This is a genomic window from Metabacillus sp. 22489, assembly GCF_052044855.1.
Taxonomy (GTDB): domain Bacteria; phylum Bacillota; class Bacilli; order Bacillales; family Bacillaceae; genus Metabacillus; species Metabacillus niabensis.
The window spans coordinates 1-57671 of the sequence record NZ_JBQENT010000011.1 but is presented as its reverse complement, the minus strand read 5'-3'; the positions used below and the strand labels follow the sequence as shown (position 1 = coordinate 57671).

General features: G+C 34.7%; 54 protein-coding genes (1 of these 54 running past the window's edge). 11 read left to right on the top strand and 43 right to left on the bottom strand.

The genetic code is table 11. The features are described 5' to 3' along the window. The 9 genes from ACTJJ9_RS08975 to ACTJJ9_RS08935 form a co-directional block, all read right to left on the bottom strand. Window positions 1–700 carry the 5' portion of a DUF1961 family protein gene (locus tag ACTJJ9_RS08975; RefSeq protein WP_440768614.1) on the bottom strand. It extends 8 nt beyond the left edge of the window, so 700 of the gene's 708 nt are visible here — the first part of the coding sequence; the start codon lies at window positions 698–700; its stop codon lies beyond the left edge, outside the window. Window positions 701–849: 149 nt separating this feature from the next. Next, window positions 850–3201 (bottom strand): helix-turn-helix transcriptional regulator, encoded by a 2352-nt coding sequence (locus ACTJJ9_RS08970; RefSeq protein ID WP_440768613.1) that lies wholly within the window; start codon window positions 3199–3201, stop codon window positions 850–852. Window positions 3202–3473: 272 nt separating this feature from the next. Continuing rightward, entirely contained in the window at window positions 3474–4358 is an 885-nt protein-coding gene (locus tag ACTJJ9_RS08965) for a carbohydrate ABC transporter permease (RefSeq protein WP_145580884.1), read from the bottom strand. A gap of 50 nt (window positions 4359–4408) precedes the next feature. Further along, a complete protein-coding gene (locus ACTJJ9_RS08960; protein WP_249921924.1) occupies window positions 4409–5302 on the bottom strand; it encodes an ABC transporter permease in 894 nt (297 codons plus the stop codon). 189 nt (window positions 5303–5491) lie between these two features. Further along, the gene (locus ACTJJ9_RS08955; RefSeq protein WP_440768637.1) at window positions 5492–6973 is read right to left on the bottom strand and encodes an extracellular solute-binding protein; all 1482 of its coding nucleotides are present in this window, start codon (window positions 6971–6973) and stop codon (window positions 5492–5494) included. 241 nt (window positions 6974–7214) lie between these two features. Next, window positions 7215–9794, bottom strand: coding sequence for an exo-rhamnogalacturonan lyase family protein (locus ACTJJ9_RS08950; RefSeq protein ID WP_440768612.1), 2580 nt, complete (start codon window positions 9792–9794; stop codon window positions 7215–7217). A gap of 180 nt (window positions 9795–9974) precedes the next feature. Further along, on the bottom strand, window positions 9975–11171 hold the full coding sequence (locus tag ACTJJ9_RS08945; RefSeq protein WP_095299033.1) for an oligogalacturonate lyase family protein: 1197 nt from the start codon (window positions 11169–11171) through the stop codon (window positions 9975–9977). Window positions 11172–11321: 150 nt separating this feature from the next. Then, a complete protein-coding gene (locus ACTJJ9_RS08940; RefSeq protein ID WP_412964911.1) occupies window positions 11322–13139 on the bottom strand; it encodes a rhamnogalacturonan lyase in 1818 nt (605 codons plus the stop codon). Between the two features lie 203 nt (window positions 13140–13342). Continuing rightward, window positions 13343–13975 (bottom strand): rhamnogalacturonan acetylesterase, encoded by a 633-nt coding sequence (locus tag ACTJJ9_RS08935; protein ID WP_412964909.1) that lies wholly within the window; start codon window positions 13973–13975, stop codon window positions 13343–13345. A gap of 439 nt (window positions 13976–14414) precedes the next feature. On the opposite strand from ACTJJ9_RS08935, the gene ACTJJ9_RS08930 reads away from it, so the two are divergent. Further along, a complete protein-coding gene (locus tag ACTJJ9_RS08930) occupies window positions 14415–14924 on the top strand; it encodes a CBO0543 family protein (protein ID WP_095299035.1) in 510 nt (169 codons plus the stop codon). 243 nt (window positions 14925–15167) lie between these two features. On the opposite strand, the gene ACTJJ9_RS08925 is transcribed toward ACTJJ9_RS08930, so the two are convergent. From ACTJJ9_RS08925 to ACTJJ9_RS08895, 7 genes are all read right to left on the bottom strand, one after another. Then, window positions 15168–16319, bottom strand: a complete 1152-nt coding sequence (locus ACTJJ9_RS08925) for a mannitol-1-phosphate 5-dehydrogenase (RefSeq protein WP_412965083.1) — start codon at window positions 16317–16319, stop codon at window positions 15168–15170. A 6-nt stretch (window positions 16320–16325) separates the two neighbouring features. After that, window positions 16326–18413, bottom strand: a complete 2088-nt coding sequence (locus ACTJJ9_RS08920; protein WP_440768611.1) for a BglG family transcription antiterminator — start codon at window positions 18411–18413, stop codon at window positions 16326–16328. A 73-nt stretch (window positions 18414–18486) separates the two neighbouring features. After that, window positions 18487–20397, bottom strand: coding sequence for a PTS mannitol transporter subunit IICBA (locus tag ACTJJ9_RS08915; RefSeq protein ID WP_440768610.1), 1911 nt, complete (start codon window positions 20395–20397; stop codon window positions 18487–18489). Between the two features lie 551 nt (window positions 20398–20948). Then, window positions 20949–21443 carry a flavin reductase family protein gene (locus ACTJJ9_RS08910; RefSeq protein ID WP_440768609.1) on the bottom strand — a complete coding sequence of 165 codons (495 nt, stop codon included), beginning with the start codon at window positions 21441–21443 and terminating at the stop codon, window positions 20949–20951. Window positions 21444–21624: 181 nt separating this feature from the next. Beyond that, complete coding sequence (locus ACTJJ9_RS08905) at window positions 21625–22023, bottom strand: VOC family protein (RefSeq protein ID WP_095299042.1); 399 nt, start codon at window positions 22021–22023, stop codon at window positions 21625–21627. Continuing rightward, a complete protein-coding gene (locus ACTJJ9_RS08900; RefSeq protein WP_095299044.1) occupies window positions 22016–22798 on the bottom strand; it encodes a phosphosulfolactate synthase in 783 nt (260 codons plus the stop codon). Before ACTJJ9_RS08900 ends, ACTJJ9_RS08905 begins: the two co-directional genes overlap by 8 nt. After that, a complete protein-coding gene (locus ACTJJ9_RS08895) occupies window positions 22795–23490 on the bottom strand; it encodes a 2-phosphosulfolactate phosphatase (protein ID WP_440768608.1) in 696 nt (231 codons plus the stop codon). Before ACTJJ9_RS08895 ends, ACTJJ9_RS08900 begins: the two co-directional genes overlap by 4 nt. Window positions 23491–23850: 360 nt before the next feature. Here ACTJJ9_RS08895 and ACTJJ9_RS08890 point away from each other — a divergent pair, with 360 nt between their 5' ends. Then, on the top strand, window positions 23851–25020 hold the full coding sequence (locus tag ACTJJ9_RS08890) for a trans-sulfuration enzyme family protein (protein WP_440768607.1): 1170 nt from the start codon (window positions 23851–23853) through the stop codon (window positions 25018–25020). A 95-nt stretch (window positions 25021–25115) separates the two neighbouring features. Here ACTJJ9_RS08890 and ACTJJ9_RS08885 read toward each other — a convergent pair whose 3' ends face one another. Beyond that, window positions 25116–25700: a TetR/AcrR family transcriptional regulator gene (locus tag ACTJJ9_RS08885; protein WP_440768606.1), complete on the bottom strand. Its 585-nt coding sequence runs from the start codon at window positions 25698–25700 to the stop codon at window positions 25116–25118. A 138-nt stretch (window positions 25701–25838) separates the two neighbouring features. Between ACTJJ9_RS08885 and ACTJJ9_RS08880 the strand changes: the two genes are divergently transcribed. The 3 genes from ACTJJ9_RS08880 to ACTJJ9_RS08870 all read left to right on the top strand — a co-directional run bounded on the left by ACTJJ9_RS08880 (window position 25839) and on the right by ACTJJ9_RS08870 (window position 28506). Beyond that, window positions 25839–26378: a hypothetical protein gene (locus ACTJJ9_RS08880; RefSeq protein ID WP_412965084.1), complete on the top strand. Its 540-nt coding sequence runs from the start codon at window positions 25839–25841 to the stop codon at window positions 26376–26378. A gap of 167 nt (window positions 26379–26545) precedes the next feature. Beyond that, window positions 26546–27406 carry a manganese catalase family protein gene (locus ACTJJ9_RS08875; protein WP_440768605.1) on the top strand — a complete coding sequence of 287 codons (861 nt, stop codon included), beginning with the start codon at window positions 26546–26548 and terminating at the stop codon, window positions 27404–27406. A gap of 215 nt (window positions 27407–27621) precedes the next feature. Next, entirely contained in the window at window positions 27622–28506 is an 885-nt protein-coding gene (locus tag ACTJJ9_RS08870; protein WP_440768604.1) for a M23 family metallopeptidase, read from the top strand. Window positions 28507–28550: 44 nt separating this feature from the next. On the opposite strand, the gene splB is transcribed toward ACTJJ9_RS08870, so the two are convergent. Together splB and ACTJJ9_RS08860 are read right to left on the bottom strand one after the other, a co-directional pair. Beyond that, window positions 28551–29582 carry a spore photoproduct lyase gene (splB, locus tag ACTJJ9_RS08865; protein ID WP_095299059.1) on the bottom strand — a complete coding sequence of 344 codons (1032 nt, stop codon included), beginning with the start codon at window positions 29580–29582 and terminating at the stop codon, window positions 28551–28553. A 14-nt stretch (window positions 29583–29596) separates the two neighbouring features. Then, window positions 29597–29842 (bottom strand): transcriptional regulator SplA domain-containing protein, encoded by a 246-nt coding sequence (locus ACTJJ9_RS08860; RefSeq protein WP_095299061.1) that lies wholly within the window; start codon window positions 29840–29842, stop codon window positions 29597–29599. Window positions 29843–29973: 131 nt separating this feature from the next. Between ACTJJ9_RS08860 and ACTJJ9_RS08855 the strand changes: the two genes are divergently transcribed. The 3 genes from ACTJJ9_RS08855 (at window position 29974) to ACTJJ9_RS08845 (ending at window position 31907) form a co-directional block, all read left to right on the top strand. Next, entirely contained in the window at window positions 29974–30615 is a 642-nt protein-coding gene (locus ACTJJ9_RS08855; protein ID WP_440768603.1) for a hypothetical protein, read from the top strand. Window positions 30616–30695: 80 nt separating this feature from the next. Then, the gene (locus ACTJJ9_RS08850; RefSeq protein ID WP_095299162.1) at window positions 30696–31061 is read left to right on the top strand and encodes a carboxymuconolactone decarboxylase family protein; all 366 of its coding nucleotides are present in this window, start codon (window positions 30696–30698) and stop codon (window positions 31059–31061) included. Between the two features lie 222 nt (window positions 31062–31283). Next, window positions 31284–31907, top strand: coding sequence for a nitroreductase family protein (locus ACTJJ9_RS08845; RefSeq protein WP_249921920.1), 624 nt, complete (start codon window positions 31284–31286; stop codon window positions 31905–31907). Window positions 31908–32047: 140 nt separating this feature from the next. Here the strand turns inward: ACTJJ9_RS08845 and ACTJJ9_RS08840 are convergent, their stop codons facing one another. Further along, entirely contained in the window at window positions 32048–32521 is a 474-nt protein-coding gene (locus tag ACTJJ9_RS08840) for a MarR family transcriptional regulator (RefSeq protein WP_440768602.1), read from the bottom strand. A gap of 138 nt (window positions 32522–32659) precedes the next feature. Here ACTJJ9_RS08840 and ACTJJ9_RS08835 point away from each other — a divergent pair, with 138 nt between their 5' ends. Beyond that, window positions 32660–34189, top strand: a complete 1530-nt coding sequence (locus ACTJJ9_RS08835) for an MDR family MFS transporter (RefSeq protein ID WP_145580854.1) — start codon at window positions 32660–32662, stop codon at window positions 34187–34189. Between the two features lie 66 nt (window positions 34190–34255). Here the strand turns inward: ACTJJ9_RS08835 and ACTJJ9_RS08830 are convergent, their stop codons facing one another. From ACTJJ9_RS08830 to ACTJJ9_RS08805, 6 genes are all read right to left on the bottom strand, one after another. Beyond that, window positions 34256–34684, bottom strand: coding sequence for an OsmC family protein (locus tag ACTJJ9_RS08830; RefSeq protein ID WP_440768601.1), 429 nt, complete (start codon window positions 34682–34684; stop codon window positions 34256–34258). 74 nt (window positions 34685–34758) lie between these two features. After that, a complete protein-coding gene (locus tag ACTJJ9_RS08825) occupies window positions 34759–36735 on the bottom strand; it encodes a methyl-accepting chemotaxis protein (protein ID WP_440768600.1) in 1977 nt (658 codons plus the stop codon). Window positions 36736–37140: 405 nt separating this feature from the next. After that, on the bottom strand, window positions 37141–39534 hold the full coding sequence (locus tag ACTJJ9_RS08820) for a bifunctional 2',3'-cyclic-nucleotide 2'-phosphodiesterase/3'-nucleotidase (RefSeq protein ID WP_440768599.1): 2394 nt from the start codon (window positions 39532–39534) through the stop codon (window positions 37141–37143). A gap of 190 nt (window positions 39535–39724) precedes the next feature. Then, complete coding sequence (locus tag ACTJJ9_RS08815; protein ID WP_440768598.1) at window positions 39725–40426, bottom strand: exonuclease domain-containing protein; 702 nt, start codon at window positions 40424–40426, stop codon at window positions 39725–39727. Next, a complete protein-coding gene (locus ACTJJ9_RS08810; protein WP_440768597.1) occupies window positions 40416–41411 on the bottom strand; it encodes a DUF294 nucleotidyltransferase-like domain-containing protein in 996 nt (331 codons plus the stop codon). Before ACTJJ9_RS08810 ends, ACTJJ9_RS08815 begins: the two co-directional genes overlap by 11 nt. A gap of 117 nt (window positions 41412–41528) precedes the next feature. Next, window positions 41529–42794 (bottom strand): ammonium transporter, encoded by a 1266-nt coding sequence (locus ACTJJ9_RS08805; RefSeq protein ID WP_095299078.1) that lies wholly within the window; start codon window positions 42792–42794, stop codon window positions 41529–41531. Window positions 42795–43323: 529 nt separating this feature from the next. Here ACTJJ9_RS08805 and ACTJJ9_RS08800 point away from each other — a divergent pair. Continuing rightward, window positions 43324–43623 (top strand): DUF6509 family protein, encoded by a 300-nt coding sequence (locus ACTJJ9_RS08800; RefSeq protein ID WP_440768596.1) that lies wholly within the window; start codon window positions 43324–43326, stop codon window positions 43621–43623. A 192-nt stretch (window positions 43624–43815) separates the two neighbouring features. Here the strand turns inward: ACTJJ9_RS08800 and ACTJJ9_RS08795 are convergent, their stop codons facing one another. The 9 genes from ACTJJ9_RS08795 to ACTJJ9_RS08755 form a co-directional block, all read right to left on the bottom strand. Further along, window positions 43816–44019, bottom strand: a complete 204-nt coding sequence (locus ACTJJ9_RS08795; protein WP_066330721.1) for a cold-shock protein — start codon at window positions 44017–44019, stop codon at window positions 43816–43818. A gap of 452 nt (window positions 44020–44471) precedes the next feature. Then, complete coding sequence (gene modB, locus ACTJJ9_RS08790; protein ID WP_174880494.1) at window positions 44472–45131, bottom strand: molybdate ABC transporter permease subunit; 660 nt, start codon at window positions 45129–45131, stop codon at window positions 44472–44474. Window positions 45132–45140: 9 nt separating this feature from the next. Next, complete coding sequence (gene modA / locus ACTJJ9_RS08785) at window positions 45141–45905, bottom strand: molybdate ABC transporter substrate-binding protein (RefSeq protein ID WP_174880493.1); 765 nt, start codon at window positions 45903–45905, stop codon at window positions 45141–45143. Window positions 45906–45910: 5 nt separating this feature from the next. Next, the gene (moaD, locus tag ACTJJ9_RS08780) at window positions 45911–46144 is read right to left on the bottom strand and encodes a molybdopterin converting factor subunit 1 (protein WP_095299085.1); all 234 of its coding nucleotides are present in this window, start codon (window positions 46142–46144) and stop codon (window positions 45911–45913) included. After that, on the bottom strand, window positions 46137–46610 hold the full coding sequence (locus tag ACTJJ9_RS08775) for a molybdenum cofactor biosynthesis protein MoaE (protein WP_174880491.1): 474 nt from the start codon (window positions 46608–46610) through the stop codon (window positions 46137–46139). Before ACTJJ9_RS08775 ends, moaD begins: the two co-directional genes overlap by 8 nt. After that, on the bottom strand, window positions 46603–47115 hold the full coding sequence (gene mobB, locus ACTJJ9_RS08770; RefSeq protein ID WP_440768595.1) for a molybdopterin-guanine dinucleotide biosynthesis protein B: 513 nt from the start codon (window positions 47113–47115) through the stop codon (window positions 46603–46605). Before mobB ends, ACTJJ9_RS08775 begins: the two co-directional genes overlap by 8 nt. Then, a complete protein-coding gene (locus ACTJJ9_RS08765; RefSeq protein WP_440768594.1) occupies window positions 47094–48374 on the bottom strand; it encodes a molybdopterin molybdotransferase MoeA in 1281 nt (426 codons plus the stop codon). Before ACTJJ9_RS08765 ends, mobB begins: the two co-directional genes overlap by 22 nt. A 29-nt stretch (window positions 48375–48403) precedes the next feature. Continuing rightward, window positions 48404–49003 carry a molybdenum cofactor guanylyltransferase gene (locus ACTJJ9_RS08760; RefSeq protein ID WP_440768636.1) on the bottom strand — a complete coding sequence of 200 codons (600 nt, stop codon included), beginning with the start codon at window positions 49001–49003 and terminating at the stop codon, window positions 48404–48406. A 224-nt stretch (window positions 49004–49227) separates the two neighbouring features. Then, window positions 49228–49671, bottom strand: a complete 444-nt coding sequence (locus tag ACTJJ9_RS08755) for a TlpA family protein disulfide reductase (RefSeq protein ID WP_440768593.1) — start codon at window positions 49669–49671, stop codon at window positions 49228–49230. 523 nt (window positions 49672–50194) lie between these two features. On the opposite strand from ACTJJ9_RS08755, the gene ACTJJ9_RS08750 reads away from it, so the two are divergent. After that, window positions 50195–50986 carry a mechanosensitive ion channel family protein gene (locus ACTJJ9_RS08750; RefSeq protein ID WP_095299097.1) on the top strand — a complete coding sequence of 264 codons (792 nt, stop codon included), beginning with the start codon at window positions 50195–50197 and terminating at the stop codon, window positions 50984–50986. A 53-nt stretch (window positions 50987–51039) separates the two neighbouring features. On the opposite strand, the gene ACTJJ9_RS08745 is transcribed toward ACTJJ9_RS08750, so the two are convergent. The 8 genes from ACTJJ9_RS08745 to ACTJJ9_RS08710 all read right to left on the bottom strand — a co-directional run bounded on the left by ACTJJ9_RS08745 (window position 51040) and on the right by ACTJJ9_RS08710 (window position 57424). Next, window positions 51040–51285 carry a YkuS family protein gene (locus tag ACTJJ9_RS08745; protein ID WP_095299099.1) on the bottom strand — a complete coding sequence of 82 codons (246 nt, stop codon included), beginning with the start codon at window positions 51283–51285 and terminating at the stop codon, window positions 51040–51042. A gap of 132 nt (window positions 51286–51417) precedes the next feature. Beyond that, the gene (locus tag ACTJJ9_RS08740; protein ID WP_440768635.1) at window positions 51418–52548 is read right to left on the bottom strand and encodes an N-acetyldiaminopimelate deacetylase; all 1131 of its coding nucleotides are present in this window, start codon (window positions 52546–52548) and stop codon (window positions 51418–51420) included. 52 nt (window positions 52549–52600) lie between these two features. Then, window positions 52601–53311 carry a 2,3,4,5-tetrahydropyridine-2,6-dicarboxylate N-acetyltransferase gene (gene dapD / locus ACTJJ9_RS08735; RefSeq protein WP_095299101.1) on the bottom strand — a complete coding sequence of 237 codons (711 nt, stop codon included), beginning with the start codon at window positions 53309–53311 and terminating at the stop codon, window positions 52601–52603. Between the two features lie 150 nt (window positions 53312–53461). Next, window positions 53462–54328 (bottom strand): LysR family transcriptional regulator, encoded by an 867-nt coding sequence (locus ACTJJ9_RS08730; RefSeq protein WP_095299103.1) that lies wholly within the window; start codon window positions 54326–54328, stop codon window positions 53462–53464. 65 nt (window positions 54329–54393) lie between these two features. Continuing rightward, window positions 54394–55830 (bottom strand): MDR family MFS transporter, encoded by a 1437-nt coding sequence (locus tag ACTJJ9_RS08725; protein WP_440768634.1) that lies wholly within the window; start codon window positions 55828–55830, stop codon window positions 54394–54396. A gap of 136 nt (window positions 55831–55966) precedes the next feature. Next, entirely contained in the window at window positions 55967–56413 is a 447-nt protein-coding gene (gene cbpB, locus ACTJJ9_RS08720; RefSeq protein WP_095299105.1) for a cyclic-di-AMP-binding protein CbpB, read from the bottom strand. Between the two features lie 267 nt (window positions 56414–56680). Further along, on the bottom strand, window positions 56681–56869 hold the full coding sequence (gene abbA / locus ACTJJ9_RS08715) for an antirepressor AbbA (protein ID WP_440768592.1): 189 nt from the start codon (window positions 56867–56869) through the stop codon (window positions 56681–56683). Window positions 56870–56905: 36 nt separating this feature from the next. Continuing rightward, entirely contained in the window at window positions 56906–57424 is a 519-nt protein-coding gene (locus tag ACTJJ9_RS08710) for a ribonuclease H-like YkuK family protein (RefSeq protein ID WP_440768591.1), read from the bottom strand. Window positions 57425–57671 lie beyond the last annotated feature (247 nt).

Genomic DNA, 57671 nt, shown 5'->3' with positions numbered 1-57671 from the left:
CATCACTTTTCTCAACTGCTATTGCTTCAAACACCTTTAAATTTGCATAGGCTGCTTTCATTGGAGCCATTTGTCGAAAGCCAATTTTTCCGCTAGATAGAATTTCACCAAATTTCTTTCCGTCATCCTTCCATTGAAATATAGGTAATTGATTTATTGAAAAATGAACTTCACCATCATATTTTACGACTCTCATTTTATAAGGTGGGATCGCATCCTCAACTGGTGGTAGCGGATCAGCCCCCATTGCAACTAGATGAAAGCCATAGCTCTTTCTTAAATTACACGTTCTAAATGCTCGTTCCTCTTGATGTTTATGACGGAAATAAGATAAGTGCAATGCATTAATTGCTCCTGAATGGTATTCAGGATATTTTCCAGAACGTTTTGGAAGTCTTTCATCAAAAATATCCTCACCATTTCTCCCTGTAGCAGAGAAAAACAGCATACACAACCCTGGTTCCCTCACAGGGTAAAAATCCCATTCGATGCAAATTTTATCCGGAAAGGTTTTAGGACACCATAGCACCCAATGAGCGTTATCACCGAAAATTTCGGCATCCAATTTATTTTCAATATGGAGACGATTATCAATAAATTGAACATTTGCTTCTCCTTCAACAATCCAACCTTCAATATCACTAAAACTCGCTAATCGATTTTCGAATATGCATTTTCCGTTTATAAACTGAACAGCCAACTAAGTCACCCTCCCTATATCTTTCATATTGTTATAACTATATAAACCATCTGCCCATCTAGCAATGATACTTTCTTGTTCTGCCTTATTTTTGGATGTTTACTTTTTTGATAGATTCATACTTTTTTGCCATGAATGGTCTGAGTAGTTTATACACCATCTCTTTCTATAGGAATATACTCATTTTCCTGATTAATTTTGCGATATTGGCTAGGTGGTATCCCAATTTGCTTTTTAAAGATTCGATTAAAATAACTATGTCTATAACCGACACTCTCAGCAATTTCATTAATTTTCATATTTGAATGTATTAATAAATCCTTTGCCTTCTCGATTCTTAACTGTGTTAAATAATCGATAAAATTTATGCCAACAATTTGTTTAAATGCTTTACTTAATGAATATGGACTAGTTCCTACTTCTTCTGCACAGCTGTCCAATGATATATCTTTCATATAATTTTCTTGGATAATGATGATCACATTTTCAATGATTCTTTTTAATTCCATGTTCATTCGCCCTTCTAATCTATCGGAAAAAGGCTGAATGACTTGATAGAGAAACCAATCTACAATCTTTTCCATACTATAAATTTGCGAAAGTTCTTCATACATATCCTTTCCATTAAACAATTCATGTGGATGTATCCCAGAATGTAAGATTTCATGTTGAATACTACTATATAATTGACGTACACCTTGCTGAATATTTATTTCCGTTGAACCATTTTTCGATAGTTCCTCAATAAATTGATTAATTAACGACCTTATATCATGCTTTTGCCCCATCCTGATCGCTTGAATGATTTCTTTTTCAAGGGCAAACGGGTAAATAAACGTCTCGATATCACAAATCGACTCAAGTTTCTCTAAGTCTATTATTTGATTTTTATTTTCGAAAATTCTTAGACGTTTCCACTTTTCCATATGTTCAAATAGCGTATGGATTTTCTTAATTTGATTTGTTGGCTCACTAATCGTCACTGTTACTCTCATTTTTATAATTTGATTAATGGCATCAGTCACTTTATTAGCAAATATTACAACTTCTTCTTTAATCGTTTGTTCTGAAGGATACGAAATTAATAACCCTGCAGATAAATCCGCAATCATTATCACATGATACTCTTCGAACATCTCTTTCGCTAACTCATCCATAATATTTGAAGCTAAAAATGTTACTAAGCTTTCATCCTTTGTGGAAAATTGGTCTTCATTAGTAAATAATCCTGATAATTGAACATCAATAGCTAAAAAGCTCTGCCCCTCAACCTTCCATCCATAATGAATCATCCGTTTCTTTAAATCAGCTTCTTTATAATGTGAAAAATATCCTTGGACAAGCTGAAAGATAAAGCTTTTATTTATTTCCATAATTTGCTCAGATATTCGTGTTTGTAATGATTGGCTATGCTTTGATAATTCTTCCCATTGTTCTTCAATAAAAACAAATTCATCTTTCCCTAATGGTTTATACTTCACAAAAGTATGCTGAGCATTCTCACCTGATAGCTTTGTAATTAACTTACTTATCGGAGAATAAATTTTTCGGGAGGCAAGCCATGACATGATAAATGCTAATAATAGTGCAATTGCACTTATTATTAATATTGTTCGTGATACAATGACCAACGGTGCTGTTATTGTTGACATCGGTGCTGCAGACACATACATCCAAGGTGAATCTACCCTAGTTAAGTTTCCAACAGATACTGAGTATATAGTCTGATCATATTTAAATTGGAAAGAGCTTTTAAGATTTTTATTTTTTTCAACCTCATTCAGTAAAGCGCTTTCAAAATTTTTATCATCTTTGCTAGTCGATGACAAAATGAGTTGTTTCTCTTGATTTAAAAGAAACGATGCCCCTTCTCCATATGGTATTAACGTATTTAATAAATCCAACGCTTTTTCTTTATTTAGCTTGACAATAATAGAACCAAAAGAATTTTTGCTTCCAGCTGGCAAAGTTTGCACAAGGGATAAGGTAGTTTGATTATCTCCAGTTAAATCCCATTTTAGGTTTTTCCCATCTAAAATCTTCCTATACTCACTTATTTCTTTATTAGATAAAACATTATACTCACTATTAAATAGGATCGATTTTTCTCTATCTATATATAACTCAACCTCTTTTATTAATGGGTGTGTTCCTTGTAAACGAAGTAATGTTTTTGAAATATCATAGGTTTCAGAAAATTCCTTTACAAAATCCATATTTCTTAATGACTCACTAAAACGCGGCTCCATAGCCCAGCGAGTGATCGAATATTCAATATACTTAAATTGTTCATCTAAATTTTTTGCCCTTTGATTGATTTGCTCAACATGAAGGCTGCGAAGCTCATCCTCAACAGCAGCTACAGCAAACCAATAAATAAGCAACCCTGTAATTAATCCTGGAATACTTGCAATAAATAAGATGAGAATAAAATTCTTTTTATAATAGCTCCCATTCCATTTCCCCTTTCTCATTCTATTTATTACACCCTTTTTCCACATGAAAACCCCCCGTTTCATAAAAAAATTGCGTAAGGACCTTACCTTAAAAGAAAATAAGGATTTAGCTTATAAATGCACTTTCTTTCCTAGTATTAAAATTTCCCTTTTATTATGTCATAGAAAGTTTTTAATAAAAAGGGAAGATTCGAAAAATAACGATTATTTAATCTATCTCTACATCAACTTAGAAAAGGACAGGTTTTTCAGGTAAAAAATTACCATAATTTATCTGCCCTCTTTATCAGCTTATTATATAAGACCAAACATGCAGCTTATCCTTTAACTGAACCTAGTAACATTCCTTTAGCAAAATGCTTCTGTAAAAACGGATACACTATTAAAATTGGAACTGTAGCAATAACAACTACAGCTAATTTTAATGATTGCTCAGGTGGCTCAACATAATCTGCTCCCATTGATGCCCCATCACCGATCATCGATTGGGATAATAGGATAATTTGTTGAAGAAGAACCTGTACTGGCCATTTCGTACTGTCACTAATATAAAGTAAAGCACTGAAGAAATCATTCCAAATTGCTACCGCATAAAAAAGTGCAAATGTTGCCAATACTGGTTTAGAAAGTGGTAGCATAATTCTCCAAAATATGCCGAACTCCGTACAGCCATCGATTTTTGCTGACTCCTCCAACTCAACAGGGATGTTTTGGAAGAAGGTTTTTACAATAATAAGATTAAAAGGGTTGATGGCTATAGGTAGAATCAATGCCCAATATGAATCAAGTAAACCTAATGCCTTTACAACTAAATAAGTCGGAATCATCCCTCCACTAAATAGCATTGAAAACACAATAATATTCATAAAAAAGCTTCTACCCATTAAATGTTTTCTGGAAAGTGGATATGCCATTGTAAAAGTAAAAAGCAGACAAACTAATGTTCCAATAAAGGTTACACCAATTGATACGAGGATACTTCTTGTAAATGTGTCTGTTGAAAATATATATTTATAGGATTCTAAAGAGAAGGTTTCCGGAAATATGAAGAAACTTCTTCTCGTTAATTCTGCTTCAGTAGCAAATGATCCTGCAATTACATATAAAAATGGACATACCATTAATAGTGCAATACCGCCAAGAAAGACAAAATTGAATACATCGAATACTCTTCCAGCAGGGGTATTATGCATTTTTGGCATTGCCATATATGAACACCTCCTAATATTTACACATGCAACAATGGTTTCTTTTAAAAAATACCGTCCTGCCCCATTTTCTTAGCTAATTTATTAGCACCTAGAACGAGGATTATCCCAACGATAGATTTAAATAAACCAACAGCTGTACTATAGCTATATGCACCTTGTGTGATACCAACAAAGTACACATATGTATCAAATACATCTGCAACACTGCGGTTCAACGAATTTGACATTAAGAAGATTTGTTGGAATCCGGTATCCAAAAAATTTCCAAGACGTAAAATAAGCAGAACAATAATAGTACTTCTAACGGCTGGGAGTGTTACATGCCATAATCTACGAAATCTACCTGCACCATCAACAATTGCCGCTTCATACTGCTCTTGATCAACAGTTGCTAACGCAGCTAAAAAAATAACTGTCCCCCACCCTGTTTCCTTCCAAATGATTTGTCCCATAATTAACGGTCTAAACCATTCTGGAGATGAGAGGAAATTTATTTCCTTTCCAGTAAAAAATGAAACAATTTCATTGACTACACCACCGCTAGTCGTAAAGAAAATATAAGTAATACTTGCGATAATTACCCAGGACATAAAATGAGGTACATAAATAAATGTTTGTACCGTTCTTTTATACACATTAATTCTTAATTCATTTAGCATAAGCGCTAATATGATTGGTGCTGGGAAAAAGAATACTAAATCCAATACAGCTAAAATAAATGTATTTTTCAGCAAGCGAAAAAAATCAGGGTTTTGAAAAAAGTCCTTAAAGTTTTCAAAGCCTACCCACTCACTCCCAAATACCCCTTTAAAGGGTGAGTAATCTTGAAAAGCAATGACAACTCCCCACATTGGAGCATATTTAAAAATAAGAAAATATAATAAACCGGGAACGAGTAATAAATAGAGCCAGCGATCTCGTTTTAACCGTTGCATCCACGTAATATTTGAGACTAGCTTTTCACCTTGTAGTTGTGACGCTTGATATTCAGGTTTCACCGTTTTTAAAGATGCCACTTTCTCTCCCTTCCTTCCTATGAAGTCCATTTTGAATTCGATATGTTACCTATTTTTTGAGTTTACAAGACGAGAATGACCTCGCCTTGTAAACGTGCAATCTCGCTATTATTTTTGTGACTCTTTGTATAATTTATTGATTTCCTCAATATAGTCGTTCCCACCTGTTGATTTCCAGAGCTCAATTGCTTCGTTAAAGCCTGCCTCATCAATTTGTCCAACAATAAATTTAATTCTTGCATCGTTTATAATATTATCTAATTGCTGCCCTTTTTGAGCATATACCTCTGAAATCAATGCTTCAGCTGGATTTGGTACAACAATTTCTTCATTCGCAAGTTTTACTTCTTCCTCTTTTTGAATCAATGGTGTTTTCTCCTCCGTTAGAAAACGGTCTTCCGGAATACCTGTTTGAAATTGGTTTAAATCTGTATATTCATTAATTAGTGCTTCATTATTGTTTGTAAGGACTGTAAATTTTCCATCCTTCATTTCATAATGACGACCTTCTAAACCGTTGTAAGCAAGAATTTGTGCTTCCTTCTCACTCATCTTATCAATAAACGTAAGGACTCTTTTTAAGTCTTCCTCTGTTTTTACACTCGATTTCGGAATTGCTAACATGCCAGAATAACCAGATGTCGGTAAGTTAAACATTCCTTTTGGACCTTCAACTGCACCAAACACATCTATTGGCTCTTTTAAGTTAGGATCAGCAGCTAACATATCTTCTTCAGCCCGATGTGCACGGTCAACAACATCAACGATTACACCTGCTTCATGATTAAGCAGAGGATCTCCCCATTTTTGCGGATCCATAACAGCAAAATCCTCATTAATTAGACCTTCATCATATAGCTTTTTAAAGAATTTCAATGCTTCCATATATTCTTTTGTCATAAAGTCTGGCTGTAAATTTCCATTATCATCCTCTCCCCACTTATTTGGTGCACCAAACCATGTTTGCATAACATCAAATGGTCCGGTATATTTTGAAATCACCATTCCATAAGTATCATCCTTACCATCTCCGTCAGGGTCTTGCTCTGTGAACGCTTTCAATACGTTGTAAAATTCATCAATTGTTTTCGGAGTTTCCAATCCTAAATTTCCCAGCCAATCCTTCCTAATTATCACACCATTTCGTCCCAAAGGTCTGGCACGATAAATACCATATATTTTCCCATCGATTGAACTATTATTTAACGTGATTTCATTTGTTTGACTTAAATTAGGATAATCCTTTAAATATGGTCCAAGCTCCCAGAATGCGTCATCCCTAACTGCACTTAAAAAACTTGGTATTTTAGTTGGAATCATCATAATATGCGGTAAATCACCTGAAGCAAGTGTAATATTTAACTTATCCTGGTAAGCACTATCTAGTACCCAATTCATTTTAATATCTGTATCTGTAAACTTTTCAAGTTCCTTCAATACTGGACTATCATCACTTGGTGGCTCAGGAGAATACGCGGTAGTCATAATTGTTATTTGGTTTTTCGAACTACTTTTCCCTTCATCAGAACTAGCTTTGTCTGAATTACTACATGCAGCTAAAGATGATGCGATCAGCATTGTTGACAACATCGGTACGACAATTTTTTTTGATAATGACTTTTTTGCCTTTTTCAATTTTATTCCCCCTAAAATTGTTCGTTCTCTTAAATCAACCATTTTCGTTAACACTCATTTATGTTGGTTCACACATTGTAAGCGGTTGATTCTCCTTTCACATTAAGCCGCGCAAAATTTTCTGACAATTATATTTTTTTGTCGTTTGTCTATCCCACGTTAAACTTGAGATTTTGCACTATTTATGACATTTTTGTCATAGTAATAATTTTTTGCTCTTATCATTTGGAAGGTATTCACCTATTAGCTCTAATGCGATTATTGTGTTCAAACACCATTGTGAGGTTGTATTTGTCGTAATATCGGCAACCTCTGTTAACGTTCTCCAGGTTTTTACCTTTTTCGTTTCAATCGGCAAACACATCTCACTTATTTCATTGTCTAGTAATAGATTCCAGGCAGTTTCTGCAAGGTTCTGATCTTTTTTCTTAGCAGCTGCATAAGCAACCATACCGGCAGCAAGCATAGGTAAGCTAAAAAGTTTGTCGTGTAGGATCCCATTACTTTGTAATAACTTTTCTTCATTTGAAAGAACATAAAATTCACCAAACTCAATAAGCATATTTTCAAACTCAGCATCCTCGAGCTCTTGAGCAATTTCTATCCAAGCTCGTGGAGCACCAAAGGCAATTACCATATGGTAGGCTCCTTTTCCATCCCCGATATGAATTAATTCGTTTGTCTCTGGTTCATAACCAAAGGTCGGACCTGAAAGAAGTCGTAAAGGTAGTGTTTTTAACCCGCTGATCCCTTTGATGATTTTTTGCAGGTACTGTTTGTCCTGTGTTCTTTCCCATTCAGTGAACCAGTTTGAACAAAACGCTGCCCAATCAGGACCGATTCGAGCATGTGTCTTTTGCCCGTCTTTCGAATAAAACTCTCGCATTGGATCTAAATGTCCTATCGTCTTATCAGCATCTTTCACTTCATGTAAAAGGTCACCTGTCCGTTCATCTGTTGTTAAATAATAATAAATCTTATGGAGCCCTGCCATACTAATTCTTGCCTCTTTACATCCACAACCCCAATGTACAACATTATGCCTTGAGCCAAGTCCAGCATATTCTCCAAAATGATAACAGTCTACCTCACTCGTATGCCTAGTCATTGCCTCTGCCATAATAAATATATCTTCACGACCTGAGCGTAAAAATGCGTACCATAGCCAAATATTAGGGACTAACTCCGTATTTTGCCATGCATACCCACCGAAGTCATACCGCCAATGATGTCGAACAGGGTCATAAGTATGCATGACATCCCCATAATGCCAATAGCCATACCATCTTCGTTGGTCAATTTCATTTTTATAAAAGCTAACAGCTTCATTAAGCTGAGCTTCTAATTTTGCTTTGACAGGATGAGTTGTATCAGGCAATCCCCATATACCAAGAGCTTTTGTCTTATAGTAATAATCAGGCTCGCAAACTAATAAAAGAGGAGACTGCCAATCATTCATTCTATCGATTAATTCCTCCTTTGTTGGTGGCTGAAAAAACCATTGTAGAAATGCTTCACTCGTATTAGAAATCCCAGTAGGTGTCGCCCGCATCTCATCAAAGCCTTCATATGCGCTTTCTACATGTGCCTTCGTATCATAATGTCGTAAATCCATCGCTTCTACATCTGGTGACCAAAACCATAATCTAATTTTCGGGTGTTCGGTAGATAATCCCGCTACCTCTAGTGATGATGGATGCTTCTGCCAAAAATTCTTTATTCCGCAACAAATCCCACCATTTATTCCACCTATATATACAAATCCCTTTGCTCGCGTTCCATGTGTTGCTTCTATCCATGAACATTGTTCATTCGTTCGTTTCTTTATTTTGTAATGATCTGCTGAATCTTGTGTTAATTTAAAATCATTCCATATCGGATTTTGTTCAACAAGATTGAGTAACTCACCATTTTCCGTTTGATTAATCTGGACTATTTCCCCAGAAATTTGTTTATCATATAGCCCTTCCGCATTTCCAAGTCGTCTCGATAATAGTAGCTGTGATGGTTCGGTATATAGCCCTTCATCCCCTCCAAAATGAATATGTCGATTCCAGTCTTCTCCTTTAACAATTGTTGACACTTCGATCCCAATTCCTTTAATATAATCTGCTTGTGGGTCACCATCATAAAAAAACGTATGGACAACATTCATCGATGTAGTTCCAGCATAATAATAAAGCCTTAACTGAAAAGGAAGTACAGATTGTCGTTTCTGGAAATCTTCGACATAATGGTAGCCTGTAATTTTGATAACTGCTTTTACAGGTCCTTTTTGTTCTATTTCAACATGTTGAATCTCACTTTCTAAAGGAACTTCCCTCCGGATGTTCACTTTCTTTTGATTTTCCCGAAATTCCTTCATAGCTATTAGCTTTATATCGTTACTAACTAGCTTTCTTTCATGATAGATTTCTTCAATTATATTAGTACCTTGCTTATTTATATGGATTTGTAGCAATCCAGTATTGACGACAACTTGCTCCCCTTTCTCTTCGACATAAACTATTGTATTTAATTTCTTATTCTCACCAATTGTTAATTCAAAAGTGTCTTCATTCGAGTCTATCACAGCACTATGCCCTGTCCATTTTACACTGCCATCTGACCAGTATGCTGTCGGCCAGCTTTGCAGAGGGATTTTTTCACCATGTTTAGTTTCTAAACAAATAGAGTCCTCAAGATAAAGCTTTCCCTTTTCCCATGGTACTCCCCATGATACACCCGCTATCCCTTTAGGAATCGATTTTAACCACTTTAACTTCAATACAGCCACATCCTTTCAATCCTCTATTACATTCAACAACTATTATTCTTTATGGTGATTTTTCAAACAACACGAAAAATTTGTTTTATACGTATTTTCACTTAGATTTTTTTGCACAGATCTTCATGTTTTGAATCAAAAATTAAAAAGCCTAAGCTACAAACCAATTAAGCTTAGGCAATAGTTTCATTATTTAACTAAAAGCTTATCCTCATTAAGAAGAGGTAAAGTTTCAAAAATTGGCACCTCAGCTAGGTAAACATTTCCATACCCATCACGATCACTCGTAAAAAGGATATTTTTCTTATCTGGACTAAAGCATGGATGAACGTGGATTTGTTGTATATGGAAACTGCTACGATGTTTACAAAGAACTCTTGGCCCTTCAAGTACGCCATTAATCTTTTTCCAGAGAAATAAACAATCTTGATAAAATTCACCATGATAAGCTGTTGTTTGCTGCCCGTCACCAACTATAAATTCCGTATCCTTTGAATGAATATGCATGTTTTGATACGGAAAATCAAACTCTTCCTTTTCCGTATTATCATACTTAATAGAACCTAAAAATTTACCATCCTTCCGTTCTAACGTCTGTGTAAAACCATGATAACCAATTGTCATACCATCTGCATGCCAATACTCATGACCAGCAAATTTCATATCTCCATCTGTAGCAACTTTCCACTTTTCTCCATTTTCTATATCAAGAACCCATATGCGATGGTCAACGATATCCCAAGGTCCTTCATGACAAAACGTAAGAATGTTTGGCTTTGTTGGCGAGGCATTAACATGGCCAATCCAACGATGTTCCTCATGAACTACCTTCACCTCTCCTGTTTTTAGATTTAACAGACAGATTTTGCTTAATGGTCTTGCAGCTTCCATTTCCGTAAAACCTACATACCCACCAGATAGATTACTATTAATCGAGGTTGTTAAATCCTCAGTTAACCCAAAGCATAGTAGGGTTCCATCTGCCGTACAGCTTAAATTGCTGAATTTAAAACCATTTGGTAGTTGGAATAATACTTGCTCATCATAAGATTTTAGATCGATCGCGATTATAAATGTGTCAACAATAAAATAGGCTTCTAACTTAGTAGGATTGATAAACGTTCCTTGAATTCCTGGTTTTTGCTCTCGATTAAAATCAGTTAATTGCGTTATCTCTCCGCTGTTTAAATCAATACTATATAAATTTGTACAATTGTTTCGGTCAGAGCCAAATAATAATTTGCTGTTATTTTCATACCAACCATTATTCGTAAAATAAAGATGATAGCTATGTGCAAAGTAATCTGTCAATTGCGTTATTTTCACATTTGTTAACGGATCTCTGTATATCTTTCGTTCTGCTTTCGACTTTGTCCCCTTTGCCAAGAATATTCCCCCGTTCCATTTCAGTTAATATTAATGAAATATTTAGGACCTAAAATTCAAATAGTGATAAAATACTTCAACATATTTCGTTTAAAACATATCATGTGTTATTACTTGAAAGCTGTAAGGGACTTACTTTTCAAACACCTGCTATTTCTTTACGATTGACTTAGATGTTTTCACTTCATATATCGGTTTATAGAGTGGGAGTTCCATTCCATGTCCTATAAAAAAGCTTGGATGTGGTGGTTGGTTATAAGCTGTGTTTTGCCATGCAATAGCTACTCGATACATCGGGTCATGCATCAATGTTCTTATGCAATAATCAGTCATGTCAACTGTTGTATAAATCCGTAATGCGCTGCTGTCATCTGTTCGCCAAATGACTTCCTCTCGCCAATCACCAAATAAATCCGCTTGAAGACACGGGTTTCCTTTTGTGCCATTATTCGAACGCGTTCCTTTAGCTGTTAATAGATTGATAAGTTCTCCTTTTTTATAATCCCATTTATCAATTTTCCCAATTCCAATACCAGTTTCCTCATCATACTCATGATCTAGGAGCTCCCTTAATAAATCACCATCCCACCAAATCGCGAAGTTAAAGGATTGCGGGGTATTTTCTGTGATGCGATCACCACTACTACTATAAAGACCATCTCCTCCTGTTTTCCAATGCGTTGATGACCAAACTTCAACACCTTCATAACGAGGATCGATATCTGCAGCCATTCCCCTTCCGACATCACCGGTTGATGGTAATCCCCATAAAATTTCACCAGTTCGAGCATCATGAATTTCAGTTCCATAATTTGAAGGAACTTCATGCACTTGAAACACCTCTAATCCTGAACGACTAGGGATTAAGTTTCCGACATGCATCGCATCCCCATGTCCCAAGCCAGTAGAATATAACCCTTTTCCATCATGATCAATGACAGCTGATCCATAAATGATTTCGTCTTTACCATCTTGATCAACGTCAGCAACACTCACACTATGATTTCCTTGCCCTGCATAATGACTGTTACCAGAATCTTGACTATCAAACTTCCAAACCTTCTCTAGCTTACCCTCCCGATAGTTATAAGCAACAAGGACAGATCGCGTGTAATAACCACGACACATAACTAAGCTTGGACGAACACCATCTAAATAAGCTACACACGCAAGAAAGCGATCGACTCGATTCCCTTCATTATCACCCCAATCAGCCCCATTTCCTCTTGGTGGATCATAATCTGTTGTTACGATTTCTTTCCCTGTTTCTCCATCAAAAATCGTTAAAAACTCGGGGCCTTCTAAAATAAAGCCTTCGGAATTTCGGTAATCTGCTAAACCATCCCCAATGATTTGACCAGTACCATCGATTGTTCCATCGGCGGTTTTACATGCAATTTCTGCTTTTCCATCTCCATCAAGGTCATATACCATAAATTGAGTATAATGTGCTCCTGCTCGTATATTCCTACCTAAATCAATTCTCCATAAATGAGTTCCATTCAATTTATAAGCGTCTAAATAAACATTACCTGTATAGCCTTTATGTGCATTATCCTTCGAATTAGACGGATCCCATTTTAAAATAATTTCATATTCCCCATCACCATCAATATCACCCAAACTCGCATCATTCGCACTATATGTATAGGATACACCGTCAGGAGTGAGCCCATCTTTCGGCTTTTGCAAAGGCACTGTTAAATAATTTTGTTCCCATACATGAACACTCTCAGATATTGATATCTCTTTTTCGTTTACTACTCCACTTACCGAATAAGTAGAATCGATTGAACCGTTTTCATCAAGAAAATTCGTACTTTGACAAATTGCCATTTCATTTAATTTCTCACCATCTCGATATACATAAAAACCAATTTGTTCATTGTCACTTCCTAGAAGTCTCCAGCCGATGTAAACACCTCTTTCCACTTTAATAGCAATTAATCCACGATTAAGAAATTCCATTTGCCTAGGAATTATTTTGTCACTCATATACTAACCTCCTATGAATTTTAATAAGCTTCCATTGTTGATGAGTGTACGAAATGAGGACGCTCTAGAGGAACCGTCTCCAGAAATCGTTTTCAAATTAATCATTTCTTAAATATATGGAAGACACGTTTGATTTCCTTTTAAATAAGCTTTCACCTTTATAATCGATTTATCTTTTAATTGCATTCCTTTATTAATTGTTGAAACCCTTTTGCAACTATTTTTGCAATTTCATTTGCACCTTTTTTTGTAAAATGGGTGAAATCTGTATGATTAATTGAAGCCATAAACAATTGAAAAGTAGCCTCATACCCAATCGTTTCATAAAAAAGCAAACTTTCACTCATTAAATCAATTAATGGAACATCCTTTTCTACTGCAACTTCCCGCAATGCTTGACAATATTCAGAGAAATCATTTTTATAGTTTCCATCTTCAACATTCAATCTTGCAACTGGTGTTATGAGTATTGGAATAGCAGAGATATGTCTCGCACTGTCGATATACTTGAGAATGTAGTCTTTATATGTTGTCATCGGATCTGTATAACGTTCTGGTCTGTTTTTTGTAGCGTCATTATGCCCCATTTGAATGAACAGATAGTCATTCTTTGACATATTTTTAAGCATATTATCCAGTCTACCTTCTTCAATAAATGTTTTAGAGCTTCTTCCGCCAATCGCATTATTAAATACGTTTATTTCGTTTGGCAAATGATTTTCGAGAAATTCTCCCCATCCACCTTGAAGTTCGTCTTTCTTATATGTCTGGACGGTAGAATCACCTGCAAGAAATATGTTGATTGGCATCTCCATTTACTTGTTCACTCCTTTTTAAGATTCTAATCTAATCTTAAAACAAGGAAATATAATCACCTATTAGACATTTTTGATATTATTGCTCTAGATGCTATACATTTTTTGCAAGGAGTAAGACTTTTTTGCAATTGTGGAACTTGAAATGAAATTAAGGGGTTATATTCTTGTAACTTTATATCTTGGCTAAGTTGAAGATGAATATTGATTGTAACGTTTACCACGAAACTCCTGCTTAGATAACCGTGTTAATGGGAGAATCCACAGGCTCTAAACCCGAGGAGACTTACCATTCAGTGCTGAAAGCAACAACAAAGTTTAACAAAGTCTTTATCTTAAACGCGTTTTCTAACAATATTTGGATTTTTTTAGATGACTTGTGGAATACTCATAAGGGATAAGTAAAAATGATGACATTTAAAAGAGGCGTGCCATGTATTTACTATTTATAATCATAGTTCTTTTTATATTATCTTTTCTTTATGTTGATTTTGAAACATTTAAGGGATATTATCCGACCATACAAATTTTTATTATCTTTAATCTTCTTTATAACTTTATTTTTTATCAGCATACCTTATGGTCTTATGCACCTGAAACACCTTGGTTAAATCATACATTTCTTGAAATCATCTATTCTTTTATTATTATTCCGCTAATGATTATCGTGTATCTTCGCTTTTTTCCCTCTGGTTGGAAAGGAGCTATTTATATAGTTGTATGGATATTTGCTTTTTGGCTAATTGAATTCGATTTTAGTCATCGAGGAAAATTTCATTATGACAATAACTGGAATATATGGTGGTCACTTGGATTTAACTTTATCATGTTTCCTTTTTTACGCTTACATTCAAAAAGACCTTTTTTAGCAATCCTTCTTTCCATCCCAATTATTTTTATTTTATTATGTTTTTTTCATCCTTTATTTAAAGAATTAAAATAGGGAATCTTCTATAAATATGCTTAATATTTACCTACCTCACTTATCTAAGCATGTGTCTCGCAATTAGCTGCAAACAACCTTTAGAAAATCATGCAAAATCAACAATCATTAAGAAAAGAGCCTATGCATTTAATCCATATTCTAGATTAGACGAAAAACAGAAATTGCTTAGTTCCCTTTATAACGCGAATATGATTGCATAAAAAAAGTCGAGAACGAAAAGATTCGCACCCGACTTTTTTATTATTTTACTTCTTGTTGCAACTTTTCATACTGATTAATAACTTCTTTCGTTACTTCGCTATTCTCCTCTAATTTACTGATTTCTTTTAACACATTCATTACACCATTTTCCTTAATCATCGCTTGAAGCTTTTGTGCTTCTTCATCCTCGTTGAAATCAAATAAAAGTGCAGCAGCAATTGCCTTAGCTAGGTTTGAATACGATAAACCAGCTTTTTGTGCTTCTGTTGCAGGGCGAACTAATCTGTCCTCTGGTCCAAGCTTCCGGATTGGCCCACGGGCTACACGTGTAACAGCATCATTTAAATAAGGATTTTTAAAGCGTTCAAGGATTTTGTTAATATATTTCGTATGCTCCGCTTCATCTAATCCGTATTGCTTAATTAAATATGCTCCTGTTTCCTTCAATGTTTCTTGAACTTGTTTCGCAATTTTTTCATCTGCCAATGTTTGATCGATTGTTGATTTACCACTTAAATACCCTAAATAAGCAATTACAGCATGACCAGTATTGACAGTAAACAATTTTCTTTCAATATATGGAGCTAAATCTTCAACAATTTTCATTCCTTGAACTTCTGGAATTATTTCACTCGTTTCAACAACCCACTCATAATATGTCTCAACTAAAACATCTAGAGAACCTTTATTATCTTGAATTGGGACTATACGGTCTACAGCCGAATTAAAGAAATAGACTCGACCGTCTAATTTCCCTTTTGTTTCATCATCTAAATGTTCGAGGATATGGTTTCTTAATATATCAGTTGCACCAATTTGATTTTCACAAGCAATGACATATAGTTTTTCATTTTGACTATTCACGCGTTCCTTCAATCCACGTGCAATTAATGGGGCAATTCTTGGTAATATATTCGGACCAATTGCAGTTGTAAGATATGTTGCTTGTTGAATTGCTTCAACAACCTCATTTTCTTGAGTCATATTATTTAGACCAGAGACATTATTTATTTTTGTAGTTTCACCTTTATCTGTTGCTAACTTCACTTGATAGCTCTTTTCTTCGTTTAACTGGTTAATAATTTGTTCAGCAATATCAACGAATGTAACATGATAGCCAGATTGAGAAAATAGCGCTCCTATAAAACCTCTACCAATATTTCCTGCTCCAAAATGAACCGTTTTCTTCATTTAAAATCATTCCTTTATCAAATTAGTTTGTAAATACTCTAAAAATACATCTTCTATCTTCTTCCGAATCAAATCCTCATTGGATGATGAGAATATCATCATTGCTATATCATTTTCAATTAAACTTGTACTAATCAAGCTAAGGATTTCTTGCTCTCGTACAGTTAAGCTTGATGGAGCAAGCATTAATAATAAATTTTTCATTTGGATTTGTTTTCCATCCATCCCTCTCACAATACATGGTTCCTCTAAATGGGAAATTTGAAAAATCAATTGATTAATATGCTCATCCCGACAATGAAAAAGTGCCATATTTGTGTTAGGAATACCTAGTCCACCTTTTTGTTCCCGAGCTTTGAGACTACGATAAACACTTTGTGCATCTGTTACGATATTATCCTGAACCGTATACTCAATCATTTTTTCTAATATTTGAAAATGATCGTTTCCTTTATTCATCCGATAAACTCGAAAATTATTAAGGATTTCTTCCATACTAGTTTGCACGTCTTTTATTTCCTGTAAGAGCTCTTTAAAACTAAGCGTTGAACTGCTCGTTACAATTTCCTTGTGATGAATTTGTTGCTCATAGTCTCTTACTTTTGTTATTTTCTTTATACTCTGTTTCAAAAAGCTATGGATTTTATCAATATCCTCATCATTCAATAATGGTGTGACTAAAATATAGTCCAAGTCTGCGTACGGAAGCCTAACAGTTGAAATAATGAGATCATAGTCTTTTGGATTTGCTTTTTCAAAATCCTTTATCGATTTGATTTCAATCGAATAGATTTCACTAATTTCCTTTTTAATCCGACTTGCAAGCATTTTTGAAGTGCCAATTCCTGTAGGACAAACAACAACTGCATGGATATTAACTTTTTCTTCACTCATTAATAAGGCAGATCCAAAATGAAGAACGATAAAAGCAACTTCATCATCAGGAAAAGTAATATCTTTGAAAATTTTTTCTAAGCTTTCCTTAACAGCCATAAATAAAACAGGATATTTATGTTTAATTTCTCCTGTCAATGGGTTGAATAAACCCATTTGTTGCTTTAAACGAAAAATGGATGGTTCCATATGGGCAAGAAGCCCTTGAAATAGCGAAAAATCCTTTGTCAAGTCAATATTTAACTGTGAAGAAACATCTTGAATTAAGTGTTTAATAAATTTCCCTAGTAAAATGCTGTCATAATCAATCTTATCAGCATCATGTAGCTTTGATCCTTTCAAAACAACTGTTAAAAACTGAAGGTCTTGCTCTTTTAAGGTAATATTCAATTCTTTTTCAAGCTGCTCACATAATTTTTGAATTAACTGAAATTCTGTAGAAAATCGATTTGAATCATTGCCTTCCTCTTGAATAAGAAACTTATTCTCTGTCCGTTGCAAAGTGATGCATGTATGTATAATAAGTCCAATATAATCATGATCAGCTAGCCTTGTTTGACGATGATTAATATACTTATTAATTAACTCTTCGACAAGCACTAAATATTTTGGTGAAAAATACCCGAGTACAGGACCCTTCACCATATTTCCCATTTGTAATAAGTATAAGCTTTCAATGATTTCCTCATGAAAATGAACGATAAAATAATTTGCTAGTGCTTTTCTTTTATTCGTTTCATGTCCATGAATTTCAACACCGACACCTTTTTTTCTTGTAAGAGTAATATTAAATTGATTTAACCAGTGTGTTAAATCATCTAAATATGCGGTAATTGTTGTGATGCTGACACCTAACTGCTTCGATAAAACTTGAATTTTAAATGATTCACCTTCATGAAAAAGCTTAATAAGTAATTGAAGCTTTCGTTCCTTTGGCGTTTCATCCGTAGGGTTCACATCGATTAAGTTTTGAATGAGCTTGTATATATGCTCATTTTTCCCATTAATAATCAGACCATCATCACTTGTTCGCTTAAGCTCTAATTCAAAATGCTTTAAAATTTTTTCAACCGATTTCAAATCCCGTTGAACCGTCCTAACACTAACATTTAAATACGCTGAAAGGGAATGTACCGTATGCTTTCCTGCTGTCTTTACAATCAAGTCGATAATGGATTTTTCCCTTGATGTAATATACATATCATCCTCTCATTTCTTTAAAGAGAAATAGCAGAATAGAAAGATAGGATTCCCCATCTTTCTATTCCGTGTTTTATTTACTGTTGATGATAGCCAATAATTCTTTCGTTGTTTTCGCTTGAACTAATTGTTCCACATTTTTCTCATCAGAACAAATAACTGCGATACCTGATAGAATTTCTAAATGCGTACCATCTTTTCCAGCTATCCCAAAAATAAGTTTTGCTTTTTCTCCGTCGAAATCAACACCATTTGGGACTTGAATAACGGTAAAGCCAGAACGGATGACTGCTTTTTTCGCTTCTTCTGTACCATGAGGAATAGCTACACTATTTCCCATATATGTGGAGGTTAAATTTTCACGGTCAATCATCGCATCGACATAACTTTCTTCCACATATCCAGCTTTAACTAATGCATTACCTGCAAAGCGGATTGCTTCTTCCTTTGTAGCAAATTCTTGATTTAGATAGATGTTTTCTTCTAATAATAAATCGTCATTATCATGATTATGATCTACTTCACTCACATTTTGCTGTGAATCTTCAACAATTTCTGTTAAAGGTTCAGATACACCGTTTTGTAAGCTATAAATAAGCTTGTCATATTCTGGGCTTGATAAGAAATTATCAACTGAAATGTGATAAGCATCTGGTAGTTTTGCTTTTGCACGTGGTGTTAACTCTTCCTGTGTTATGACAATTTGTGCATCACTTTGTAAATTACTGATAGCTGAATTTGTTACATGAACATCCAAGCCAGCTTCCTTAACTTTCTTACGTAGTAATGATGCCCCCATAGCACTTGAACCCATACCAGCGTCACATGCGAAAACGATTTTTTTCACATTTTCAGGTAAGACACCTTGCTTATTGCTAAACGTATTAGCAACAGAGCTTTTCTTTCCTTTCATTTCTTGCATTTTTTTCGCTGCTTCTTCGATATTTTCATCCTGCTGTTTACTTGTTTTTAACACTAAGCTAGAAATTACAAATGAAACGATTGTTGCGACAATTACAGCTGCAAAGTTAGCAATATATGCACTTGCTTGAGGAGGAGTAACAGCTGCAATCGCAAGAATACTACCTGGAGATGCAGGTGAAGCTAATCCCCCACCAAGTAGGACTAACGTAAATACTCCACTCATTCCCCCTAATATTACAGCAAAGAACAACATTGGTTTCATTAATACGTATGGGAAGTAAATTTCATGAATTCCCCCAAAGAAGTGGATAATTCCAGCTCCTGGTGCAGATTGCTTTGCAGTGCCTTTTCCGAATAAAGTAAAGGCTAATAGTATACCAAGACCTGGTCCTGGATTTGCTTCAAGTAAGAACAAGATTGATTTACCAGTATCTTGTACTTGTTCTAAACCGATTGGTGAAAGCACACCATGATTAATTGCATTATTTAAAAATAAAATTTTCGCTGGTTCAATTAGAATGCTTGTTAATGGTAATAAACCAGTATCAATTAACCAGTCAACACCTGATACAAGTATTTGCGTAAATCCATCTACTGCTGGTCCAATTGCTAAAAATGATAAAATTGCAAGGATTGCACCGAGAATACCAGCAGAAAAATTGTTTACGAGCATTTCAAAGCCAGATTTAATTTTTCCTTCAATTGCTTGGTCGAACTTTTTAATGACATAACCACCAAGCGGACCCATAATCATCGCACCTAAAAACATTGGTGTATCAGGTGCACCAATTATTACCCCCATCGTTGCAATGGCACCAACGACACCACCACGTTGATCATGTACTAATTTACCACCTGTATAACCAATTAATAATGGTAATAAATACGTCACCATTGGGCTAACTAATTTGGCAAGGCTTTCATTCGGGAAGAAGCCTGTTGGTATAAATAAAGCCGTAATTAACCCCCACGCAATAAAAGCGCCGATATTTGGTAAAACCATTGAGCTTAAAAAGTTACCAAATTTCTGGACTTTCACTTTTATATTAGATTGAGCCATCATAACTCTTCCTTTCTTTAAAAAAGATAAAAATCATCTTATCACATCATAAGATAGAGAAATCCTTAATTCAAGATTATCGAAAACTAACTTTGTCGCACTTAGTATGACAAAGTTATCTTTTCTCAATATGAAGTTCTTCATTCCTTTTAATATTTGTTATTAGAAGTTAAAATTTAGCCTTCCTTTTTAAGAAGGCTCATATCTAAAATATTGTTGTCATTTATACAATACTTTGCAATGGTTAATAGAGCGTATATGTGAGATTCCAATGGGTGTGTAAAAGTAGTAGACATGTGTTTGTACTGAACCAGTTGCACACTATTCATACAGCAAAAACGAGCACTGCATGAGGAAACAAATAAAAAACAACCAAAGTTTACAAAAATAGCTTTTGATAATATATAAATAATAGAATAGAATGCAAAACTTTTATATTTTCATTAGCAAAAAAGACTGCCAAAACATATATGACAGTCTTTAAAAGATTTTAATCATTTCCATTATATAGGCATTGTAATAAAGTGAATTTTAACATTCCATTATTAACATCAATCATAAAAAGATGTAGGAATTTTTCCAAATCGTCTTTTATGATATAAAAGTGGTTCTTTCATCTCTGACTGAATATCAATAATCTCTCCGATTAAAATTGTATGATCACCTGCATCAACTGTTTTAAATGTCTTACATTGTAATACACTTGAGACATCCTCAATAATCGGCAATTTATTATTAGATAATTTCCATTTACAATTTGCAAATCGATCGATACCTTTCGAGGCAAAAAGTGAACAAATATCACCTTGGTTTTCAGCAAGAATATGTACAGCAAATTTGTCTGTGCTAATAAACTCTTCATACGTAGAGACTCTCTTATCAATTGACCATAAAATAAGTAAAGGAGCAAGTGAAACAGATGCAAATGAATTCACAGTTAACCCAATTGGAGCGCCTTCCTTCGTAACAGTAGTTACAACTGTTACACCTGTAGGATAGTTTCCCATTACTTGTTTAAAAAGCTCACTATTTTTTCCCGTTTCCATTGAACCACACCTTTCTATTACTCATTGTTCAGTAGCCCGATATTTTGTTAGCTTCATAAGCTTTATTATACCATAAGGAACAGCATGCACTTGTTCTATTTATATTCAATCATCATCATAAAAAGGCACAACTTTAACCGATGTTATGCCTTCATTAATATAGGTTTAATAGTTATTAATGTTAATAGGCCATTTCTGGATCGTGATAATATTTAAATTCCAGTAAATTATTTGCTGGATCGATAAGGAAAAACGTAATATGCTCTTCTCTTTTCCCTGCAAAACGAATCATTTTTTCTTGAAAAAAAGGCAACTCCTGACTTATTGCTTCATTTAATACTTGATCAAATTCAGAACGTTCTAAAAAAGTGATCCCAAAATGACGTGGATACATTTTCGGTGAAGGATCAATCGAATTAGGGTTTAAATGACAAACGACTTGATCCCCATAAAAATTAAATGTAACTCTGTCATCATATCTTCTTGCAAGCTTACAGCCTAACTTTTCATAAAATTCCACTGTTTCATCAAGGTCCTTACAAGGAATCGCAAGGTGAAACACTTTATTTGTATCACGCATGATTTGTCTCCTCCTCAAGAATATGAAATGTATCTGAACGTAACCCTAGCCTAAGTGTTTCTAATGAAATGCAATCTGAAAATGCTATATTGGCAAGGTTAACATTTGAGCCAACCATCTTAATAAAAGCAGTTTGAAGCTTCTTATTTGGGGCTTCAAAAATAATAGATTGCAAGTCTAGTCCTGAGCAGATAATTCTATCAACTAACTCCAATCTAAGGTCCCCATTTGCTTGACATACACCACTAGTACCACTTTCTCTTGCTTCTGTTATCACTTTTGTTGCCCCAGCTTCCAAATCCTCAGTGATCCATTCAACCCAATTCATTGAATTATCTACTTCATCAACGATGCTGATTTTACTCCCTACCTCACTAAAAACGGTAAACTCCTTTGAAAACTCTCTTATATAGCTTGCTTTTTCTTTATTTGTTATAGCTAAAGTCCCATTGGAAATTTCCACATATTCGCATTGAAATCTTCTACAATAATCGTAATAATCAGCAATTTTTCCTTGGGATAGAAATTTTTCAAATAATGTTCCACCGAAGAAGTAGCGTATCCCATTCTCATTTAAACTTGCTATCTTTTCATCTAATTGACTCGAAATGACCGAGGTTCCCCATCCGAATTTCACAAAATCAATATATTGACGAGAGCTATGAACCGTATCCTGGAAAAGCTGAAATGGGATTCCATTATCAATTAATATAGTCAGCCCATGATTTCGAGGTTTTTCCTCTCTTTTCGGTAAATGTAAGCCTGTTTGGTTCATATAAAAAACCTCTCGATTGTTGGGATTTTTCCTGTCTTATTAACTTTCATGACAAACTCCCCTTTCAGTTCTTTAACACAATATTTCAAATCATCAGCGTTAAATTCTGGTTGGCTTGCGTCAAAAAATTTTTCAGCTACATGAGAGTTTATTATTCGTTCAACAACCTCTTTTTCATCCATCACATCATTACCATCCAATATACCTTTCATATACTCGGCACAAGCCAAATCATCATCACCAGTAGGATGTGATGCAACTATATGGACATGACATTCCCGTTCTGCTTGATCTATCTGCTTTTTTAAATAAGTCGCGGTCGTTCTAGCATTTGAAAATCCCGTTACATAAAGGTCTTTCGCTTGAAGAGAATTTAATGTTGCCTTCACTCCATTTGTCGTCTTTTGGACAAGTGTTTTTCCTTCAACTTTTGCATGACATATATGAGCAGGAGAATTATCTAGTTCAAATCCACAAATCGGTAATCCCTTTATTTCACCTGCTAATACTAGATTTGGGTTTTGATTTTTTAAGTGGAACGCTTCATCAACAGTTGCCACAAGCAAAATCTTTTCCACACCTTTAAGAAATGCATAGTGTGCAACTGTAAATGCACGAATAACGTCGATGACGACTGTGATGTCTGATTCACGTAAAAGCATGTCATTCCCTTGATAAATCTTTATTGGCATCATTTTTCCCCCAATGGTATTAGCATCGATGCTGACAATTATGTGTCAAAAAAAGTATATTCACCCAGCCATTTTATGTGCCTAATCATCGGAAATATTTATTCATTTCCATATCCTCTCTTTTAAAATAAGTTTTGGCTTATTTAGAAGGAATAACAAAGCACTCCTTAAATAATGGTTGTGCCACATACAGTAAATAATACAAAGGCATTGCCTATCCTCTGTTACGAAAGTCCTCTCAAATTTGTTGTAAAATATCAATTTACTTCTTAAACGTCTAAATTAAAAGCCAATCTGAATAATGTAAACAGAAAAAACAAAAGGTAATGCGTAAAGACAAATAAATGGAGATAATTTCAGATGGAAAGAGAAAATATTCTTAACAGTGATCATAATATTTGCTTACACGTTGATTCTGAAAGCTTTGCTGGAGCGATCATTCCACCTATTTATGGCAATAGTTTATTTACATTTAACTCTTATGAGGACTACGTACTAGGAGAAACAAATCAACAGAACAAATGTGTATATTGGCGAGGTACAAATCCAACAGTTGAAATAGCTGAAAAGAAATTAGCTGCATTGGAACGAGGGGACACATGTAAATGCTTCGCTTCTGGAATGGCTGCTATAACTGCAGCTATTTTTAATAGTGTAAAAAGTGGTGATCATGTACTAAGTGTGGGGAATATATATCAATCTACCGATGAATTGCTTAATTATTTGCAAAAGTTCGGAGTAGAGCATTCCACTGTATTTTCGGTTCATATAGATGACATTCGAAATGCAATTCGACCAAATACAAGCCTCATATATATTGAATGTCCAACAGATATGAACCTGCAACTTGTTCCATTAAAAAAACTGGCTTCCCTTGCAAAAGACAATGGAATCCGAACAATTGTAGATAATACGTGGGCAACACCACTCTTTCAAAAACCACTAATCTACGGAATTGATATTGTCGTCCACTCCGCTTCAAAATATTTAGGAGGTCATAGTGATTTAGTAGGTGGTGCTATAATTACAAGTACAGAAATTATGAAAACTCTATTCAAAAAAGAGTATTTATTATTTGGAAGCTCGATGGGTCCTTATGAGGCATCTCTACTTTTACGTGGATTGCAAACATTGCCAATTCGAATGAAGGCACTTCAAGACTCCACAATGAAAATCGCACAATTTCTTGATAAACATCCTGCTATAAAACGAGTTCATTATCCTGGCCTTGGACAAAAGCAATTTTCTAATGAAACGAAACATCAACTTACTGGATTCTCTAGCTTACTTACTTTTGAATTAAAAAAAGCTGATCATAATGCTGTAATATCAGTAATAAATAAAGTAAAAGTGTTTAAAATTGGGGTATCATGGGGTGGACTTGAAAGTTTAATCATCACACCGAATCTCGGACATAATGAAGAGGAGTTAAAAAAGAAAAACATCAACCCGTATATTATTAGACTTTCAATAGGAATGGAACCTTCCGAGGATCTTATTAATGATTTAAGGAATGCTTTGGGGCAATAACCGAAATAGAAAATTTGGCTGTCTCAATGACGAATTTTAGGTGCTTTGAACAAAAGCAAATCTTGTAGAGACAGCCAGTTTTAAGCATTTTTACTTTAAACCCAAATCGATTCTAAATGATACGTTAATACGCGGGTAATTTTCTCTTTGTTCAGTCGACCTGGTTCTAAAATTGCATGTAATGCTAGTCCATCAATTAGTGAATACAATCTCTCTGTTTCCATTTCCTTATCAAGACCATCCTTTAATAATCCATACTCGACCATATTTTCAACTAAAACTTTAATTCCTTCATAAACACCGTCATCATGGAGCTTTAATATTCCCTGTTTATGTCTAACATGTCCGATAAAAGCAAACCATACCTCCATTTCTGCTTTAGTCTCTTCATTAACAGGTAACAATTCCAGTAAAACGTTTAAAATGATTTCCTTTGGTGGTGAATCTTGAACAACAATCTTCTTAATTCTTTCTGTCGCTTGTTCTTTAACCAAATTCATCGCATAAACAAGCAGTTCATCCTGGGTAGCAAAATAGTGACGTAATGCACCTAATGATATATTGGCTTCCTTTGCTATATTTCTTACTGTAGCACCTTCAATTCCCTCGTTCAAAATAACTCTCCACGTTGCTTCAGCAATTTGCTTTCTTCTTTTTTCATGATCAACAATTTTTGGCATATATCCATTTTATCAATAGATGATTTCATATTCAATTAAATAATACAGTTGTATTAAAAAAACTTCCGTGATATGATGTTTTTAAATAATACAAGCGTATTAAAAAGGGAGTGTTCAAAATTGAGTTTTATTACATGGATGATCATTGGCTGTGAAATAGGATTTTGGATCGTCATTTTATTAGGTTTAATCGTAAGATATATTTTTAAACAGAAGAAGCTAGGTCTTATGCTATTAGCCCTAACACCTTTGATTGATTTGCTCCTATTAATTATTACAAGTATAGATCTTTATCAAGGCGCTGTAGCCTCAACTGTTCACGGCATCGCAGCCATTTACATCGGGGTATCTATCGTATTCGGTAAAAGTATGATTAAATGGGCTGATGAACGTTTTCAATATTATGTAATGAAGGAAGGAACAAAGCCTGAAAAACGTTATGGAATGGAATATGCCATTCACTATTTTAAAGGATGGTTAAAACATCTTCTATCCTATCTCATTGGCAATGGACTTATTTTTGCAATGATTTACTTTATTAATGACTCATCGCGAACTCAAGCTTTATTTAGCTTAATGATGATTTGGAGTGTTGTTTTAGTAATCGATTTGATTATTAGCGTATCCAATTTTATTTGGCCGAAAAAGGATGAAAAAAGGGTTGTAAAGCAATCTTAAATTTATTTGTTATGATCTTTCTAACATAAAATATGTTTTCTTATATTATTCAAATTTGAAATCTTCACATAATTAACCATTTTATTAAGGACATACACCCAAATATCTCCCTAAAATATACTGTACTGTAGCTAAGGGCTGACATTATTTTTATGAGGTGATTGTCTTTGTTTTATCATGTAAAAGAATTGCAATACCATGCAAAGCCTGAAAGACCCGATCCGCTTTTTGCGAAGAAATTACAAGAAGTACTTGGTGGGCAATTTGGAGAGATTTCCGTTGCTTTACAATACCTTTTCCAAGGATGGAGCGTACGAGGAAACGGAAAATATAAAGATTTATTAATGGATACAGGTGCAGAAGAGCTAGCTCATATTGAAATGCTAGCTACGATGATTGCACGATTATTAGATGGTGCACCGGTTGGAGATTTAGAGACAGCTGCAAAGGATCCGATAATTGGTGCAATATTAGGTGGAATGAATCCACAGCATGTAATTGTTTCAGGTTTAGGGGCAATGCCAGCTGATAGTGTTGGCAATCGATGGACAGCAGATTATATCATTGCAAGCGGAAATTTATTAGCAGATTTTAGAGCTAATTTAAATGCCGAATCACAGGGACGCCTGCAAGTTGTTCGTTTATACGAGGAAACAAATGATCGAGGCGTAAAAGATATGCTGTCATGGTTAATCGCTAGAGATACAATGCATCAAAACCAATGGATTGCCGCAATTAAAGAGCTTGAAGCAAAAGAGAATGTTGTTGTCCCAAGTACCTTCCCAAGGGAATTAGAAAAACAAGAAGTTTCATACACACTGTTTAATTTCTCTAAAGGTAACCAAAGTGCACAAGGTCGCTGGGCTCACGGACCAAGTATGGATGGACTCGGCCAATTTAATTATGTGGAAAATCCTGTACCTCTTGCGAAAAAACCAGTATTGCGTCCAGCACCTCCATATATCCATGATACTCCACCAGCAGTTCTTAAGGACACACATGGGCTTGTTCCCCCAAATATGAAATAATAAGAAACTAACATTGAAAAGTTTAATAATGACTGCTAAACAATTTTTATTGTTGCAGTCATTTTCTTTTTTGACAGCTATGGCCATATATTTTTAATCTGATATTAGAAACTATATCCTCATTCTAAAGCCTTACAAAAGAATCGGGATTGAGACCTTTTTACGCACCTCATTTCAAAGGTAATCTAAAAGAAATATTGAACATGAGGTGAAGAATGTTGAAAGGAAATATATTTCTTTTATTTGTTAGTCTGTTTCTATCTATCCTATGGTTGAATGTATTTTTTGTTAGAGGCGTCTTCGGTGTTTTAAGCTGGTGGCTTTTACTTGGTAGTAGTATTTTAGGTATCGTACTATTTCTCATTTCTATATTCTTGCTAGTTGTAAAATCACTGAAAGGGAAACTATCAATAATGATGATATATTCAGTCATTTTGTTTTTGATTATGTCTTTCCCTTCACTCTGGTTTATTAACATCGGACAATTTGCATACCCTGCTGATCTTGAGAAAACTTCTCCCTCTATCACAATTGAACATCCATTTAATCAAGCTGCAATAGTTGGCTGGGGCGGAGACTCTATTGAAACGAATCGTCCCCATGTTTTAGCACCTAATGAACGATGGGCTTATGACTTTATTATGGAACCACATTCAACAAAAAACACTAATTTAGAGGATTATGGAATTTTCAATGCGATGATTTACTCACCTGTTAAAGGGACAGTTATTGAAGTTTTTGATGATGAAAAAGATATTCCACCTGAAACAGAGGAAAATGAAACAATGATGGGTAACTATATTTTTATAAAAATTAGCGAAACAAAGACATTTTTAGTGCTTGCCCATATTAAACAAAATTCAATTTTAGTAAAAAAGGGACAAATAATCGAAATTGGAACTCCTTTAGCAAGAGTTGGAAATTCCGGTTCAACGAGTGAACCACATCTACATATTCACCACCAAAGACAAAATCCAACAGAAACTAGTATGTATACAACTGAAGGATTACCACTTTTTATTCATCACAGAGAAGGAACAAACATGCCAATTGGCGGGAATAATAAAGATATCATCTATCCGTTAGAACAGTACCATTAAGCCAGGAAGGAAAGGGGCTCCCTTTCCTTCTATCATTTCTTTCATCATGTAAAATACTCAAGCTTTGCATTTGGAAAGAATTTTTCCATATAAGAATATAAATGAGATTTTATATCCTCTTCTTCTTCCTTTTGATAAATATACTTTCCAATACCGTATTTCCCCCATTTATATCTTCTAGCTGATTCATCTAGTTCTAGCTTTGTCATCGGGTAGTTCTTCTCAATTACCCTCTTTGCTGGCTTTGTAAAGCGATGCTGGATAAATTCGAACGTTATATCCTTTTTTGCCTCCTCAGGTAACTCTGCATCCAATCTTTCAAACATATGATAATATCCATCTTCCCAGCCTTCATGTAGATAAATTGGAGCAACAATAAAACCTAGTGGATATCCGGCTCTTGCTACCTTTCCTGCTGCTTGTAAGCGATCAGCTAGTGAAGATGTACCTGGTTCAAAGTTTTTTATAACATAATCGGCATTGATACTAAATCTAAACCTAGTTTTCCCATTATGCTCAGCATCTAACAAATGATCGACATGATGAAACTTTGTGACAAATCGTAATTTTCCATATTCTGATTTCCCAAAATGCTCGATCGCTCTTTTTAAAGTATGTGTTAAATGATCAATCCCGACAATGTCTGATGTACACGCTGCTTCAAATCGCGTAAATTCAGGTGCACGCTCTTCCATATATTTATCTGCAGCATCTAAGATTTCATCCACGTTCACGTACGTACGAATATATGGCTTACTTCCCATTGTCGTTTGTAAATAGCAATAATGGCAATGCCCCATACACCCTGTCGCAAATGGAATAGCATATTCTGCAGATGGTTTAGAAGTATCAAATTTTAACGTTTTTCGAATCCCTACGACAAGTGTAGATTTGGCAACACGGTATTTTTGAAAATCATTATCCCCTGGTAAATTACGAATTTGATTATGTGATGTTGTATATTTTATTTCTAAATCCATTTTTTCAAATTTTTCCTTTAATTGCTGTCCTAATGGATATTCAAGCGCTTTCGGTTCAAAGTAAACAAGCTGTGGTACAAATGGTGGTCTACTCATTTTTTCGCATCCCTCTACATACTTTCAAAGTAATAGTCATAAGCTGCTTTTGCCTCTTCTTCACTTGAATATACAGCAATCTCATTTGTTAAAGGATAGTAAGTTTCGTATAGAAATATCGCTAGCTCATTAGGGTTTTCCGGGTTATTAACAACTGCTGCCTCTTGAATATTAGCGACATCTTGAGTATGAGGATTTCGATAAAAAACATAAACAATATCACCAGGACTGTAAGAAGTCATTTCATTATCAAAGTCCATTATTAAACACACCTTTTCAATTTAATACTTTCATTTTCCGTATTTCATCAAAGTTTTATGATTACATATTTGTGGAAAAACGTTAAAATATTGAAATGTCACAAAAAAAATATGGAAGAAAGGTGATTTGAATGAAAAAAGTCATTGAGTTCTTATTTGGTAAACGTCAAAATACAAGTACCTTTTTACGGATCATTTACAATGTTGCCGTTGCATTTTATTTTTTCTCATTATTACTTTTACTCTTACAAGCTTTCGATTCTGGAATGATCGCTCCTCTTTTAATTGGTGCATTTACTTTTCCAATCATGTTTAGATTGATTTATTATTTACTACTTGTTAGTAATCAAAAGGAACGAAATCGCTCGAAAAAAGTCCTCGTCATATTTAGTATAGGTATTGGTATAAGCGTGATAGTATCCGCTATTATTATGTTTGTCGCTTTAAATGGAGAAAATCTAGCTATAAATACAAATAAAGTTACTACAAATAATAAAGTAGAGCTTTCAATCGGAAAACTAAAAGGATCGTATGAAGTGACTTCTTTTGACATTACCTCTTCAGGTGTTATGACGATTCCTTACGAAGTTAATTGTAAAGAAGGAAGCCTCTCCATTATTGTGAAAAGTTCTACAAGCAACGAAGTAGTCTGGGAGGATACTGTAAACAACAAGAATAGTGGGACAATTGAATTTATAGGTGAAGAAGATACATATACAGTGTTCTTAAAAACAAAGGAAGCGAAAAATATAAATTTGAAGATTTCCTTATAGACTTTTTTGATTAATGATTCCGTCTTTAGCTCATACTAACCTTGGATTTTTAAAATCGATGTATTGGAGTGAGGATGGAAATGGAGTTTGAAGCAAGAAATTCAACAGAAGAAGCACTTCATCATTATAAAGCAGGTTTAGGAAACTTCACAAAAAAAATGCCAGAGCTTGCAAGTAAATTTAATGACTTTACAGAGGAATGTTTTAAAGAAGGAAGCTTATCAAAAAAGGAAAAACAACTAATCGCATTAGGAATTAGCCTTTATTCTCAAGATGAATATTGTATTATTTATCATACAAAGGGCTGTCTAGATGAAGGCTGCAGTGAAGAAGAAATTCTTGAAGCAATTGGTGTAACTGCTGCTTTTGGTGGTGGTGCAACGATGAGTCAGGCCGTAACACTTGTACAAGAATGCATTCAAGAACTAAATCAATTAAAGCAGTAGTGAATATATATGTAGTAAAAAGCTGTCTCCTTCCTAAATTGCCCTTTCTCGATCAATGTAGATAAGAGGAGGACAATGAATGTGACAGCTTTTTTCTCTACATTATGGAAAATTTAATAGTTATTGCATTTCCAAGTATCGAGTTAAAAACCTTTCCATGTACATACTAACTCTGTAGATTGTATCTACGTTTAGTTTTTATCGATGGGAGGAGAGATTTCATTGACTACTCAAACAATCAAGAAAAACCTTACTGTAAAGGAAGCAATTGAATCTAGACATAGTATTCGAAAGTTTGAGCAAGAAACCATTACAAAAGAAGAGCTAACTGAAATATTTGAGTTAGTCCGATTAACACCAAGTGCATGGAACCTTCAGCCATGGAGATTTCACGTAATAACTGATAATCAGCTAAAGGAAAAGCTACAAGAGGCTGCTTATGGTCAAAAACAGGTCACCTCTGCCCCAGCAGTTGTCTTAGTTGTCAGTGATATGGAAGATGTTATTGCCCATTTATCCGAAACAGTACATCCCGGTTTATCACCTGAACGTCAACAAGAAGAAGTTGCGAATTTATCTTCCTTCTTTAGTGGGATGAGTGTTGAGGAACGAGGTCAATGGGGACTTACTCAAACTAATATTGCATTAGGGTTCTTACTAACAGCCATTCAAGGGCTCGGCTTTGCAAGTGTACCAATGCTAGGGTTTGATCACGAAAAAGTCAAGGAATTGCTCTCACTTCCTGAACATATTAAATTTGCAGCAATGGTGCCATTTGGTCGTCAAGCCTCAGAAGGATATGAGCACCATCGCTTCCCACTTGATAAAATTGTAAAATATCATTAAAAGAGCGAAAATCTATTGTGGAGGATTTTAACAATCCTCCTTTTCCTTTGTCGATTCCATATAAACAATCATTGTTAAACAGTAATATACTTAAATGGTAATCTTCATCCAGTACCTTCTTCATCGTTCATAGCTATAAGTTATGAATTTTTCCTGATTAATTTCCCTTCAGTTTCAACAATTTGGGCAATATCTGAAATAAATTGAGTAATAAGTTCTAACTCATCCTCGTTATATTTTTCACAATAGTTTTTAGTAGACTCTGATAAGGAAGAATAATAAAGCTGTAAGTTATTTACCTTTTCCTCCAATAAGTTTATCATTACTTTTCGCCGGTCTTGTATGTTTCTTTTCCTTATAATAAACTCTGCCTTTTCTAAACGATCTAAAATTGCTGTTATTGAACTTGTACTATTCCCGGTAATAGTTGCTAACTCCCCCGCGGTTATTGGTCCCGTTTCCGCTAAAATATCGATTGTTTTTAAATCTGTTTGAATCAATCCTAATGTATGTGTAATATTTTGTTGAAATAAAACGCTTCTAATACTAAGTTTTCTAAGCTGTTGTGTTACCGCTTCAATCTGTAACCTTTTTCTACTATTTAAGCTTGACATAGGCTTTATCCCTCCCATAAACTTAAAATTATCTCGATTATCGAGACAATTTTAAAAGTTTGTTTTCATTTTACTTTTAAACATATCATCGTGCAAAGTGAGAGGGCAATTTTCTCTTACCGAAAGGAGAAAGCACAGATGGAGCAAAATAAACACCAAAAATTTATTGTTGCTGGTCTATTATTAGCAATATTAATGTCAGCAATGGATAATACAATCGTTGCTACTGCAATGGGTACGATCGTTTCAGATCTTGGAGGTTTTGACAAATTCGTTTGGGTTACATCCGCCTATATGGTAGCAACAATGGCAGGTATGCCGATTTTCGGTAAACTTTCAGATATGTATGGTCGAAAAAGATTTTTCCTTTTCGGATTAATCATTTTCTTAATTGGCTCAGCACTTTGTGGCCTTGCGCAAAGCATTGTTCAATTAAGTATTTTTCGTGCTATTCAAGGGATTGGTGGAGGAGCACTAATGCCCATTGCCTTTACAATCATTTTTGATATTTTCCCTCCTGAAAAACGAGGAAAAATGACCGGATTATTGGGAGCTGTCTTTGGAGCTTCAAGCGTGTTAGGACCCTTGCTTGGGGCATATATTACAGAATACATAAGCTGGCACTGGATATTTTATGTAAATGTCCCACTTGGAATAATTTCGTTATTTTTTATCGTTCGGTATTACAAAGAATCACCTCAACATATAAAACAAAAAATTGATTGGGGGGGTGCTGCAACACTTGTAATTGCCATCATCAGCCTTATGTTTGCACTTGAATTAGGCGGAGAACAATTCGCATGGAATTCACCGCAAATCATTAGCTTATTTAGTATATTTGGAATCTTTATTATTGTGTTTTTCATTCTCGAACGGTTTGCAGCTGATCCGATCATTCCATTTTGGTTATTTAAAAAACGTTTATTCGCAACATCACAAATTCTTGCCTTCCTATACGGTGGTACATTTATTATATTGACTGTATTTATCCCGATTTTTGTTCAAGCAGTTTATGGAGGTTCAGCAACAAATGCAGGATTTATTTTAACTCCAATGATGTTAGGTTCTGTTTTAGGTAGTGCAATTGGGGGGATTTTCCAAACAAAAACGAGTTTCAGAAATTTAATGATTATTTCTGTCATATCTTATTTTTTAGGTATGTATTTACTCGGTACTTTAACACCTGAAACGAGTCGTACACTGTTAACAGTCTATATGATTATCGTTGGGTTTGGAATGGGCTTCTCATTCTCGCTATTGCCAACAGCCTCAATTCATAATTTGGAGCAGAGATACCGTGGAACTGCAAACTCAACGAATTCATTTCTCCGTTCCTTAGGAATGACCTTAGGTGTAACGATTTATGGCGTCATCCAAAATAATGGTTTTACTGAAAAATTAAAATATGAGTTTGACAACATTGGGGATAATAATGCTCAAGCGATGGCTCAACTCAATGATCCCCAGCAGCTCTTTCAATCTGGTGCACGTGAAAATATACCTGATGAAATTCTCGACAAAATTGTAAATGCAATGTCAGAGTCGATTACGAACACTTTTATGCTAGCCCTAATTCCAATTGCGATAGCTGCAATCTTGGTTTTAATGATGGGGAATGCACGGGTTGAAGTAAAGACAGAGCTTCCTAAGAAAACGAGCGATGACTAAATTGCAATCTATAAAGTTCATATAACAGAAAAAGCTTGAGAATTCTCAAGCTTTTTCTGTGTATTATTATTCATCAAGAACCTTTTTTTCTTCACTATTAATTGAGTAGCTTGCTGTTATCGTAGCACTTAATGAATGTGAGACCGAACAATATTTATCTTTTGAAAGCTTTATCGCTCGTACAACTTTTTCTTCTGGCAAGTCCCCTTCAAAAGAATAATGAATATTTACGTTTGTAAATTTTTTTGGATGTTCCTCTGCACGTGCCCCTTCTACATCAATATGAAAAGAAAGAGGCTTTAACCGCATTTTATGCAATATTGAAATAATATCTATACCTGTACAACCTGCAACTGCATTTAATAATAGCTCTGTAGGTCTTGGACCACTATTTTGTCCACCAACCTCAACACTTGCGTCCATCTTAATTTGGTGTCCTGTTGGTGTAGTACTTGAAAATCCCATATCCCCTGTCCAGTCAATTGTTAACTTCATCTTTTCATTACCACCCTTATTAAAAAATACTCTATATGTTAATATTCCCCCATCTCTACCCATTATGACAAGTCTTAAACATTGAATTTTTCAATTAATGATTGTAATTCTTCTGCCATCACGGTTAAGGACTTAGCAGCATCAGTGATTTCTTCCATTGAAGCTAACTGTTGTTCAGTCGTAGCAGCAACCTCCTCTGAAGTTGCTAAGCTTTCATTTGCGATTATATTTAATTCATTAGCTGATGAGCTAACCTCTTGAATAGCAGCAGTTATCTGTTGAACCGTTGCTGATACTTCCTCCACTTTAGGTGTCATTTGAGCCATACGATTCATGATCTGTTCAAATTTTTCTGCAGTTTCTGTAGATATTTGCAAACCTTCTGCTGCATTTTTTGAAACCTCTTCCATTGTTACCACTGATTTTTCTGTATCTTGTTGCATTGTTCTTATTAACGTATCGATTTGATTTGCAGACTCTCTTGATTGCTCAGCTAATTTTCTCACTTCATCTGCTACAACAGCAAAGCCTCTTCCATTCTCTCCTGCTCTAGCGGCTTCAATTGCTGCGTTTAATGCTAGCAAATTCGTTTGCTCGGCGATATCCGTTATTGCTTCAATAATTCTACCTATTTCATCTGAACGTGTAGATAATGATTGAATCACTTTATTTGATTCAGTTACAGATTGATTAATCGAAATCATTTGTTCAAGATTATGTTGGATATAACTTTGTCCACTTTTCGCTTCATTAACAGTATCATGAGCAATATCAGCTACTTGAGTTGAACTATTTGCAATGTGAATCATTCCATTCATTACTTCATCTAACGATTTTGCATTAGTAGCAATTTTATTAGTTTGATCGTCTGCTCCATTCGCAACCTGTTGTATCGCTTCTGTCACCTGCTTCGTCCCTTCTACAGTTAAATGACTATTTGCAATTAATTCTTCCGAAGAAGCACTGACTCGTTCTGAAGCTGAACGTAAATTTAATACAACCGCTCTTAAATGATCGACCATTTGCTTAAAGCTCTTAGATAGCTGGCCTAATTCATCATTCGAGCTAGTATTAATCTCTACCGTTAAATCCCCTTGGCTAATTCTATTTGTTGATGTAACAAGTGTTCGAATCGGCTTAAGAATTGATTGGATAATAAAGAAAATGATAATTGCCCCGATAATTAATGATGAAATAATTACGATCCATGTTTTTATAAAGATTTCCTTCATTTCATTTTGAATTTCATTGGCATACATTGTTCCAGCAATTTTCCACCCTGTTAATTCATTTGTAGTATATTCCATCATTTTACTTTCACCATCGAATATATATGTAAAGTTACCCTCTTCACGTTGAAAAAGATTATTGACCCAATCACCTTTCACTTTTTTCCCTTGCTCCTCAGGGTGGATTAAATATGTTTTTGTGTTATCAATAACTGTAATATACCCTTTCTTCCCTACTTTTGCTTTATTAGCTAAATTACTAAGAGAAGCAATATCTACATCAATCGCGATTACCCCAGAGAAATCATCCAAAGTTTTAGCAAACGTGACTGACGTTTCGTTTGTACTTGCATCAATATATGGTTTAGTTAGGACAACTTCCCCTTTATTCTCCATCGCAAGCTTATACCATTCTCGTTCTCTAGGGTCAAAATCTTTAGGTAATTGTGCTGTTGGTGAGAGAATTGTTTCACCAGTGTCTGTACCAATATAAATCGCCTGAACTGTTGGTTTTGTGCTTATATATTGATTAAATCTTTGTTTAATATCTTTAATAGCTTCTTCTGTTAAGGTGGTATTTGCTTTCTTGGCAGTTCGCGCAAAATAATCTACATCCTCTTTTAAAGGCTGTAGCTGTGATTCTAAGGACGTGTTAATAAGCTGGACACTTTCAAATGCAGTCTGATCCATACTTTCTTGAACTTTCGCTTTTGCAATTTGATAGGAAATTCCTCCTATAAGCAAACTCGGAACTAACAATATGCAAGCAAATGCGATAATTAATTTTGCTCGAATTGTCATCTTTATCTTTAATCTTTTCATACTTATTTTAACTTCCCTTCTATAAATCGATTTATCTTTTCGAGATAAAATACCTATTATTTTTATTTCTTAATCAGTGAAAGCTTATATTGAAATCCAAATGAATCTTCAATACATGAATCTAAGTCTTTTATACTTTCAACTCAAAATTATAGTTATTTTCTAACTATTCTACTAATTTCGAATCATCTTAAAGTAGTAATATATTACTACTTTCTTTCTCTTTTGAAAATGCATATTTATATATTCGAAAAATTCAATTATGTATACGGTTAAATTCCACTCGGTAAATATATATAATAGCACTTATCATTCCGTTACAAGAATCTACATTACATAAAAAAGGCCTGTCCCTAAAATGATCGGGACAAGGCCTTTAAAAAGTCTTTTATTCGTTAGATTCCTTTATGATTGAAATTGTTTTTGTTTTCTTCTTATCAAGAAAAGTGTGATAGCGCCACTAGCTAATAAAATGATCCCAATTGCAACGTAATTATAAGTATTTGTTGCAGTCGATGGCAATAGATTTCCAAATCCATTTCCATTGTTTGTATTAGGACTATTACCTTTTGTATTTCCGTTATCACTATTATTTATTGGATATTCTACATTTGATTTTTGATCATTACCATCACTAGGTTTTACACCATTTGGATTTTCATTTGAGCCATCTCCTGGCTTTTCGCCATTTGGATTTTCATTTGTTCCATCTCCTGGCTTTTCACCATCTGGATTTTCATTTGAGCCGTCTCCTGGCTTTTCATTTGAGCCATCTCCTGGCTTTTCACCATCTGGATTTTCATTTGAGCCATCACCAGCAGTACTTAAATCAAGTGAATATTTGCTAAATCCTGATTCTAATGTTTCTATGAACTTTATATTATCTGATTCATCTGCAAATGCTTTTGCCGATGGAGATGATTCAAAAGTTACATAAACCTCATTTAAAATAGGTGCTATTGACCAGTTATTATCTGCTGATGGATTAACTTGTCCTTTTTCAATAATATAGTTCATAACAGCTTGACGATTCTCATCCGGATACTGAGCAATAATTTTTGAGCTTAGGTTGCCTGGAAAATTCCCACCACCTGAAGCACGATAATTATTTGTAACAACTAAAAACTCCTGTTCTAAATCAATCGGTTTCCCATCATACATTAAATTTTTAATACGAGCTGATTCAGGATTAATCATGTTACCGCTAGTATCATATTTTGCAGGCTTTGTCACATCAATTTGGTACGTAACCCCGTCTATTACATCATAATTGAATGTTGGAAAATCATTATTAATTAAACTTTGTTCCTCATTAACGTTAGGGTCAATTTGATTAAATTGTCCAGCAGACATCTCTAACCATTCCTTCACATCTGCTCCTGTAACTTTTACTATTTGCACCGTATTGTCATATAAGTACAAATCACCTACATTTTTAATTGCTAAATCACCAGCAGGAATATTTGTATAATATTCAGCACCGTTTCTTCCTCCTGCTTTAAAAGGAGCACCTACAGAAAGCAATGGCATTCCCTCATATTCAGTTCCTATTAATTTTTCCTCAGCATACCATTTTTGTGCGTCTGTCACGATTTGTATTGAAGGATCATCCTGAACTAGTGCGAAAAAACTATTAATAGGTGCAGTTGTTGAGCCAACACTTTGTCTCACATAGTCTAAAGTAGCTTCATGATCCGCTTTCACTGCTTCAACCATTTCTTTATTAGGTTCGGTTACAGTTGAAATTGACTCAGCTGTTGAAATTGAATCAATAACTTCCCAATCTTCTTCACCATTTGCACTGTTAGTTAGTTGTAACTTTAAATCAATGATTCCTAAGTGACTACCCCAGTTTTTAGGCATAACTACAGGGACTCCATTAACAGTTCCTTTAACGTTATCAATTGCATCAACGCCATTAAATCTTGCATCTCCAGGAAACAGATTGTGCTGATGTCCAGAAACGATTGCATCTATATCAGGGACTTTTTTAGTTAAATCAAAGACTGCATTTTCAGATCCTGTAACACCTTCACTAGTGTCAACTCCAGTGTGTGCAATAACAACAATTAAATCTGCTCCTTTTTCCTTCATTTCAGGAATAACTTTTTTAGCAGATTCAACAATATCCTTCGTGACAACTTTGCCTTCCAAATGCTTCTTATCCCACACATTGATTTGTGGTGGTACAAACCCAGTAAATCCAACATTTACCTTATGCACATTACCGTTGGAATCCACGAATTCCTTTTCAACAATTTCATATGGGTTAAAATAATAATCATCTTGGTTGCTAGCATGAAAAACATTGGCGTTAACAATTGGATAATTGGCATCATCCATTGTCTCATCTAAAAACTCTAATCCATAATTAAACTCATGATTTCCAAGAGTAGCTGCATCATAATTAAGCAGATTCATCGCTTTAATAATTGGATGAACCTCACCTTCCTCTAACCCTTGCCTAAACACGTATTCACCTAATGGATTCCCTTGAATTAAATCACCGTTATCAACAAGAATTGTATTTTGTTTCTCAGCCTGACGTTGCTTTAGTAAAGCAGAAGTACGTACTAAACCAAAACTTGTACTTGGTTTATCACCATAATAGTCATAATCCATAATATGTGCGTGAATATCTGTTGTCTCTAATAGTCTAATATCCATAGTGACAGGTTGCTCTTCAGCAAAAACAGTGCTTGTCTTTGGTGTGAATGTGAACATACTAACAATTAAACTTGTAGCGATTGTTCCATATAGAAGCTTGCGTTTTTTTGCATGATTATCTTTTCTCCTCACCTTGTTTCCACCTTCCGTCTTCATCTAATATCCTACATATAAATTATACAAAGCCAATGTAAAGGTTTTTGTAAAATTATGTAGTTTTTATGTAAATAGATCGGGAAATATCAGGAATTTTAGATGATGATTGCAAAAAAAGAGGTAACGTTTAAGATGGACAATCTCCAAATCGTTACCTCTTTTAAATTTATTTTATAGTTAATTGTTCATAGAGATCCTTTAACGTTGTGCATCCCATTTGTGTAAGCTTATTTACATAAATGCTCCATAGCATTGCAGTAAGTTTCGCATCATATAATGCATGATGGCGACCAAATGGTAAAATACCATTATGTTCACAGCATTCCTCAAGTGTAATTAGCTTTACATCAGGCTCGGCAATTTTGTACAGAAACGACATATCAACTAATCGATGCTTAAATGGAGCTCGATAAAGTTTCCATGAAGCATGCTGGAGAAACACTTTCTCATGATTCGCATGATGAGCAACTAAAGTATAGTCCTTTGCAAATTGAAAAAACTGAAATAAAACCTCAGACAATGAAGGTGCCTCTTGTAATTGTTCATCTTTTAAACCTGTTAACTGTTTAATATCATCAGATAATTTTTTTTCAGATTTTATAAGAGAATAAAAGGTTTCCCCCTCTTTTACTTCATCCCCTTTTACTTTTACTGCACCAATTGAAATAATCTGGTCTCCCTGATCGGGGTAAAAACCAGTTGTCTCAATATCAAATACAATTACATTTAATTCGGTAAGTGGGATATGAAGGGTCTCCTCAACTCTCATTTCACGCTGTAACTGCCTTAAATAAGCAACATGCTGATTGCTCTGTGCCCCAGCTCTACCAGGAAAACCCTTCATAAAAAAAAATGGATCAAAAGTCATGATAAACACCTTTTTCTATTATTGCTTGGGCTAATTGATGAACCTTTTTTCCACCCTTTAATATGGTCTTAATTTCTCTTTTTTCATATTTTGTTAAATTTTTCACTGATAAATAATGAACGTCCTCATATGATTCCGCAGAAGAAAACATCGATAACCTATATGAAAGTAGCTTTTTGAAATTTTCTTTAACTTCAGCAAGTAATAAACGATATTCCTCCTTCTTACTTAACTCATCGATTCGTGATATTGTACTCGTTTCGACGATTCCTTCCTTGATCGCTAATAATCTTATTGCATTGACATATGGTAAAAATGCAGTTCTTTTTAAATCGATACACCCTTCATATTTCCCGCTGGATTGTACGAACAATTGTCCAAGCGGCCCAACTGCATGTTTAAAAAATTGAATATTATCTAAAAAACGTTGTAGCAGTTGGTTGTCATGTTCATGATAATGAAAGATCATTTTTTTTAGCTCTATTGGTAACATTTGATTTCCAATGAGCGTCCGGGAATCGTAAAAGATTTGTAAATACCGGATAGATTCCCAGCTTTTATCCAACATCCATTGGGCTAACTGCTCCTTCCACCCTTCCACTGATTTACACCACATTGGATTTGAGCTCATTATCTTTCCATCACAAAACGGATAACCAAGTTGCTCGAGACCTTTTGAAATTTCAGCTCCGAGTTTTTGAAAGTAATTTTTTGCCTCTTTTGTATCATCGTAAAATACAATTCCATGATCTTGATCACTATATAAGCCCTGCTCCTTGCGTCCCCCACTGCCTGTTATAAACCAAGAAAACGAACAAGGGGGTGAACCAAATGATTTTTCAAATTGTGTTATCGCAATTTTCCATGCTGCCTTCATCACTTCATCATGGAATTGATTTAATGCAGTTGTATCATGAATTTCAGCTAAAATATGGATATCCTTCCACTTTTTTAATGAATGATATGAATCAATTTCATTCAACATGAGAGACACTCCCTCACTTAAAATAAGGAAAGGTGGAGCAGCCTTAGTGCATACTCCACTTTTCATAGTTGTTTTTATTATACTGTGCTTCATAAAATCAAGGGATTTTACCATTTTTTATGAGCCTAGATTTTCTTTCTTATTGTCTATTAACTCAGGGTAACCGTAGCTTCCATGCTCACTAATGTCTAACCCCATAATTTCTTCTTCCTCAGTTACTCTTAACCCATTCATTAGTTTTTTACAAACAGCTAAGATAACAAATGATACGACAAATGCATAAGCCGCTGAAGCAGCAACCCCCATGAATTGAACACCTAATTGTGTGAATCCGCCACCGTAGAATAACCCTGGTAACCCAACTGTAGCTAATTCAGGAGTAGCGAAGAATCCTGTAGATAATGTCCCCCATACCCCTGCAACACCATGTACTGATAATGCAAAGATTGGGTCATCAATTTTTCTCTTTTCAAAAAATCTAGCACTATAGAATACAAGTATACCTGCGATGAAACCGATAACTACAGCTGCCCATGTATCAACAAATGCACAAGAAGCTGTAATTGCAACTAATCCTGCCAAAGCACCATTAAGCATTGTAGGAATATCTGATTTTCCAAGGACCATCCAAGATATAATAAGTGCTGCAACTGCTCCTGCACCTGCCGCTAAATTCGTATTAAGAGCAACAAATCCAAAGAAACCATCATCTACTGACACTGTACTACCCGCGTTAAATCCGAACCAACCGATCCATAACACAATTACTCCTAAAGCTGTGAAAACCTGGTTATGCCCTTGGATATTATTTGCCGAACCATCTTTATTGAATTTTCCAATACGAGGTTTTAATAGTATAGTAGCAGCAAATGCAGCCATTGCACCTGTTAAATGTACAACAGTCGACCCTGCAAAGTCTTGCTTACCATGTTCCGCTAACCAGCCACCACCCCAAATCCAATGAGCAACTACTGGATAAACGAGCGCTGAAAATAATACTGTGAATACTAAATAGATTGATAATTTCGCACGTTCAGCAAAACCACCTAAGGCAATTGTAATCGAAATTCCCGCAAACGCTAATTGGAATAAGAAGAATACGGAAGTCGATAATGCCATTCCTTCCGTCTGGCCACCTGAGTAAAAGAAATCAGATAAGCCGACAAAAAAATTACCATTGCTACCAAATATAAAGCCGTAGCCAACTGCCCAAAACACTAATGACGCAAGACCAAATGTAAAAACTGTTTTACCAGCAATATGTCCTGCATTTTTCATTCTTGTTGAACCAGCCTCTAGTAAAATAAATCCACCTTGCATAAAAATAACTAAGATTGCACCTAACATAACCCAAAGGCTATTCATTAAAAAAGTAGCATCCATTTTACTTCCTCCTCTGTAATAATTACTATCATAAGATGTAAGGAAATATAACATCTTGTTCTTATTTACTATTCTATACGATAATTCTAAAGTGTCAACCAGTTTAACTAAAATTCTGAAAATAGTACGTTAGATTTTCTAACATACATTGAGTAAATTGTAATATTTTCTCGTTCTAATCACCATATTTTTCCGTATCAAATCGTAAATCCATTTCACTTTTGTAAGATACTAACATTTTTTTAGACAATGCTCATTAACTATTTAACTGTCCAAATCGGAATACTGTAGTAATTTCGTCCTGCTTTATTAGCAATAATTTTATAACATACTCAAAAATTTGGCTTCCCCTCCTTTAAACGACTATAATAGTGATTGAATGAACTTATATAATAATTTGTCCAAAGTATTTACAGGGTAATGTACGCTTGAATACAAATAAAATCATTCAATTTTTTTAATAGCTCTTGAAAAAGGCATACTGTTAAAAGGATAATATGAAATGTACATAAGAAATGAGGGAACAAGTATGGAAATTATTGATGCAACAATTGAAAAGTTAGAAGATCCTTTTGGTATCTTATCAGGGGAGCGGTTTGAAATTTTCCTTACGTTAAATATAGAGGAAGATGATGAACTATATAGCGAAAATGGAGTTATGCTAAAACTCATCTATGCGGTTGAAGAAGCTCAATCTAAAATTGTCCAATATGATTTTATTGAAAAGAAAACCGAACAAGTATTAGACTTCGCATTAGAGGATGATGAAGAAAAGGTTATCGATGCATATTGCCAGCAACTAATTAACGAATATGTAGATGTGGATTGATTTCTCTACTTTTGACTGCAATAAAAAGCTGTATAGCTTTGAAAAGTTTACAAGAAACTTCTATTCAAAGCCACTTTTTATGTCAACGCACAGAAAGTAAGCAAGCTTAGGCTATTAGCAAACTTGTTTTTAATTTCAACACATTAAAAAGGCTGACAAAATAAATTTTGTCAGCCACAAATATGCTTATTATTATAATTTTACAACGTCTTCAGCTTGAGGACCACGGTTACCTTCAACAATGTTGAATTCTACTTTTTGTCCTTCTTCTAATGTTTTAAAACCTTCACCAGTAATAGCACTGAAGTGAACGAATACATCGTTTCCTTCTGCAACTTCGATAAATCCGAAACCTTTTTCTGAATTAAACCATTTTACAGTACCAGTTGTTTTCATGAGAGAAACCTCCAAAGATTTTTTAATATGTTACTCTATATTTACTCCGGTAAATAAAAATTCACATATTATAGAGAGTATCAAATTAAGGAGTAGATAATCTCTATAATATGTGAATTATATAGCTCCATATTTGTTCTAAAAATAAATTACTAACGAATAATCTATTTCATCACTCTTATTTATATAATTGAAATCGCAAAAAGCTCAAAACAACGAAAGCCCTACCTCTCTTTCGTCCTTACGGCTCCTAGACCGTGCCAGTGTGAATTGATTTAACGTATCTGTTTAACAGTTATTACTAACCGACAGTAAGAAAAAGCATCCACAACGCACTATTTTTAATGAATTTCTTATAATAAGCACTATATTACTGTAACCTATTATCCTCTAATTGTCAATGTAAGCATTTACTTCCCCTTGTCCTACCGTTAATTCATCTCTTATGTGGCTTATTTTATTTTTATGAATTGAGCTATAAATAATAGACTAGTAGAAATCAAAATAATTGAGATTACCCAGTCCCATGCTAATTCCATATTACCACTATCAATTGCAACATATATAGCTGTTGATACCGTTTGGGTTTTCCCCGGAATATTTCCCGCGAACATAAGTGTTGCTCCAAATTCCCCTAATGCTCTTGTAAAGCTTAAAATAAAGCCTGTTACAATCGATTGAAATGATAAAGGCAACGAAATACGGTAAAAAACTGCCCATTCATTTGCACCATCGACTCTTGCTGCATCCTCTATACTATTGTCAATCATTTCAAAGCCAGCCTTTGTTACTTGATACATTAACGGAAAGGCAACAACAACAGCTGCTATGACACCTGCCCACCAAGTAAAAATGATTGGTGATCCAAATATAGATTGAATGACTTGACCAATAGGACTATTCACGCCAAAAATAATAATTAGGAAAAAACCAACAACAGAAGGTGGAAGAACTAATGGTAAAATAAAAAGGATTTCTAAAAATATCTTCCCCTTCCATTTTAAATTCGCCATTATTTTCCCGATAAGAGTTCCAATTACCATGACAATTGCGCTCGCAATAATGGCAATTCTTATCGATAAAATGATTGGATCCAAAAATTCTGTACTCATCTTTACCCCTCAATCTACAACTTTAAACCCGTATTTTTCAAAAAGCTTTAAAGAATTTTCCCCCTTTAAGTAATCAAAAAATTTTTCACTTTCCTTAAAATGCTTTGTTTTGGCAACAATGCCTACTGGATAAATGATCGGGGAGTGTAATGACGAGTCTATTGTCGCAATTACCTTTACTTTATCAGTCGTATAAGCATCTGTTTTATAGACTATTCCCGCATCAACATTACCTGTTTCTACATAGGATAAAACTTGTCGAACATCTTTTGCTGTTATGATTTTCCCCTCTATATCCTGCCATAAGTTGAGGTTCTCTAAGGCCTCCTTTGCATACTGACCTGCTGGGACAGTATCCGGAATTCCAATTGCAAGCTTGTTAATATGGTGAATATCATTGAATGCTGACATCGTTGACTCCTTAGGAGCTATTAAGACAAGCTCATTCCTCAACAATGGTGCAGTATCTTCTTTCTTTAACATCCCTTTTTCTACCAAATTAGCAAAATGCTGTTCATCTGCCGAAAAAAATAAATCAACTGGTGCACCTTGTTCAATTTGCTTACTTAACATACCACTTGCTGCAAAATTAAGATTAATAGTTATTTGATACTCTTTTTCGTAATTCACTTTAATTTCTTCTAACACATTTTTTAAACTAGCAGCTGCAGATATTGTGATTTCACTTTTCTTTTCAACGGATTCAGTTGATGTGCAACCTACAAGCATAAACAATAAAAAAGGTAGTAATAGATAGCGATATCTAGTTAGCATATCATTCACCCACCACTAACTGGAGGGATAAAGGCGACCACATCACCTTCACGGATGATGTCATCATTTAATGCATATTCTTCATTTATTGCAACCATAACATGTTCAAGGGAACCGACATCATATTTTTCCGAAATCATGGCTTTTAATTGTCCTACTGTAACGTTAGTAATGTTCAATTCAAAACTATCTATTCCTATTCTTTCTTGTAAATGTGCAAACAATAATAGTTTAATCATTTATTGCCTCCTCTGATGGCTTTCCCTCTGGATAGGATATTTTCTCTAACTGATCTCCGATCCATTCCTCTCCATCTTCCCATTTTTCCTTTTTCCAAATCGGAACAATTTGTTTAATCCGTTCTATCGCATACTCATTCGCTTCATAAGCATCTTTTCTATGTGGTGTTGATACAGCTATGACAACAGCAATATCTGATATCTCTAATTTGCCAATCCGATGAGTAATGGCTACCTCCGCATCCTTCCATTTTTCTTTGATTTCATTTCCTATTCTCTCTAGCATTTTTACAGCCATTTTTTCATAAGCTTGGTATTCTAAAAATAATGTTCTTTTTCCATATGTGAATTCCCTCACCGTTCCAATAAAGGTTGTTATAGCACCGGCTTCTCTGCGAATAACTTTATTTGTCACTTCCTCTAATGCGATTGGTTCTTTTACAATTTCAAATAACGACTTACTCAATCGACTCACCTGCTTCATTTGTAATTAACCATTTTATACATTCTTGGTTATTTTCAAATAATTTATATGTATTTACTATTTCTTCTGGAAGTTGAACCTCTGATACTATACACAATACATTCGTTATATTTTCCAGTAGAAAGGCATCCTCTGTAGATCTTATTAAAACTACCTTCGGATAACCTGCAGCTTTATACCCTTCAACAACAATGACATCAAGCGAAAAATGAGAATAGAGCTTTACAAGCTGCTGCAATGAAAAGCTGATGGATTCTGAATTAAGAATTAATGAACCGTTCCCTTCAATCACTGAAACTAGTGCGCCTGCCTCACGATGCTTACCTGTATCCTTCTTATTATCATGATGATGAATTGCACTTACGTGACCATGATGTTTAATCGTTCCAACCTTTAGTTCATTTTTCACTGCCTCTTTTATATAATCAACAACAAATGTCGTTTTCCCGCTATTTTGATATCCAATTACTTGAAGGACTCTGCCCACGGTATATCACTTCCAATTTGATCTTCTATCATTAAGATCTCTACTAAATCTCCAGCTTGATACCCTCTTGTCCCTCCAGGTAAAACAATAAATATATTCGCATCTGCAAGTGAAGTTACAACATTCGATTTATCCAAGCCTACAGGCGTTGCTATTAATGTTCCATCTGAAAAGCTCATCCGCCCTCTTACAAACCGAGTAAATGGGTTAGGCTTTAAAAAATCCTTTCCTAAAACAGCTTTTGTTTTTTGAAGGTGTGGATAATTAGAATGGAGGAAAGTTCTCACGATTGGCCGAACAAATAATTCAAAGCCAACATAACAAGCTGATGGATTACCTGACAATCCGAATAATAATTTCCCATTATATTCAGCAACGGTTGTAACACTTCCTGGTCTCATCGCTACCTTATTAAATAAAACATTCGCCCCAAGAAGTTGATAAATCTCAGGTAAATAATCATAATCTCCTACTGAAACCCCACCGGTTGTGATTAAAAAATCAACCTCTTCTAATGCTTGTTTCACAGCTTCATAGCATGTATTAAGATCATCCACTAGCTTACCGAAAAAAACAGGCTCTGCACCACATCTTTTTACCTGTGACTCGATCATATAGGAATTGCTGTTTCGAATTTTCCCAGGCACTAACGGTTCATCAATCTCTAACAGTTCACTCCCTGTTGCAATGATTCCAATTTTCGGTTTTTTTCCTACCGCTACTTTTGAATACCCGAACGTTGCAAGCAGAGCAATGATTCCAGGTGTAATATAAGTTCCTTTTTTTACAAGGATTGTCCCTTTTTTAGTGTCCTCACCTTTAAAGGAAATATTATCTCCACTGCTAAAACGCCGTTTTATCGACATAAACATCTTTTCATTCTTTTTATAAACTTTTGTTAATTCAAGCATAACAATCGCATCACAGCCACTAGGTATTTGCGCACCAGTCATAATCCGGATCGCTTGATTTTTCCTTAACGTAAAATTACTGACTGCTCCTGCACCTATTTCATCAATAACTTCAAATTCTACCGGGTTTTCAGAACTTGCTTCCGTTGTATCAACTGACCGTATAGCAAATCCGTCATATGGTGACCGATCAAATGGCGGCACATGGTGATCAGCAATTAAATCCTCTGCCAAATATCTTCCATCACTATCTTGTAAAGAAACATCTTCACTAGTGCCTTTTATTGAAAACTTTAGAATTTGATTAATTGCCTCTTTCACCGCCAAAGGCTTTCTTTTCTCTATCATTAAATCACTCCGTCACAAGAACTTTTTTATTATAATTCTTTTATAGTATCACTATTTTGTAAAGCAATGTAATCTTCCTGTGAGTTTATATTACAAAAAGCATCCTGATTAGCAAGAATAAAATTGTCCGACAAATATTTTACATTTATCTTTTCAAGTAGACTCATCATTCTATATCGCTCTTTTTGAAGAGCCTCATCAATATATTCAAAAGTACTATAGTGATAAACACCAACTAACGGATGAATTCTATTATTAATTTTAGGAATAATCGCTAAAGTTCCTTGTTCTCTAGCATCTACCAAACAGCGAATAATTTTTTTATTTATTAACGGTATATCACACGATAAAATCATATACCATTCAGTCTTTTCATACTTCATCGCTGTATATATCCCAGCTAGTGGACCCTTTCCTCTAACATGAATATCGTCCATTAAAATCTCATTACGTGATGTTTCTTCGAAAAAATGCACGATATCAGGATGGCTAATAATGATCTGTTTATTCGTTACTTCTTTCATTGCATCAATCGAATGTTCCCAAAAACATTTCCCTTCAAATTGTGCAAATGCTTTAGGCTGTCCAAATCGTTGTGAACGACCACCTGCTAATAAAACGCCAATCATATTTTCCAAGCCGCGATCAGCTCCTTAGTAATTTTACTGCCTTTTAGATCGAAATGTTGTGATAAATGACACGGGTAGAAAAACATTGACTATGTAAAAAGATCACTTCTTTTTCATTCTATCATCTTATCATGCTCATTTATGCATCTATACACTGAAAAAAGTCAGTTACCAAAGAAGTAACTAACTTTTTAAGCTTTACATTATTATATAATTTTTAACTGTTAATACACAGATACAATACGGCTAACCCGCTTCTCTAGCATTCTCATTCCACTTGCTCCAGCTTGGAAATGACGAAGCTTTCCCTCTTTATCAAACAGATAATAGGCAGGTACATATTTATTTTCAAATGCATTCGTTAATTTTTTCTTACTATCAACAAAGATAGGATGAAAAACACTATGTTCTGCTGCAATTTTCTCAATATCTACAATATTTAAATCATCTTCTGAAATCGGCATATGTACTGCAACAGTATTTAATTTACCTCTGTAATGATCACGAAGTTGATTCACTTGTGGCATCGCTTCCTTGCAAACATGACAGCTAATTGACCAAAAATGCATAAGTGTTGGCTTCTCTCCAATCAATTGTTCTTTAGTAACTTCACCATTTAACCACTCTGTAGCACCCGAAAGCTCTGGCATTGACTCGCGTAATTTCATCTTAATTTCCCTCCACATTGTGTCAATCGTAAACTGAAGATAATGGCGCTTACAGAAAAATCTGAATAAGTTGACTGGAAAATTTATCATTCTATATAAACGCTCAATTCTTTTACAGTGCCATTATAGGAAAGACATCTTAGTCAGTCAATACAAGGCAAAATAGAAAATTAAAAAGGCTCTTTGAACTATCTTTTAAAAAGGCACTTTTTATACTATTGTTGTTTGGCACGCTTAACTTTGTAACGGTTAGTGCGAGAATTGCTGTAGGATGCGCGGGATAGGGGAACAACAGGTGTTTAACCGATAGAATCTTTCCCCCGAGAAAGCAAGTATTGCGCAATAAAATAAATTAATACGACTACTAATAAAAGACTAAAAGATAATGCTATTTTCCTATATTATTCTTTTTACTTAACAAACATTGTATATTCCCCCTATTTTATGTTTAACTATTGAAAGGTAAGGTAACTAAACAAAACCGTTAAGATGGTTTGTAACACTTTTTGAAAGGAAGTTATTTATGGATTTTATAACAAATATAAACTGGGCATTATTATTAACAAATGCAGGCCTCATTATTTTAAAATTAATTGGTATTACCATCGCCTTTTTCATTGTCAGATCTATCGGTAATAGAGTCGTTAAAAAGTTATTTCAACGTTTTCAAGAACGGAATAATATTTCAGCTGGACGTTCTTTAACATTGCAAAGCTTATCTTTAAATGTTTTGTCATATGTATTACTATTCATGTTTATCGTTATGGTATTTCAAGTATTCGATTATGATGCGACAGCATTACTTGCAGGAGCTGGTGTTGTTGGACTAGCAATAGGATTCGGTGCTCAAGGGTTAGTTAGCGATGTTGTTACAGGCTTTTTTCTTTTACTTGAAAAACAAATCGATGTTGAGGATTATGTAACAATTGCTGATTTTGAAGGGATCGTTGAGCAAGTCGGACTTCGCACAACACAGGTTAGAGGATTTGATGGAACACTTCATTTTATTCCCAATCGTGAAATTAAAAAAGTGAGTAACCATTCCCGAGGTAATATGCGGGCTCTTGTCGATATAAGTATTCCTCATGATAAAGATCTAGACCGGGCAATAGCTGTTTTACAAGATGCTTGTGATAAATACCGAAATGAGGATACTTCAATTGTCGAAGGACCAAATGTTATAGGTGTACAAGCACTTGGCTCTTCCGATGTTGTTATTAGAGTCATTGCGAAAACAGAAAATATGCAGCAGTGGGCTGTCGAGAGAAATTTACGAAAGCTTTTAAAAAATACTCTTGATGAAAATGAGCTTTAACCTAATAATTTTCAAATAAAAGAGGTTGGAAAAACTCCAACCTCTTTTCTCTGTTATTGATTAAATTTACTTTCAACTCTTTGACAAATTTCATCTGCAGATAATCCACTTGCCTCAATTACAGATCCCGCAGTCACTGTGTCGCTTATACCCATTATGTTACGATCTTGCCCAGTTATTACACAGCAATCACAGCCTTGTGCATCATTTTCATTTTTTAATTGGACAACATCATAACCCTTTTGTTGCAGTGCTGCTGTCACATCTGACAATGATTGTTCCACACCAATTTTTGGCATCGTTTATCCACCTCCTACATGTATTGTGTACAGAGGTAGATAAAATATACTTTGACTGTACTAAACAATCGCTTACTTCAAAGTATTGCTTTTTAAAAGGGATAATGTTTTTTGAGCGAAAGGAATGATTCACTACTTTTGTTCTGATTTGAAGGTAATATATTTTGCCATAACTTCTACCGCAACTTCTATAGCCTTTTCATTTGGCGTTAATTTTGCATGGTGTAACCCGTAAGGCGAACCAACCCCAAGCCAAAACATAAAGCCTGGAATTTGACTAACCATATAACCAAAATCCTCACCTGTCATCGCTTCAGTACATAACTGTACATCAAAATCTGTTTGTTCAGCAGTATATTCCATAAATTCAGCTGTTAATGCTTCCTCGTTATAGACTTGATGATACATTGCACCATAATCAATTACTGCTTGACAGGAATAGCCGATTTCAAGTCCTTTTACTATAGCTTCAATTCTTTCTTTTACTTTCTCCATGGAGCCTACTGAAAGTGTACGTATCGTACCTTCTAATCTAGCATTTTCGGCTATGATATTTTGAACGGTACCTCCAGTAATTTTTCCGATTGTAATCACAGCACTATCAAGTGGGTCAACATTGCGAGCCACAATTGATTGAAGCTGTGTCACAAGGGAACACGCTGCAACAACCATATCATTTGTATTGTGCGGATATGCAGCATGTCCCCCCTTCCCTTTTAAATCAATAAATAGCTCAGAAGTATTAGCAAATAACAAGCCAGGCTTTGTTGCAATTGTTCCAACCGGAAGCTCTGGAGCAATATGTAATGCAGTGATGATATCTGGTTTCCATTGCATTGCAATTTCACTGTTTAACATTGGTTCCGCTCCACCAGGGCCTTCTTCAGCGGGTTGGAATAAAAATAGCACATGATCTTCAATCGGATTTTCAATAAAATGCGAAAGAATTCCAAGTGCAATTGTCATATGAAAGTCATGACCACAAGCATGCATATAGCCAGGATGTGTTGACTGAAAATCATATCCCGTTTCCTCAGTTATTGGCAATCCATCAATATCAGCACGATATCCAATCGTTTTCTTCGGATTTGTTCCTTTGACAAGGGCAAAAATACCCGTCCGCCACGTTTTGATTTCTAATCGTTCATTAGGAAACTGATTAAGGATGTTTAATAAATATTGCTGTGTTTTCACTTCTTGGAAGCCAATTTCGGGAATTTGGTGTAAGTCCCTACGGATTTGGATTAATTGTTCCTTTTGCATCTTTTCACCACCATATACTGAAGGCGCGGATTTAATCATCCACGCCTACCTCTTATAATTGTCGTAATTCCTGCATTATCTCAGTTTTTGACTTTGTTTTTGCATCAATGTCTTTAATTTTTCTAGCTGGAGCACCTGTTACAACTGTGTATGGTTCAACATCCTTTGTTACAATAGCTCCTGCACCAACAACCGCACCTTTTCCTACAGTCACACCTTCTAAGACAACAACGTTAGCGCCGATGACAACATCATCCTCAATAACAACAGGTTTTGCTGAAGGTGGCTCAATAACACCAGCTAATACTGACCCAGCACCAATGTGACAGTTTTTCCCAACAGTCGCACGTCCACCAAGAACTGCGTTCATATCGATCATTGTGCCTTCACCGATTACACTACCGATATTGATAGAAGCTCCCATCATGATGACAGCATTATCACCAATTTCAACTTGGTCACGAATAATCGCACCTGGCTCAATACGTGCTTTAATCCCTTTAAGGTCTAATAAAGGAATAGCTGAATTACGTCGGTCATTTTCAACTACATAATCTTCAATTTTCTCTTTATTATTTTCAATTGCTTCTTGAATATCAGACCACTCACCGAATACAACTCCGGTATTTCCTGTTAGGAACGTTTGTGCAGATTCACCGAAATTAATTCCTTCTAATTCACCCTTTACATAGACCTTTACAGGTGTAGACTTTTTACTGTTTTGTATAAATGAGATAATCTCATTTGCATCCATCATTTTCATATGTATTTACCTCCTGTTCGATATGTCAATCATCCTTTACTGTATCAAAGGATGATTCGGTTGACAAGCTATGTTTGCTTAATTTTTTCACTGAAACAAAATTATACTATAAACCACCTTAAACATATAACAATTAGTGCCCTATCCAAATTACTTTTCATTACGAATAATATCAATAAATGCTTTTACTTGTTTTAGTTCAAAAGAAGATTCAAATCCTAATAACCATGTATCACGTTCTATTGGCTGTCCATATTCATCTAATAGTGGTATTTTATAAATATTTTGCTCATCTTCCTTTAAAGTGACTGACGGTAATATCGCAAAACCTATACCATTAAATGCCATTTGCTTACATGTTTCAATTTGGTCAACAACTATCGTGCGTTTAGGAGTTGTTTGAAATTGGCGATGCCACCAATCCTGTATTTCCTGATAATAACTTGAATCACTTTTAAATTGAATAAAGGGTCTCTCAGTATGTAGGACATCTTCGACCCGGCTTATTTCTGTATCAACTAAGTATAAAGTATCTGTTAGAAGATGTTCTTTTATCCCTTTCCAATCATGATTCCCTCGAATTATTCCTAGGTGAACATGATCATCATACATGCTTTTTAGTATTTCACTACTCCACCCTGTAATAAGTGAAATCTTCGCATGTGGATAGGTTTGAACATATTTTTTTAATCTTTCAGGTAACCAGTGTTGCCCTATTATTGAGGCAACAGCTAGCTTCAATGTGCCATGCACCTCATTTTCCAGTTCAGAAATTTGCTCCCTAACCTTTTCTTCCTTTTCTACGACCTCTTTTGCAAAAGAAATCACTTTTTCTCCCGCAGGTGTTAACAATAAACCTTTTGGAGAGCGAATAAAGATTTGAAACCCCCAAGATTTCTCAATTGATTGTAATCGTTGTGATAATGCCGGCTGAGTAACAAACAATCGTTCTGATGCTTTTCTCATATTCATTTCCTCAGCAAGTACAACTAAGATTTGTAGTTCTGACGTTTGCATAAAAACACCTTCTTCACATAATTCAGATAGTTCATCTTTTGATTATTCAAATAAAAAGGCTGATGCTAAGTATCAGCCCTTTTTGATTTAGGTAAAAATAAAATAAGCAAAAAGCTAATAATCGCAAAACCAAAAATAAATATAAAGACATGATTCAAAGCAAATTCTAGACCATTCTGCAAAAGATTTCTTGCTTCCTCTGACAAATCGCTTCTTTTTGATTGGTCAAGTAATGTAGTTGTTGAATCTAGGTTAAGATTATCTTTAACTCCATGGTCAGAAAAGTACTGCATGATTTTGCTATTTAAAATTCCTCCAAGCAATGCTGCACCTATTGTACTGCCAACATTTCTCATAAACATATTTGTTGCAGTTGCAACCCCTCTTTTATTCCAGGAAACAGTACTTTGGATTGACACGATAAATGCTGTTAATGTTAGTCCCATTCCGATTCCAATTAAAAAAGAGCCTGCAGCAGCCATAATAGGGCTATTTTCGCTAGATAAAAAGATAAATATAGTAGTACCAACAACTAACGATAAGCCACCTATTAGTGATGTTGTCCTAAATCCAATTGTTAAAATTGCTTTGCCAGAAATCATCGAGGCAATCGGCCAACCAATTGACATTGTTGTTAAAGTTAAACCAGCAATAATTGCTTTTTGTTCCATAACACCTTGGACAAAGGTTGGTAAAAATGAAGAGAGTCCAATTAATATGACACCTGTTGTTAAAGAGGTGAGATTGGCAATTAGGATTGAGCGTTCACTCCAAAGTTCAAACGGCATCATCGGTTCATCAATTTTTCTTTCATAGATAACAAAAGCTATTATCGATATAATTGAGATTCCAATGAGGAAGAGAATTGGAAATGAGAGCCATGCCCAGCGAACTCCCCCTTCGACTAAAACAAACATAAAGGCTGTAACAGCAATAGTAAGAAGGATTGCTCCAATGTAATCAATCTGTGGCTTTTTCTTCTCAATATTTTCATGTAAAAAAAGATATAAACCTATAATTGCCAATATACCTAGTGGAACATTAATCCAGAAAACAAAACGCCAGCTGACAAACTCGACTAAAAGTCCACCAATGGCAGGGCCCATTATCGCAGAAATCCCCCATACACTAGACAAATACCCTTGAATACTTGCTCTTTCCTCCTTTGTGTATATGTCACCAACTATCGTAGTTGCGATAGGCATTACTGCACCAGCACCAAAACCTTGTACAAATCTAGCAAAAATTAACCATTCCATCGACGTTGCTAATCCACATAAAATGGACCCAATTAAAAAGAGTATAATTCCTATAGTTAATATTGGTTTTCTGCCGAATAAATCAGATAATTTTCCATAGATTAATACCGTTACTGCATTCATTAATAAATATGAAGAAAAAACCCAGCTATATAACGAGAAATCGCCTAATTCAGCAACAATTGCCGGCATTGCTGTAGCTACAATTGTCGCTTCAATCGCAGCCATGAACATGGCTAACATCACTGTTACGAGAACAAAAGGTCTTTTAGTTGTTTTTTGTTTAGACTGAAATAATACTTGTCCCAAGAAAAATCAATTCCTTTTCAGTTTAAAATATGTAATTGAAAATGGGGAAAAGAACGACTTTCATCGTTCTTTATCCAATATCAGGTTGGTGCACCCGTTTCTTTAGACGCTTTAAAATTGCCCGTCTTGTAAAAATACCTTCAAACACATGATCTTCGTTTTGAACACATACAAATGGATGATTCACTACAAGGTCTAAGCCAACTTCCAATGTATCATCCAAAAATAATCTTGGAATATTCGTATTCATTACTTCTTCTACTTTCATTTTCTCTAGCTTTTCAAACTCGATTCTCTCTAATCCAAATATGCTATCCATAATTAAATTCATTCCTATTAAACCATGTAATTTAAAAGTTGGATCTAATACCGGAATTGCCGTATAGCCTGTTTTCGTTAATACAAGTAACGCATGTTGTAGGTTGTTGCCAACTTGAACATGGGCTACTTTATCTCCTGGTATCATTAAATCTTGTATTGTCGCATTCATTAACTCTTCTGTTTTAATATTCATCATTGCTGTTTCTTCCTCTCTTCATTTCATTAGCTCTTCACCATTTTCTAATTCGTTAACCGAGAAAGTGTGTGAAAGTGAAACGAATCAATCATCATTGAATAAAAACACCCTTTTCTATCATAACATATTGTATTCATTCTTTTGTGTGAAAACACTTACAAATACTCCTTTACTTGAAATCGAAAAAAAATGATACCTAATTGGTATCTTTGTAATATAATTTGATCTTTAAATACGTCATGAACTTTTTCACCGTTCAGTATTCTATTATCGAATCCTTAATTTTTCATAAAGAGTAAGTAGCTGTAAATACTTCGATTGCTCCATCCTTTTTATCCCTGATTCTATATCATTCAACTCACTGATTATGATTTCAAGTGCATATTGTTGGCTAATTAACGCTTCCGCTAATAATTGTTTATCGTCTAAGGTTAATTTTTTTAACGTCGTTTCCATGTTTCCTCCATAAATTAGAAAAATTTTTCATAACCTTTATTTTGTAAATCGATTCGCATAACTAAAAGCCGTATATGATTCAGGTTTTATCTTTGCTTCGATTCCCATCGCCTCTATTCTGCCAGTCATCTCTTGTATTAACTCCTTCGTCATACCCTTTCTTCCGATATCAAGATGGATTTCAAACAATAAATTAGCCCCTTCATGAACAAAGGGAATTAACAAATCTGTTAATTCATTTAAATGATCAGATATGAAATAAGCTGCTATTTCTTGGCTAAGAGCCGTTTCCATTGAAATTTTCTCTCGTAAGCTTACTATTGGCCTCTTTTCACTATGTAACTTTAAGCAACCCCAAGCTCCCTTACCAACACGATGGATATGGATCGCTGTTATAAACTTTGTCTCCTGATGATGAACATGGGAATCAGAACAAATCGATAGGACATATTCTGAACGTGGATCTTTTAGCAAAAAGCCTTTTATACGCTCGATTACTGTTGCAAATGACATTCGCTTTTCTGAGACATTATAAAAGGTGAAAGATTCGTTCATATCATTACTCCTTATCATTAACCGCTTTTGTCAAAATTGCCTTTCATTACATTATATGACGTCAATAAGTTGAAATATGAGTTGAATCTGAAGAAAACAGGAGGTGAACACGTTCGATTTTATTTTAATAAGAAAAACCGGGCATAGCCCGGTCCTTTTCATGGTTAGAGAATATCCGATAATTTGTACTCTATGCCATGTACCCCTTTATAATACTCAGGATACATTTCACCCCCACATTTTTCAC

Excerpts from the sequence above, each read along its gene's own strand:
- ACTJJ9_RS08970 (WP_440768613.1), bottom strand. The coding sequence starts at position 3,201 with ATGTGGAAAAAGGGTGTAATAAATAGAATGAGAAAGGGGAAATGGAAT.
- ACTJJ9_RS08965 (WP_145580884.1), bottom strand. The coding sequence starts at position 4,358 with ATGCCAAAAATGCATAATACCCCTGCTGGAAGAGTATTCGATGTATTC.
- ACTJJ9_RS08960 (WP_249921924.1), bottom strand. The coding sequence starts at position 5,302 with ATGCAACGGTTAAAACGAGATCGCTGGCTCTATTTATTACTCGTTCCC.
- ACTJJ9_RS08955 (WP_440768637.1), bottom strand. The coding sequence starts at position 6,973 with ATGTTGTCAACAATGCTGATCGCATCATCTTTAGCTGCATGTAGTAAT.
- ACTJJ9_RS08940 (WP_412964911.1), bottom strand. The coding sequence starts at position 13,139 with ATGGAATTTCTTAATCGTGGATTAATTGCTATTAAAGTGGAAAGAGGT.
- ACTJJ9_RS08935 (WP_412964909.1), bottom strand. The coding sequence starts at position 13,975 with ATGCCAATCAACATATTTCTTGCAGGTGATTCTACCGTCCAGACATAT.
- ACTJJ9_RS08930 (WP_095299035.1), top strand. The coding sequence starts at position 14,415 with ATGTATTTACTATTTATAATCATAGTTCTTTTTATATTATCTTTTCTT.
- ACTJJ9_RS08925 (WP_412965083.1), bottom strand. The coding sequence starts at position 16,319 with ATGAAGAAAACGGTTCATTTTGGAGCAGGAAATATTGGTAGAGGTTTT.
- ACTJJ9_RS08920 (WP_440768611.1), bottom strand. The coding sequence starts at position 18,413 with ATGTATATTACATCAAGGGAAAAATCCATTATCGACTTGATTGTAAAG.
- ACTJJ9_RS08915 (WP_440768610.1), bottom strand. The coding sequence starts at position 20,397 with ATGGCTCAATCTAATATAAAAGTGAAAGTCCAGAAATTTGGTAACTTT.
- ACTJJ9_RS08910 (WP_440768609.1), bottom strand. The coding sequence starts at position 21,443 with ATGGAAACGGGAAAAAATAGTGAGCTTTTTAAACAAGTAATGGGAAAC.
- ACTJJ9_RS08905 (WP_095299042.1), bottom strand. The coding sequence starts at position 22,023 with ATGCGTGATACAAATAAAGTGTTTCACCTTGCGATTCCTTGTAAGGAC.
- ACTJJ9_RS08900 (WP_095299044.1), bottom strand. The coding sequence starts at position 22,798 with ATGAACCAAACAGGCTTACATTTACCGAAAAGAGAGGAAAAACCTCGA.
- ACTJJ9_RS08895 (WP_440768608.1), bottom strand. The coding sequence starts at position 23,490 with ATGCCAATAAAGATTTATCAAGGGAATGACATGCTTTTACGTGAATCA.
- ACTJJ9_RS08890 (WP_440768607.1), top strand. The coding sequence starts at position 23,851 with ATGGAAAGAGAAAATATTCTTAACAGTGATCATAATATTTGCTTACAC.
- ACTJJ9_RS08885 (WP_440768606.1), bottom strand. The coding sequence starts at position 25,700 with ATGCCAAAAATTGTTGATCATGAAAAAAGAAGAAAGCAAATTGCTGAA.
- ACTJJ9_RS08880 (WP_412965084.1), top strand. The coding sequence starts at position 25,839 with ATGATCATTGGCTGTGAAATAGGATTTTGGATCGTCATTTTATTAGGT.
- ACTJJ9_RS08870 (WP_440768604.1), top strand. The coding sequence starts at position 27,622 with ATGTTGAAAGGAAATATATTTCTTTTATTTGTTAGTCTGTTTCTATCT.
- splB (WP_095299059.1), bottom strand. The coding sequence starts at position 29,582 with ATGAGTAGACCACCATTTGTACCACAGCTTGTTTACTTTGAACCGAAA.
- ACTJJ9_RS08860 (WP_095299061.1), bottom strand. The coding sequence starts at position 29,842 with ATGGACTTTGATAATGAAATGACTTCTTACAGTCCTGGTGATATTGTT.
- ACTJJ9_RS08855 (WP_440768603.1), top strand. The coding sequence starts at position 29,974 with ATGAAAAAAGTCATTGAGTTCTTATTTGGTAAACGTCAAAATACAAGT.
- ACTJJ9_RS08850 (WP_095299162.1), top strand. The coding sequence starts at position 30,696 with ATGGAGTTTGAAGCAAGAAATTCAACAGAAGAAGCACTTCATCATTAT.
- ACTJJ9_RS08840 (WP_440768602.1), bottom strand. The coding sequence starts at position 32,521 with ATGTCAAGCTTAAATAGTAGAAAAAGGTTACAGATTGAAGCGGTAACA.
- ACTJJ9_RS08835 (WP_145580854.1), top strand. The coding sequence starts at position 32,660 with ATGGAGCAAAATAAACACCAAAAATTTATTGTTGCTGGTCTATTATTA.
- ACTJJ9_RS08830 (WP_440768601.1), bottom strand. The coding sequence starts at position 34,684 with ATGAAGTTAACAATTGACTGGACAGGGGATATGGGATTTTCAAGTACT.
- ACTJJ9_RS08825 (WP_440768600.1), bottom strand. The coding sequence starts at position 36,735 with ATGAAAAGATTAAAGATAAAGATGACAATTCGAGCAAAATTAATTATC.
- ACTJJ9_RS08815 (WP_440768598.1), bottom strand. The coding sequence starts at position 40,426 with ATGACTTTTGATCCATTTTTTTTTATGAAGGGTTTTCCTGGTAGAGCT.
- ACTJJ9_RS08810 (WP_440768597.1), bottom strand. The coding sequence starts at position 41,411 with ATGTTGAATGAAATTGATTCATATCATTCATTAAAAAAGTGGAAGGAT.
- ACTJJ9_RS08805 (WP_095299078.1), bottom strand. The coding sequence starts at position 42,794 with ATGGATGCTACTTTTTTAATGAATAGCCTTTGGGTTATGTTAGGTGCA.
- ACTJJ9_RS08800 (WP_440768596.1), top strand. The coding sequence starts at position 43,324 with ATGGAAATTATTGATGCAACAATTGAAAAGTTAGAAGATCCTTTTGGT.
- ACTJJ9_RS08795 (WP_066330721.1), bottom strand. The coding sequence starts at position 44,019 with ATGAAAACAACTGGTACTGTAAAATGGTTTAATTCAGAAAAAGGTTTC.
- modB (WP_174880494.1), bottom strand. The coding sequence starts at position 45,131 with ATGAGTACAGAATTTTTGGATCCAATCATTTTATCGATAAGAATTGCC.
- modA (WP_174880493.1), bottom strand. The coding sequence starts at position 45,905 with ATGCTAACTAGATATCGCTATCTATTACTACCTTTTTTATTGTTTATG.
- moaD (WP_095299085.1), bottom strand. The coding sequence starts at position 46,144 with ATGATTAAACTATTATTGTTTGCACATTTACAAGAAAGAATAGGAATA.
- ACTJJ9_RS08765 (WP_440768594.1), bottom strand. The coding sequence starts at position 48,374 with ATGATAGAGAAAAGAAAGCCTTTGGCGGTGAAAGAGGCAATTAATCAA.
- ACTJJ9_RS08760 (WP_440768636.1), bottom strand. The coding sequence starts at position 49,003 with ATGATTGGCGTTTTATTAGCAGGTGGTCGTTCACAACGATTTGGACAG.
- ACTJJ9_RS08755 (WP_440768593.1), bottom strand. The coding sequence starts at position 49,671 with ATGAAATTACGCGAGTCAATGCCAGAGCTTTCGGGTGCTACAGAGTGG.
- ACTJJ9_RS08750 (WP_095299097.1), top strand. The coding sequence starts at position 50,195 with ATGGATTTTATAACAAATATAAACTGGGCATTATTATTAACAAATGCA.
- ACTJJ9_RS08745 (WP_095299099.1), bottom strand. The coding sequence starts at position 51,285 with ATGCCAAAAATTGGTGTGGAACAATCATTGTCAGATGTGACAGCAGCA.
- ACTJJ9_RS08740 (WP_440768635.1), bottom strand. The coding sequence starts at position 52,548 with ATGCAAAAGGAACAATTAATCCAAATCCGTAGGGACTTACACCAAATT.
- dapD (WP_095299101.1), bottom strand. The coding sequence starts at position 53,311 with ATGAAAATGATGGATGCAAATGAGATTATCTCATTTATACAAAACAGT.
- ACTJJ9_RS08730 (WP_095299103.1), bottom strand. The coding sequence starts at position 54,328 with ATGCAAACGTCAGAACTACAAATCTTAGTTGTACTTGCTGAGGAAATG.
- ACTJJ9_RS08725 (WP_440768634.1), bottom strand. The coding sequence starts at position 55,830 with ATGTTAGCCATGTTCATGGCTGCGATTGAAGCGACAATTGTAGCTACA.
- cbpB (WP_095299105.1), bottom strand. The coding sequence starts at position 56,413 with ATGATGAATATTAAAACAGAAGAGTTAATGAATGCGACAATACAAGAT.
- abbA (WP_440768592.1), bottom strand. The coding sequence starts at position 56,869 with ATGGAAACGACGTTAAAAAAATTAACCTTAGACGATAAACAATTATTA.
- ACTJJ9_RS08710 (WP_440768591.1), bottom strand. The coding sequence starts at position 57,424 with ATGAACGAATCTTTCACCTTTTATAATGTCTCAGAAAAGCGAATGTCA.